The 57,501-nt window shown below is 69.9% G+C and carries 50 protein-coding genes and 1 tRNA gene (1 of these 51 only partly in view); 28 read left to right on the top strand and 23 right to left on the bottom strand.

Annotation, left to right across the window (positions count from 1 at the left end):
- The 5 genes in view from BM041_RS27165 to BM041_RS27145 are tightly spaced (at most 28 nt apart) and all read right to left on the bottom strand, a layout consistent with a single transcriptional unit that may run on beyond the window.
- Positions 1-197, bottom strand: partial view of an LLM class flavin-dependent oxidoreductase gene (locus BM041_RS27165; RefSeq protein WP_175534197.1) — the beginning only. Its footprint begins 820 nt before the window's first position; the window shows 197 of its 1,017 coding nt (coding positions 1-197); its start codon is at positions 195-197; its stop codon lies off the left edge, out of view.
- Positions 198-225: 28 nt separating this feature from the next.
- Entirely contained in the window at positions 226-1,059 is an 834-nt protein-coding gene (locus BM041_RS27160) for an ABC transporter permease (protein ID WP_092963060.1), read from the bottom strand.
- A complete protein-coding gene (locus BM041_RS27155; RefSeq protein WP_092963059.1) occupies positions 1,059-1,859 on the bottom strand; it encodes an ABC transporter permease in 801 nt (266 codons plus the stop codon). The genes BM041_RS27160 and BM041_RS27155 overlap by 1 nt, the downstream gene beginning before the upstream one ends.
- Positions 1,859-2,878 carry an ABC transporter substrate-binding protein gene (locus BM041_RS27150; RefSeq protein WP_092963058.1) on the bottom strand — a complete coding sequence of 340 codons (1,020 nt, stop codon included), beginning with the start codon at positions 2,876-2,878 and terminating at the stop codon, positions 1,859-1,861. The genes BM041_RS27155 and BM041_RS27150 overlap by 1 nt, the downstream gene beginning before the upstream one ends.
- Before the next feature lie 13 nt (positions 2,879-2,891).
- Positions 2,892-3,722, bottom strand: coding sequence for an ABC transporter ATP-binding protein (locus BM041_RS27145; RefSeq protein WP_217648858.1), 831 nt, complete (start codon positions 3,720-3,722; stop codon positions 2,892-2,894).
- A gap of 252 nt (positions 3,723-3,974) precedes the next feature.
- On the opposite strand from BM041_RS27145, the gene BM041_RS27140 reads away from it, so the two are divergent.
- The 5 genes from BM041_RS27140 to BM041_RS27120 all read left to right on the top strand — a co-directional run bounded on the left by BM041_RS27140 (position 3,975) and on the right by BM041_RS27120 (position 11,077).
- A complete protein-coding gene (locus BM041_RS27140; protein ID WP_092963057.1) occupies positions 3,975-5,144 on the top strand; it encodes a mandelate racemase/muconate lactonizing enzyme family protein in 1,170 nt (389 codons plus the stop codon).
- A gap of 161 nt (positions 5,145-5,305) precedes the next feature.
- Positions 5,306-7,189, top strand: a complete 1,884-nt coding sequence (locus BM041_RS27135) for an ABC transporter substrate-binding protein (protein ID WP_245762287.1) — start codon at positions 5,306-5,308, stop codon at positions 7,187-7,189.
- Between the two features lie 45 nt (positions 7,190-7,234).
- Positions 7,235-8,221 (top strand): ABC transporter permease, encoded by a 987-nt coding sequence (locus BM041_RS27130; protein ID WP_092963055.1) that lies wholly within the window; start codon positions 7,235-7,237, stop codon positions 8,219-8,221.
- 1 nt (position 8,222) lies between these two features.
- Entirely contained in the window at positions 8,223-9,365 is a 1,143-nt protein-coding gene (locus BM041_RS27125) for an ABC transporter permease (protein ID WP_092963054.1), read from the top strand.
- Entirely contained in the window at positions 9,362-11,077 is a 1,716-nt protein-coding gene (locus tag BM041_RS27120) for an ABC transporter ATP-binding protein (RefSeq protein WP_092963053.1), read from the top strand. Before BM041_RS27125 ends, BM041_RS27120 begins: the two co-directional genes overlap by 4 nt.
- Before the next feature lie 3 nt (positions 11,078-11,080).
- On the opposite strand, the gene BM041_RS27115 is transcribed toward BM041_RS27120, so the two are convergent.
- Genes BM041_RS27115 through BM041_RS27100 form a run of 4 tightly spaced genes read right to left on the bottom strand, consistent with a single transcriptional unit; the run spans position 11,081 to position 20,112 of the window.
- Complete coding sequence (locus tag BM041_RS27115; RefSeq protein WP_092963052.1) at positions 11,081-14,173, bottom strand: efflux RND transporter permease subunit; 3,093 nt, start codon at positions 14,171-14,173, stop codon at positions 11,081-11,083.
- A gap of 3 nt (positions 14,174-14,176) precedes the next feature.
- On the bottom strand, positions 14,177-17,290 hold the full coding sequence (locus BM041_RS27110; protein WP_092963051.1) for an efflux RND transporter permease subunit: 3,114 nt from the start codon (positions 17,288-17,290) through the stop codon (positions 14,177-14,179).
- A 12-nt stretch (positions 17,291-17,302) separates the two neighbouring features.
- Positions 17,303-18,670 carry an efflux RND transporter periplasmic adaptor subunit gene (locus tag BM041_RS27105; protein ID WP_175534196.1) on the bottom strand — a complete coding sequence of 456 codons (1,368 nt, stop codon included), beginning with the start codon at positions 18,668-18,670 and terminating at the stop codon, positions 17,303-17,305.
- On the bottom strand, positions 18,667-20,112 hold the full coding sequence (locus tag BM041_RS27100) for an efflux transporter outer membrane subunit (protein WP_092963049.1): 1,446 nt from the start codon (positions 20,110-20,112) through the stop codon (positions 18,667-18,669). Before BM041_RS27100 ends, BM041_RS27105 begins: the two co-directional genes overlap by 4 nt.
- Before the next feature lie 214 nt (positions 20,113-20,326).
- Here BM041_RS27100 and BM041_RS27095 point away from each other — a divergent pair, with 214 nt between their 5' ends.
- On the top strand, positions 20,327-21,325 hold the full coding sequence (locus BM041_RS27095) for a Bug family tripartite tricarboxylate transporter substrate binding protein (protein WP_092963048.1): 999 nt from the start codon (positions 20,327-20,329) through the stop codon (positions 21,323-21,325).
- Positions 21,326-21,370: 45 nt separating this feature from the next.
- On the opposite strand, the gene BM041_RS27090 is transcribed toward BM041_RS27095, so the two are convergent.
- The 4 genes from BM041_RS27090 to BM041_RS27075 form a co-directional block, all read right to left on the bottom strand.
- On the bottom strand, positions 21,371-22,960 hold the full coding sequence (locus tag BM041_RS27090; RefSeq protein ID WP_217648857.1) for a GMC family oxidoreductase: 1,590 nt from the start codon (positions 22,958-22,960) through the stop codon (positions 21,371-21,373).
- A gap of 214 nt (positions 22,961-23,174) precedes the next feature.
- Positions 23,175-26,135 (bottom strand): glycosyltransferase, encoded by a 2,961-nt coding sequence (locus BM041_RS27085; RefSeq protein ID WP_092963046.1) that lies wholly within the window; start codon positions 26,133-26,135, stop codon positions 23,175-23,177.
- Between the two features lie 838 nt (positions 26,136-26,973).
- Entirely contained in the window at positions 26,974-28,413 is a 1,440-nt protein-coding gene (gene glnA, locus BM041_RS27080; RefSeq protein ID WP_092963045.1) for a type I glutamate--ammonia ligase, read from the bottom strand.
- 227 nt (positions 28,414-28,640) lie between these two features.
- Entirely contained in the window at positions 28,641-28,979 is a 339-nt protein-coding gene (locus tag BM041_RS27075) for a P-II family nitrogen regulator (protein ID WP_092963044.1), read from the bottom strand.
- Positions 28,980-29,326: 347 nt separating this feature from the next.
- Between BM041_RS27075 and BM041_RS27070 the strand changes: the two genes are divergently transcribed.
- The 5 genes from BM041_RS27070 (at position 29,327) to BM041_RS27050 (ending at position 33,125) form a co-directional block, all read left to right on the top strand.
- Positions 29,327-30,520 carry an aminotransferase gene (locus BM041_RS27070; protein ID WP_092963043.1) on the top strand — a complete coding sequence of 398 codons (1,194 nt, stop codon included), beginning with the start codon at positions 29,327-29,329 and terminating at the stop codon, positions 30,518-30,520.
- A gap of 127 nt (positions 30,521-30,647) precedes the next feature.
- Positions 30,648-30,723, top strand: a tRNA-His gene (locus BM041_RS27065).
- 62 nt (positions 30,724-30,785) lie between these two features.
- A complete protein-coding gene (locus BM041_RS27060; protein WP_092963042.1) occupies positions 30,786-31,571 on the top strand; it encodes an SDR family NAD(P)-dependent oxidoreductase in 786 nt (261 codons plus the stop codon).
- Positions 31,572-31,589: 18 nt separating this feature from the next.
- Positions 31,590-32,270: a zinc metallopeptidase gene (locus tag BM041_RS27055; RefSeq protein WP_092963041.1), complete on the top strand. Its 681-nt coding sequence runs from the start codon at positions 31,590-31,592 to the stop codon at positions 32,268-32,270.
- A 42-nt stretch (positions 32,271-32,312) separates the two neighbouring features.
- Positions 32,313-33,125: an aspartate dehydrogenase gene (locus tag BM041_RS27050; RefSeq protein WP_092963040.1), complete on the top strand. Its 813-nt coding sequence runs from the start codon at positions 32,313-32,315 to the stop codon at positions 33,123-33,125.
- Between the two features lie 214 nt (positions 33,126-33,339).
- Here the strand turns inward: BM041_RS27050 and BM041_RS27045 are convergent, their stop codons facing one another.
- The 4 genes from BM041_RS27045 to BM041_RS31615 form a co-directional block, all read right to left on the bottom strand.
- Entirely contained in the window at positions 33,340-34,515 is a 1,176-nt protein-coding gene (locus BM041_RS27045) for a M20 aminoacylase family protein (RefSeq protein ID WP_092963039.1), read from the bottom strand.
- Positions 34,516-34,569: 54 nt separating this feature from the next.
- A complete protein-coding gene (locus tag BM041_RS27040; protein ID WP_092963038.1) occupies positions 34,570-35,415 on the bottom strand; it encodes an NAD(P)H-binding protein in 846 nt (281 codons plus the stop codon).
- On the bottom strand, positions 35,412-37,112 hold the full coding sequence (locus BM041_RS27035; RefSeq protein ID WP_092963037.1) for a dihydroxy-acid dehydratase: 1,701 nt from the start codon (positions 37,110-37,112) through the stop codon (positions 35,412-35,414). Before BM041_RS27035 ends, BM041_RS27040 begins: the two co-directional genes overlap by 4 nt.
- Before the next feature lie 260 nt (positions 37,113-37,372).
- Positions 37,373-37,702, bottom strand: a complete 330-nt coding sequence (locus BM041_RS31615) for a VOC family protein (protein WP_092963036.1) — start codon at positions 37,700-37,702, stop codon at positions 37,373-37,375.
- Positions 37,703-37,874: 172 nt separating this feature from the next.
- Here BM041_RS31615 and rplM point away from each other — a divergent pair, with 172 nt between their 5' ends.
- From rplM to BM041_RS26995, 7 genes are all read left to right on the top strand, one after another.
- On the top strand, positions 37,875-38,366 hold the full coding sequence (gene rplM / locus BM041_RS27025) for a 50S ribosomal protein L13 (protein WP_092963035.1): 492 nt from the start codon (positions 37,875-37,877) through the stop codon (positions 38,364-38,366).
- A gap of 1 nt (position 38,367) precedes the next feature.
- Entirely contained in the window at positions 38,368-38,871 is a 504-nt protein-coding gene (gene rpsI, locus BM041_RS27020; protein WP_092963034.1) for a 30S ribosomal protein S9, read from the top strand.
- Between the two features lie 132 nt (positions 38,872-39,003).
- Entirely contained in the window at positions 39,004-39,969 is a 966-nt protein-coding gene (argC, locus tag BM041_RS27015) for an N-acetyl-gamma-glutamyl-phosphate reductase (RefSeq protein WP_092963033.1), read from the top strand.
- Between the two features lie 9 nt (positions 39,970-39,978).
- A complete protein-coding gene (locus BM041_RS27010; protein ID WP_092963032.1) occupies positions 39,979-40,524 on the top strand; it encodes a gamma carbonic anhydrase family protein in 546 nt (181 codons plus the stop codon).
- Between the two features lie 75 nt (positions 40,525-40,599).
- A complete protein-coding gene (locus BM041_RS27005) occupies positions 40,600-41,157 on the top strand; it encodes a hypothetical protein (RefSeq protein WP_092963031.1) in 558 nt (185 codons plus the stop codon).
- The gene (locus BM041_RS27000) at positions 41,138-41,722 is read left to right on the top strand and encodes a hypothetical protein (RefSeq protein WP_092963030.1); all 585 of its coding nucleotides are present in this window, start codon (positions 41,138-41,140) and stop codon (positions 41,720-41,722) included. The genes BM041_RS27005 and BM041_RS27000 overlap by 20 nt, the downstream gene beginning before the upstream one ends.
- Positions 41,723-41,784: 62 nt before the next feature.
- Entirely contained in the window at positions 41,785-42,435 is a 651-nt protein-coding gene (locus BM041_RS26995; RefSeq protein ID WP_092963029.1) for a hypothetical protein, read from the top strand.
- A 90-nt stretch (positions 42,436-42,525) separates the two neighbouring features.
- Here the strand turns inward: BM041_RS26995 and BM041_RS30265 are convergent, their stop codons facing one another.
- Together BM041_RS30265 and BM041_RS26990 are read right to left on the bottom strand one after the other, a co-directional pair.
- The gene (locus tag BM041_RS30265) at positions 42,526-42,765 is read right to left on the bottom strand and encodes a hypothetical protein (protein WP_139226201.1); all 240 of its coding nucleotides are present in this window, start codon (positions 42,763-42,765) and stop codon (positions 42,526-42,528) included.
- A 361-nt stretch (positions 42,766-43,126) separates the two neighbouring features.
- Entirely contained in the window at positions 43,127-44,956 is a 1,830-nt protein-coding gene (locus BM041_RS26990; protein WP_092963028.1) for a PHA/PHB synthase family protein, read from the bottom strand.
- A 170-nt stretch (positions 44,957-45,126) separates the two neighbouring features.
- Here BM041_RS26990 and BM041_RS26985 point away from each other — a divergent pair, with 170 nt between their 5' ends.
- The 6 genes from BM041_RS26985 (at position 45,127) to recJ (ending at position 51,770) form a co-directional block, all read left to right on the top strand.
- Positions 45,127-45,720, top strand: a complete 594-nt coding sequence (locus BM041_RS26985) for a hypothetical protein (RefSeq protein ID WP_092963027.1) — start codon at positions 45,127-45,129, stop codon at positions 45,718-45,720.
- 46 nt (positions 45,721-45,766) lie between these two features.
- Entirely contained in the window at positions 45,767-46,987 is a 1,221-nt protein-coding gene (locus tag BM041_RS26980; protein WP_092963026.1) for an LL-diaminopimelate aminotransferase, read from the top strand.
- Positions 46,988-47,089: 102 nt separating this feature from the next.
- Entirely contained in the window at positions 47,090-48,382 is a 1,293-nt protein-coding gene (locus tag BM041_RS26975; protein WP_092963025.1) for a homoserine dehydrogenase, read from the top strand.
- Entirely contained in the window at positions 48,379-48,843 is a 465-nt protein-coding gene (locus tag BM041_RS26970; RefSeq protein WP_092963024.1) for a hypothetical protein, read from the top strand. Before BM041_RS26975 ends, BM041_RS26970 begins: the two co-directional genes overlap by 4 nt.
- Before the next feature lie 117 nt (positions 48,844-48,960).
- Complete coding sequence (gene glpX, locus BM041_RS26965; protein ID WP_092963023.1) at positions 48,961-49,965, top strand: class II fructose-bisphosphatase; 1,005 nt, start codon at positions 48,961-48,963, stop codon at positions 49,963-49,965.
- Positions 49,965-51,770 (top strand): single-stranded-DNA-specific exonuclease RecJ, encoded by a 1,806-nt coding sequence (recJ, locus tag BM041_RS26960; protein ID WP_245762286.1) that lies wholly within the window; start codon positions 49,965-49,967, stop codon positions 51,768-51,770. The genes glpX and recJ overlap by 1 nt, the downstream gene beginning before the upstream one ends.
- Positions 51,771-51,775: 5 nt before the next feature.
- Here the strand turns inward: recJ and BM041_RS26955 are convergent, their stop codons facing one another.
- The 3 genes from BM041_RS26955 to fahA form a co-directional block, all read right to left on the bottom strand.
- Positions 51,776-52,723, bottom strand: a complete 948-nt coding sequence (locus BM041_RS26955) for a Bug family tripartite tricarboxylate transporter substrate binding protein (protein WP_092963022.1) — start codon at positions 52,721-52,723, stop codon at positions 51,776-51,778.
- A 5-nt stretch (positions 52,724-52,728) separates the two neighbouring features.
- Entirely contained in the window at positions 52,729-53,517 is a 789-nt protein-coding gene (locus tag BM041_RS26950; RefSeq protein WP_092963021.1) for a cyclase family protein, read from the bottom strand.
- A gap of 91 nt (positions 53,518-53,608) precedes the next feature.
- Positions 53,609-54,940 (bottom strand): fumarylacetoacetase, encoded by a 1,332-nt coding sequence (gene fahA, locus BM041_RS26945; protein WP_092963080.1) that lies wholly within the window; start codon positions 54,938-54,940, stop codon positions 53,609-53,611.
- A gap of 86 nt (positions 54,941-55,026) precedes the next feature.
- On the opposite strand from fahA, the gene BM041_RS26940 reads away from it, so the two are divergent.
- The 4 genes from BM041_RS26940 to BM041_RS26925 all read left to right on the top strand — a co-directional run bounded on the left by BM041_RS26940 (position 55,027) and on the right by BM041_RS26925 (position 56,988).
- Positions 55,027-55,728: a GntR family transcriptional regulator gene (locus BM041_RS26940; protein WP_092963020.1), complete on the top strand. Its 702-nt coding sequence runs from the start codon at positions 55,027-55,029 to the stop codon at positions 55,726-55,728.
- 46 nt (positions 55,729-55,774) lie between these two features.
- Complete coding sequence (locus BM041_RS26935; RefSeq protein ID WP_092963019.1) at positions 55,775-56,128, top strand: hypothetical protein; 354 nt, start codon at positions 55,775-55,777, stop codon at positions 56,126-56,128.
- Positions 56,065-56,457, top strand: coding sequence for a hypothetical protein (locus tag BM041_RS30835; RefSeq protein ID WP_092963018.1), 393 nt, complete (start codon positions 56,065-56,067; stop codon positions 56,455-56,457). The genes BM041_RS26935 and BM041_RS30835 overlap by 64 nt, the downstream gene beginning before the upstream one ends.
- A 225-nt stretch (positions 56,458-56,682) precedes the next feature.
- The gene (locus BM041_RS26925) at positions 56,683-56,988 is read left to right on the top strand and encodes a hypothetical protein (protein ID WP_092963017.1); all 306 of its coding nucleotides are present in this window, start codon (positions 56,683-56,685) and stop codon (positions 56,986-56,988) included.
- A 206-nt stretch (positions 56,989-57,194) separates the two neighbouring features.
- On the opposite strand, the gene BM041_RS30830 is transcribed toward BM041_RS26925, so the two are convergent.
- The coding region (locus BM041_RS30830; RefSeq protein WP_175534194.1) for a hypothetical protein at positions 57,195-57,501 on the bottom strand (307 nt) is incomplete at its 5' end.

Here is a 57,501-nt window from a genome sequence, read left to right as displayed (position 1 = left end):
ATCTCGGAGGCCGGGATGCGGCCGTAGAAGCGCGCGCCGGGCCGGACATTGTGGTGTTCCCCGATCCAGACGCTGTCGAAGCCGAGTTCCTCGGCCAGCAGCGTCTCCTCGATCGCGATGGCGACGGCTTCCGCGTCGCTGGTCGCGTGCGCCGCCCACATCTGGTTCATGATGCCGAGCGCGTTGCTCTTCAGCATGGCGTATGGTCCCCGTGTTCTGGCGGTTTCAGGCGGTAGCCGGGCGTTCGCGTCGCCACGGCATGGCAAGCCGTTCCGCGAGGCAGACCAGGCCATAGACGCAGAGGCTGGCCGCGGTGCAGAGCAGCACGGCGCACCACACCTCCGTCATCCGGTACTGGGAACTGGCGAAGACGATGACGTAGCCAAGCCCGGTGGTGGAGGCGACCCATTCCGCGACGACGGAGGCGACGAAGCAGCCGCAGGCGGAAAGGCGCAGCGCATTGAAGACGAAGGGCAGGGCGGCCGGCAGCCGCACCATCAGCAGCCGCTGCTTCCAGTCGGCAGACAGCGTGTGCAGCAGCTCCGCCACCTGGTCATCCGCGCTGGACAGGCCGCGCATGGCATTCACCAGCATCGGGAAGAAGACGAGGAAGGAGGCGATGAAGAGCTTCGGCTCCACCCCGTTGCCGAGCCACAGCAGCAGCGCCGGCGCGACGGCCACGATCGGCACCGCCTGCGCCATCATCGCCAGCGGCAGCGCCGTGAGGCGCCCGAGGCGGAGATGCACGAAGACGACGGCCAGCGCGAAGCCCATCGTATTGCCCAGCACGAAGCCGCCGAGGGCGGCCATCGATGTCCAGCCGAGATGCGTGAACAGCCGCGGCGCGGCGGCCACGAAGGTCGCCGCCACGTCGCTCGGCGCCGGCAGGATGAGGGGCGAGACGAAGCCGGCTCGTGTCACGCCCTCCCACACCACCAGGATCGTCAGGAACAGCAGCGCCGCGGGGCCGACCTGCCGAAGCAGCCGCGCCAGCGCATCGAGCCCGGGCAGGCGCAACACCGGGAGCGCGGGCGCGCGGACGGAAAGATCCGATGGCATCAGGCCATGCCCTCCCCACGCGCGGTCCAGCGGCCCAGCAGCCGTTCCGCCAGCATCACGCAGCCCAGCGTCGCGAGCGTGAGGCCGGAGGCGACGATGATGGCGGACCACATCATCGCCAGCTTGAAGTATTCGCCGGAGATGACGATGAGGTAGCCGAGCCCCGCACTCGCCCCCACCCATTCGCCCGTGATCGCAACGATGAAGGCGATGGAGGCGCCGATCTTGAGCGAGGTGAAGAGGTAGGGCAGCGCCGCCGGCAGTTCCACGATCAGCAGCCGCTGCAGACGATCTGCGGAGAGCGAGTGCAGCAGCTCATGGTATTCGACATCGGCCGATTCCAGCCCGCGCACCATGGTGATGAGGGTCGGGAAATAGACGGCGATGGAGACGACGGTGACGATGGGCACCAGGCCGCGATCCAGCATCAGCACCAGGATCGGCGTGATCGCCACCATCGGCATCCCCCGCGTCACCAGCGCCAGCGGCATGACGCAGCGCTTGAAGGCGGGAAACCAGCCCATCAGCACCGCCACCACCACGCCGACGCTGTTGCCGATGGCGAAGCCCAGCAGGGCTTCCGTCGCGGTCAGCTTGCCGTGGCGCCATAGCGGTTCGTTGTTCGTCAGGATTTCCGTCAGCACGGCGGCGGGCTTTGGCAGAAGGTAGGCGGCGATCACGCCCGTTTCCGTCAGCACGCCCCAGGCCAGCAACAGCGCCGCCAGACCGAGCGCCGGCGGCACGACCCGTTCAACCCCGCGCCACGCCATGGCGCCGCCATCAGCCATGCTGAGGGACATCAGATCCTCGGCATGCCGGCGCGTTCCAGGATCTCGGTCGAGAGCATGGCATCGGTGTCGATCACCGTGCTGGTCACGCCGGAAAGCTGGAGGTTCGTCGCCGTCTCCCGGTAGATGGCGGGGTCCACCCACATCAGGCCGCGCTCCGCCGTCAGGGCGCTGCGCATGTGGTCCGCCTGGCCGCGCGCCAGGAAGACCTGCTGGTCGAGGTCGAGGCCATCGATGAATTTCTGGTCGATGATCCACTTCGCCGCCGCGGCGGGGTCCTTGAAGTATTCCTGCCAGGCCTTGGCCTCGGCGCGGAGGTAGCGGACCAGGACATCGCGCTTCGCCGGATCGGCGAAGACGCGTTCCTGCGTGAAGTAGGAATTGGTCTGCGCGTTCATCCCGTATTGCGCCAGCGGCATCAGGTTCACCGGCACGCCCGCCATCTCGATGCTGCGGGGTTCGTTGAAGGCGAAGGTGGTGATCATGGCGTGGACGCGGCCGGAGATGATGGTCGCCACATCCGTCCGCCCGATCGGCGTCACCGTCACCTGGTCCGGCCGCAGCCCGTTCTTGCGCATGAAGAGTTCAAAGAAGGTCTGGGCGGGGATCTTCACGGCGATGGGCCGGCCCGGCAGCTGGGACGGGTTGGTGATGCCGCTGTCGCGGCGAGCCGTCATGCAGACGGGGCTGCGCTGGTATTGCGCGGCGAAGATCTTGAACTTCTCGCCGCGTCCGGCGCCGGCGATGATCTGTTCCGGCCCGACGATGCCGATATCCGCCCGACCCGCGGCCACCATCTGCACCTGGTCCACGCCGGTGCTGGCCGGCACCGCATTCACCGTCAGCCCCTCCGCCGCGAAGAACCCGGCGCGGACGGCGTAGAGCGCGCCGAACATCTCCACATTCGGCGCATAGCCCAGCGCCACGGTCAGCCGCGACGGGCTCTGTGCGGAAGCGATGCGGAAGGATGGCAGCGCCAATGTCGCGGACCCCGCCAGCAGCAGGCGGCGCGTGGGCGTGAAGTGGATCATCGCGTGCGGCTCCTCAGGCGAAGGCGGGTTGGCGAATGGGCTGGCGCGTTACGCCGGGATCGCCATGCAAGGCGTGGCGCAGTTCGGCTTCATAGGCGGCGAAAGCAGGATCATCGCGCATCGCATCGGTGCGGTGATGGCCGAACCCGATCTCCAGCTGGTGCACGATCCGACCGGGCCGCGGCGACATCACGGCGACGACGTCGGACAGGATGATCGCTTCCGCGATGGAATGCGTCACCAGCAGCAGCGTCGCGGAGGTCTCCTCCAGGATGCGCAGCAGCTCGAAATTCAGGCTGGCGCGCGTCAGCTCATCCAGCGCGCCGAAGGGTTCGTCCATCAGCAGGAAGCGCGGGCGGAGCGTCAGGGCGCGGGCGATGGCGGCGCGCTGGCGCATGCCGCCGGAAAGTTCATGCGGATAGGCGCGCTCGAAGCCGCGCAGCCCCACCAGCTCGATCGCCTCCTCGGCGCGCTTGCGGCGTTCCGCCTTGTCGGCGCGCGCGACTTCTAGGCCGAGTTCGACATTCTCCAGCATCCGCCGCCAGGGCAGCAGGACGGATTGCTGGGAGACGAGGGCAAAGCCGCGCGTGGCCCGCGCCTCGGCCGGCGTCATGCCGCTGAGCATCGCGCTGCCGCCGCTGGGCTGCACGATGTCGGCCAGGATGCGGAGCAGCGTGGATTTCCCGCAGCCGGAGGCACCGATCAACGAGGCCCAGCCACCTTCCGGGATGGTCAGCGAACAGGCGGAGAGGGCCTGCGTCACCTCCCGCCCGCGGCGATAGGTCATTGAGAGGTCGCGGATATCGATGCCACCGCGCGGCGGCGTATCCTGCAGTCTCGCCAAGCATCGCCTCCTCAAGCCCGCGCATGGCGGGCCATCCAGTCGTTGCGTTCGGCGTGGCTGGCGTGATGGGTGGCGGTTCTGCCCCGGGGGGCGTCCGCTTTCCCTTTCCTCGGCGGGAAGGCTTTCATGCGCGGCGCGGCGCGGTCAAGCGCCGGATGGGCGACGGCGTGTTGCCCATCCGGCAACGGCACCCCCTCGCCAGGCGCGACGCCCGATGCCTAGACTGCGCGCGGGACAGGGAGGAACCGCGCCATGCGGATCGCGCGACTGCGCAGCTTCATGAGCCGCGACGGCGACAGGCCGCGGGTGATCGTGGCCCTCGACACGGAATGCGGGATCACCGGCTGGGGCGAATGCTACAACCACGGTCCGGACCGCGCCTTGCCGCCGCTGCTCGACTACCTCACGGACATGATCCTCGGCGAGGATCCGCGCCGGGTCGAATACCTCACGCTCAAGCTGGTGCAGCAGGCGCGCTTCCCGCCTGGTGCGCTGGGCCTGGCCGCGATCGCCGCCATCGACCAGTGCCTGTGGGACATCGCCGCGAAGGCGCTCGGCGTGCCGGTCTACCAGATTCTCGGCGGCGCCATGCGCGATCGCGTGCGGGTCTACCAGGGCATCTACACCGCGCCCGATCCCGCCATCGCGCGCGACCGCGTGCAGGAACTGAACGACCGCTTCGGCCTTACGGCCTTCAAGCTCAGCCCCTATCGCGTCGACCTGCACGCGATGCGTTGGGGAGAGGTGGTGCGGGAGGCCGGCGACTATTTCCGCCGGCTGCGGGAGGTCGCGCCGGGCCATTTCGACTTCGCCTTCGACGCCCATGCCAAGATCTTCGAACCCTGGCAGGCCGTGCAACTCGGCAATGCGCTGGCCCCCTACGATCCCCTGTTCTTCGAGGAACCGATCCGCCCGGAACATTTCCCCGCCTGGGGCGAATTGAAGTCCCGCCTCAACTGCCCGCTGGCCACGGGTGAATCCCTCTACAGCCGCTATGAATTCCTGGCGCTGCTTCATGCGCGGGGCGTGGACATCATCCAGCCCGATGTCTGCGTCGTCGGTGGCGTGGGGGAAATGCGGCGCATCTGGACGCTGGCGGAGGCGCATTACGTCACGCTCGCGCCGCACAACCCGATGGGGCCGCTGGCGACGGCGGTGAACCTGCACCTCTGCCTTGTCGCGCCCAACTTCAAGATTCTTGAATACCGCCTGCCGCCCGGCGTCGATACCGTGCGGAAGGATGGCGAAACGGGCAGCTATGTGCTCGATCCCTACCTGCCGGTGGATGGCCATCTGATGCCTCGTCCGGATCGCCCGGGCTGGGGGGTGGAGATGGATGAGGCGTATCTCGCGACGGACCGCTATGTGCGGTGGGAACGGAAGATGCCGCGCAAGCCGGACGGGTCCTGGGGCTACCCCTAGCAGGGTTGCGAAGACGCAACCTCGCCGCCATCGATCGTGCTTGCCGCTCTTCCTGGCGCATGCAAGCCTTGCCGCATCCGGGGCAACACCGGGCGGAGGAGGCTGCGGCCATGAAGGATCAAGGGGTGGGGCGTCGCGCCCTGTTGCAAGGGGCGGCCGGCATGGCCGTTGCGCTGCCCGCCGGTGCGGCGCTGGCCCAGGCGGCGGCAAGGGAAGCGCCGGATGTCGCGGCGGCCGTCCAGCAGGGCCGCCTGCCGCCGCTGGAACAGCGTGTCGGCAGCGCGCCCATGGTGGTCACGCCCAATGAGCCCAATGGCCGCTACGGCGGCACGCTGCGCCGCGGCCTGCGCGGCGGGTCCGACCACAACGGCATCCTGCGCCTGATCGGCAACCAGGGGCTGACGCGCTGGAACATGGAATTCACGGACGTCCTGCCCTGCGTCGCCCAGCGCTGGGAAGTCTCGGCCGATTCGAAGGAATTCATCTTCCATCTCCGGCCCGGCATGCGCTGGTCGGATGGCGCGCCCTTCACGGCGGATGACATCCTCTTCGCCATCAACGACTGCATCCTGAACACGGAACTCTACCGGTCCCCGCCCACGATGTGGGTGATCGATGGCCAGCCCGTGAAGTGCGAGAAGCTGAGCGACACCGCGGTGAAGTTCACCTTCGCCGGCCCCTATGGCCTGTTCCTGCAGCAGATGGCGACGCCGCTCGGCCAGCATCCCACGCTGTTCGCGAAACACTACTGCGGCCGCTTCCACCCGAAATACAATGCGGACCTCGCCGCCACGCTGCGGCAGGCGAATGTGTCGGACTGGGCGCAGCTGTTCCGCCAGCGCTGCGGCGACATCGAGATTCCCTCCCGCTGGGGCAATGCGGAAAAGCCGACGCTCGATCCCTGGGTGGTGGAGGAACCCTACCAGGGCGGTGCCACGCGCGTGACGATGCGGCGCAATCCCTTCTTCTGGCAGGTGGACACCAGCGGCCGCCAGCTTCCCTACATCGACCGGCTGAACTTCCAGGTCTACCAGGACGTGGAAAGCCTGATGCTGGACGTGATCGGCGGGCGGCTCGATCTCCAGGAACGCCATATCGACGTGCTGGCGAACAAGCCGGTGGTCGCGCAGAACATGCAGCGCGGCAACTACCGCATGTTCGACACGATCAATGCCGGCTCCACCAGCATGACGATCTATCCCAACATCACCCACAAGGATCCGAAGATCCGGGAGATGCTGGGCAACAAGGATTTCCGCCAGGCGCTCTCGCTGGGCATCAACCGCGCGGAGATCGTGGACATCGTCTATCTCGGCCAGTCGGAGCCCTGGCAGATCGGTCCGCGGCCCACGCATCCCTGGTACCATGAGAAGCTGTCGCGGCAATTCACCGAGCATAATGTGCGGGAGGCGAACCGCATCCTGGACCGCCTCGGCTACAACCGCCGTGACAGCCAGCGCTTCCGCCTGCGGCCGGATGGCCAGCGGGTCTTCTTCGCGATCGACGTCATCACCGCGCTCTACCCCGACAACAATGACGCGCTGGAACTCATCAAGCGCCATTGGACGGAAATCGGGATCGACGTGAAGATCAACACGATCGACCGCTCCCTCTACTACACCCGCGGTGACAACAACGACCACGACATCGCCGTCTGGCCGGGGCCGGGTGGGCTGGAGCCGATGCTGGACCCGCGGGACTTCTTCGCCATGCACACGCAGGGCACGCGCTACGCCGTCCCCTGGGCGATGTGGTACGCCAGCGGCGGGCGGGACGGGCAGGAACCGCCGGAGCACCAGAAGGAACGCATGCGGCTGTATGACCAGGCGCGTTCCACCGCGGATACGCGGCGGCAGGGCGAGTTGATGAAGCGCGTCTTCGACATCTGCGCCGAGCAGTTCGAATGCATCGGCGTGAACCTGGCGCCCAACCTGTTCGGCGTGGCGCAGAACCGGCTGCGTGGCGTGCCGGCCAGCATGCCCTACAGCTGGTCCTGGCCGCATCCCGGGCCGTCCCTGCCGCAGCAATTCTTCTTCACCTCGTAAGGGAAGGGAGCGGGGCCGGCGCGCAGCCGGCCCCGCATCATCCGCATGCTGGCCTATATCTTCCGCCGCCTGGTCTGGATGGTGCCGTCGCTCGTGGCGGTCAGCTTCCTGGCGTTCTTCCTGATCCAGTTGCCGCCGGGCGACTACGTCACGACCTATGTCGCGACGCTCGCGGCCTCCAACGAGATCGTGGACCAGCGCACGGCGCAGGAGTTGCGCGAACGCTTCGGGCTGGAGCAGCCCTTCATCGTGCAGTACTGGAAGTGGATCACCGGCATCCTGCTGCGCGGCGATTTCGGCCTGTCCTTCGAATGGCAGCAGCCTGTCTCTGGCCTCATCTGGGAACGCATGGGGCTGACGCTGCTGCTCACGTCCTCGACGCTCGCGATGACCTGGGCGATCGCGCTGCCCATCGGCGTGCTCTCCGCCGTGCGGCAATACAGCGTGGTGGACTATTTTTTCACCTTCATCGCCTTCCTCGGCCTGGCGATCCCCGGCTTCCTGCTGGCGCTGGTCCTGATGTACGTCGCCGTCGTGCATTTCGGGCAGGATGTCGGCGGGCTGTTCAGCGAGGAATACCAGACCGCGCCCTGGTCCTTTGACAAGTTCGTCGATCTTCTCGCCCATCTCTGGGTGCCGGTCGTGATCCTGGCGGTGAACGGCACGGCGGGGCTGGTGCGCGTGATGCGCGCCAACATGCTGGATGAGCTGCACCGCCCCTATGTCACGACGGCGCGGGCCAAGGGCCTGTCGGAGATCCGGCTGCTCATCAAGTATCCCGTGCGGCTGGCGATCAATCCGCTGATCTCGACCATCGGCTGGATGCTGCCGCAGCTCATCTCCGGCGCCACCATCGTGGCCGTGGTCATGTCGCTGCCGATCGCGGGGCCGCTGCTGCTGCAGGCGCTGCTGAGCCAGGACATGTACCTGGCCGGCGCCTTCCTGCTGCTGATGTGCACGCTGACCCTGGTGGGCATGCTGCTGTCGGACATCCTGCTGGCGCTGGTCGATCCGCGCATCCGGTACGATTGAGATGAACGCGATCCAGCCCGGCGCCGCAGCGCCCACCGAGCCGCATGCCATCGACCGCACCGCGGCCGCGTCCCAGTGGCGGCTGATGTGGTGGAATTTCCGCCGGCACAAGCTGGCCATGGCGGGCGGCATCATCGTGCTGCTGCTCTATGTCGTGGCGCTGGTGCCGGATTTCCTGGCGACCACCGATCCGGGCAAGCAGAACGCCCGCGCCGTCTTCCACCCGCCCCAGATGATCCGGCTGATCGAGACGACGGAGGATGGCTGGCGCATCCGCCCGCATGTCCAGGCGATGCGCCTGACGCGCGACCGCGTGACGCTGGCCCCGACCTTCACGCCCGATCCCAGCCGCAAGATCTATCTGGGCTTCTTCGTCGAGGGCTACGAATACGAACTGCTCGGCCTGTTCACCACCAGCATCCACCTGTTCGGGCCGGAGAACCCGCGCGAGAGCGTCTTCCTGTTCGGCGCTGATCGCCTGGGACGCGATGTCTACAGCCGCATGATGAAGGCGGCGCAGACCTCGCTGTTCATCGGCCTCATCGGCGTCTTCCTCTCCCTCGTCATCGGGCTGATCCTCGGCGGCATCTCCGGCTATTACGGCGGGCGCACGGATTTCGTGATCCAGCGGGTGATCGAGTTCGTCCTGTCCCTGCCGACCATCCCGATCTGGCTGGCGCTGGGCGCCGCGCTGCCGCAGGGCTGGCCGCCGGAACGCATCTACCTCTGCATCACCATCATCCTGTCGCTGGTGGGCTGGGCGCAGCTGGCGCGGGTGGTGCGCGGGCGCTTCCTGTCGCTGCGGACGGAGGATTTCGTCACCGCCGCGCGGCTGGATGGCGCGTCGGAGAAGCGGATCATCTTCCGCCACATGCTGCCCTCTTTCGCCTCGCACATCATCGCCTCCATCACGCTGGCCATTCCCGCGATGATCCTGGCGGAGACGGCGCTCTCCTTCCTCGGCCTCGGCTTGCAGCCGCCGGTGATTTCCTGGGGCGTGCTGCTGCGGGAAGCGCAGAACATCCGCTCCATCGCCACGGCACCGTGGTTGTTCGCACCGGGCGGCGCGGTGGTGGTCGCGGTGCTGGCGCTGAACTTCCTCGGCGATGGACTGCGCGACGCGGCGGACCCCTACCAGAAATGACCGACACCGCCCCCGTGCTGGAGGTCCGCGACCTCCACGTCTCCTTCCCCACGCGTACCGGCGTGGTGCGCGCCGTGGATGGCGTCTCCTTCTCCCTGGCGCGGGGCCTCACCACCTGCGTCGTCGGCGAAAGCGGCTCCGGCAAATCCGTCACCGCGCGCTCCATCCTCCAGATCGTCGATACCCCTGGCCGCATCACCGGCGGGCAGATCCTGTTCCATCGGAAGGATGGATCGACCCTCGACCTCGCCGCCATGGATCCGCGCGGCCGCGCGATCCGCGACCTGCGCGGCGACGAGATCGCGATGATCTTCCAGGAGCCCATGTCCTCCCTCTCCCCAGTCCACAAGGTGGGCGACCAGGTGGGGGAGGCGGTTCGCCTGCATCTCGGCCTGTCCCGCCGGCAGGCGCGAGAGCGTGCGATCGACTTGCTGGCGTCGGTGGAAATCCCCGACCCCCATCGCGCGGTGGACCGCTACACCTTCGAATTCTCCGGCGGCATGCGCCAGCGCGTGATGATCGCCATGGCGCTGGCCTGCGATCCCGCCGTGCTGATCGCGGACGAGCCCACCACGGCGCTGGACGTGACCACGCAGGCGGAGATCCTGGACCTCATCGGCCGGCTGCAGCAGCAGCGCGGCATGACGGTGATGTTCATCACGCATGACATGGGCGTGGTGGCGGAAATCGCGCACGACGTCGTCGTCATGGAACGCGGCAAGGTGCGGGAAAGCGGGCCTGTGCGCAGCCTCTTCGCCTCGCCGCGCGATGCCTATACGCGCATGCTGCTGGGCAACGTCACGAAGCTGGAACGCCCCTCCGACATCCGGCTGAAGCGCGTGGAACCCCCGGTGCCCCCGCCGCCGATCTTGCGGATCGAGAACCTGTCGATGGTCTTCCCCATCGTGAAGGGGATCATGCGCAGGAAGGTCGGGGAGGTCCGCGCCGTCGATGGCGTGACCCTCGAAGTCCGCCCGGGCGAAACGCTCGGCATCGTCGGCGAAAGCGGGTCCGGCAAGACCTCCCTCGGCCGCTGCATCCTGCGCGTCACGGACCCCACGGGCGGCGCCATCCACTACCGGCGTGAGGACGGGACGGAGATCGACTTGGCGAAGGCCGAGGGCGAGGCGCTGCGCGCCGCGCGGCGCGAGATCCGCATGGTCTTCCAGGACCCCTTCGCCAGCCTCAACCCCCGCATGACGGTCGCGCAGATCGTCGGCGAACCGCTGCTGGTCAACGGCCTGGCCCGCGGGGCCGAGTTGCGCGACCGCGTCTCCGCCTTGCTGGAGCGCGTCGGCATCGAGCCCGGCTGGGCGGAGCGCTACCCGCACGCTTTCTCCGGCGGCCAGCGCCAGCGCATCTGCATCGCCCGTGCGCTGGCCCTCAAGCCGCGCGTGATCGTGGCGGATGAGGCGACGGCGGCGCTCGATGTCTCGCTCCGCGCGCGGATGCTGGACCTGCTGCTGGACCTGCAGGATGAACTCAACCTCGCCTATGTCTTCATCAGCCACGACATCAGCGTCATCCGCTACATGTGCGACCGCGTGGCGGTGATGCATCGCGGCAAGGTGGTGGAGACCGGGGAGGCGACGCAGGTCTGCGACAACCCGACGCACGCCTACACCAAGGCGCTGCTCTCCGCCGTGCCGCGGCCGGATCCGGAGGCGCGGCGCATCCACCTCCGCCACCGCTATGTGGCGGCGGCGGAGTAGCGGTCAGGCCCGCGCCGTCAGCGCCGGGAGTTTCGTGCGCCTGGCGCCGGCCAGGCGCTCCAGGCCGAGATAGACGGCCGGCGTGGTGTAGAGCGTCAGCAGCTGGGAGACGATCAGCCCGCCGATGATGGTGATGCCGAGCGGCTGGCGAAGCTCCGCCCCCGGGCCGGTGGCCAGCGCCAGCGGCAACGCGCCGAACAGCGCGGCGAGCGTCGTCATCAGGATGGGGCGGAAGCGTTCGCGGCAGGCTTCCAGGATGGCGACCATGCCGCCCTCGCCGCCGTCCCGTTCATGCTCCAGCGCGAAATCCACCATCATGATGGCGTTCTTCTTCACGATGCCCATCAGCAGGATCACGCCGATCAGCGCGATGATGGTGAAGGGGGTGTTCGTCGCCAGCAGGGCCAGCAGCGCGCCGACGCCCGCGGTCGGCAGGGTGGAGATGATGGTCAGCGGGTGGATCAGGCTTTCGTAGAGCACGCCGAGCACGATGTAGATCGCGACCAGCGCGGCCAGGATCAGCAGGGGCAGGCCGCTCTGGAAGTTCTGGAAGGCGCGGGCATTGCCGGCGAATTCGCCGCGGATGCTGCCCGGCATCTGGATGTCCAGCACCGCGCGCTCCACCAGCGCCGCCGCCTGGCCGAGTGTCGCGCCCTCGCCGAGGTTGAAGCTGATGGTGGCGGCGGGGAACAGCCCCTGATGGGTGATGGAGCGTGGCGCGACGGTGCGTTCCAGCCGCACCAGCGACCCCAGCGGCACCGGCCCCGCGCTGCCCGGCACGAAGATGCGGGCCAGGCTGTCCGGGCTTTCCGTCAGCACCGGATCGACTTCCAGGATGACGCGATACTGGTTGCGCGCGCGGTAGATGGTGGAGACCTGGCGCTGCGCGAAGGCGTTGTTCAGCGCCCCACCCAGCGCGGAGACGGAGACGCCGAGCCGCGCCGCCGCATCGCGATCGATGACGAGGCGGGAGACGAGGCCGGTGCGCTGCTGGTCGGAGGAGACATCCGCGACCTGCGGAATGGTGCGCAATTGCTGCACCAGCCGTTCGCTCCAGATGCCCAGTTCCTCGAGGTCCGGCGTCAGCAGCACATACTGGTAGGAGCCGCTGGTCGATCGCCCGCCGATGTTGATGTCCTGCACGGGGCGCATGAAGGTCTGCAGCCCGACGATTCGGGCCAGCGGCGCGCGCAGCCGCGCGATCACGCCATCCGCATTCAGCCCGCCGCGGTCCTCCTTCGGCTTCAGCGCGACCTGGATGCGGATGTTGCTGGAACTGCCGAAGAAGCCGCCGCCGCCGACGGAAGCGGATGCGCTCTCCACCGCCGGATCGGCGCGCAGCACTTCCATCAGCCGTTGCTGGTAGACCACCATCTGCTGGAAGGAGGTATCGGGCTGCGCCTGCGCCGATCCCTGCAGCAGGTTCGAATCCTGCGTCGGGATGAAGCCCTTGGGCACGACGGTGTAGAGCCACACCGTCAGCACGACCAGGCCGATGTTGAACAGCCAGGTCAGCACCCGGAAGCGCAGCACGACCACGAGGCTCCGCATGTAGCCGCGGATGATCCAGTCCAGCGTCGCCTCGATGGCTCGGCCGATCCGCCCCTCCGGCTTCGGCTCCGCACGCGCCAGGTGGGCGGCCATCATCGGCGTGACGGTCAGCGACACGATGGCGGAGATGGCGACGGCGATGGACAGCGTCGCGGCGAATTCGCGGAACATGCGGCCCACGATCCCGCCCATGAACAGCAGCGGGATGAAGACCGCGATCAGCGACAGGCTCATCGACACCACGGTGAAGCCGATCTGCCGCGCGCCTTCGAGCGCCGCCTTCATCGGCCGCATGCCGCGTTCCTGCATCCGCGCCATGTTCTCGATCATCACGATGGCATCGTCCACGACGAAGCCGACCGAGATGGTGAGCGCCATGAGGGAGAGGTTGTTCAGCGAATACCCCACCATCCACATCACGCCGAGCGTGCCGAGCAGCGACAGCGGCACCGCGATGCCGGCGGCGAACAGGGCGGAGGGCTTGCGCAGGAACACCGCCACCACCAGCACCACCAGGACGATGCTGATGATCAGCGTGTGCTGCACTTCCGCGACGCTCGCGCGGATGGTCTCCGACCGGTCGCGCATGATCGTCACGTCGACGCCGGCGGGCATCCAGCGCTTCAGGTCGGGCAGCAGCGCGCGGATGCCGTCCACCACCTCCAGCACATTGGCATCGGCCTGCTTGAAGATGGTCAGGATCACCGCGGGCTGGCCGTTGAAGGAACCGGATTGCCGGCGGTCCCGCGCGCCCTGCTCGACGCGCGCGATGGAATCCAGCCGCACCATCGCGCCATTCGCCTGGCGCACGATGATGGCGCCGAATTCCGCGGCTTCCTGCAAGCGGTCATTCACGCTGATGGCGGCGGATTGGTAGGGCCCTTCCAGCATGCCCGTGGCCTGGGTGACATTCGCCGCCGTGATCGCGGTGCGGATCTGGTCGAGCGAGACGCCCGCCGCCGTCGCGGCCGCGGGATCCACCGCGACGCGGATCGCCGGCTGTTCGGCGCCCGCGATGTTCACCTGCGCCGTGCCATCCACCTGCGACAGCCGCGGCACCACCACGCTGTCCGCCGCGTCATACAGCTGACCCGGGGTCAGCGTGCTGGATGTCAGGGCCAGGATCAGCACCGGCGCGTCGCCCGGGTTCAGCTTGCGGAAGGTGGGCGTGTTGGTCAGGCCGGATGGCAGGTCCGACATCGCCGCATTGATCGCCGCCTGCACGTCCCGCGCGGCGGAGGCGATGGGCCGGCTGAGGTCGAACTGCACGATGACGGTCGCGCTGCCGAGGCTGGAGGTGGAGGTCAACTCCGTCACGCCGGGGATCTCGCCCAGCCTGCGTTCCAGCGGCGCGGCGACGGAGGACGCCATGATGGCGGGATCGGCGCCGGGCTGGCTGGCGCTGACGGCGATGGTCGGGAAATCCACGCGCGGCAGCGGCGCGACGGGCAGGTTGAAATAGGCGACGAGCCCCGCGAGCGCGAGGCCGATGGCCATCAGCGTCGTGCCGATGGGCCGCGCGATGAAGGGGGCGGAGATCGACACGCGCTATTCCGCCGCCGCCGGCGCCGCGCCCCGGAAGCGTCGCCCGACCCAGGCGCGCAGATCCTCCAGCGCCAGGTAGATGACGGGGGTGGTGTAGAGCGTGATGACCTGGCTCAGCAGCAGCCCGCCGATGACGGAGACGCCGAGCGGCAGCCGAAGCTCCGACCCCGCGCCATGCCCCAGCACCAGCGGCACGGCGCCCAGCAGGGCGGCCATGGTCGTCATCATGATGGGCCGGAAGCGCAGCAGGCAGGCCTCCCGGATCGCGTCGCGCGGCGACATGCCGTGGTCCCGCTGCGCCTCCAGCGCGAAGTCGATCATCATGATCGCGTTCTTCTTCACGATGCCCATCAGCAGCACGATGCCGATCAGCCCGAGCACCGAGAGGTCCAGCCCGAACATCATCAGCCCCAGCAGCGCGCCGATGCCGGCGGAGGGCAGAGTGGAGAGGATGGTGATGGGGTGGACGACGCTTTCGTAGAGCACGCCCAGCACGATGTAGATGACGATGACGGCGGCCAGGATCAGCCAACCCTGCCCGGCGAGCGACCGGTCGAATTCCGCCGCATCGCCGCCGAAGCTGCCCTGCATGGTGTCCGGCATGCCGAGCCGCGCCTGCATCGCGCGGATGGCGGTGACGGCCTGGCCGAGCGAGGCGTCGTGGGCCAGGTTGAAGCTGAAGGTCACGGCGGGGAACTGGTCCTGCCGCGTGATGGTCAGCGGCCCGCTGCGGCGGGTGATGGTCGCGATCTCCGCCAGCGGAATCTGCGCCGCGATGCCGTTCGTCACCGTCCCGGGCACGCGCAGCATCCCGATGGCGGCGGGGTCGTTCATCTGGCGCGGATCGGCTTCCAGCACCACGCGATACTGGTTCGCCTGGCCGTAGATTGTGGAGATCTGCCGCTGGCCGAGCGCGTCATACAGCGCGTCATCCACCGCCTGCATCGTGACGCCAAGCCGCGCGGCGCGGGCACGGTCCACCTGCACCTGGATGCGCAGCCCATCCTCCCGCTGGTCGCTCGCCACATCCCTCAGCTGCGGCAGGCCGCGCAGCCCCTCCAGCAGCCGCGGCGCCCAGGCGCGCAGCTCATCCGCCGCGGTGTCGGTCAGCGTGTACTGGTATTGCGTGCTGGAAGGCCGCGTGCCGATCTGGATGTCCTGCACGGGCTGGAGATAGGCCACCACGCCGGGAATCGCCGCGATCTGAGGCGACAGCCGCGCCATCACGGCGGAGACATCGTCGCTGCGTTCCGACCGCGGCCGCAGCACGGCCACGACGCGGCCGGTATTCTGCGCCGCATTCACCGTGCCGGCGCCGGCGACGGAGGCGACGGAGACGACCTCCGCATCCCGCGCCACCACCTCCGCCACCTGGCGCTGCAGGTCGGACATGCGGGCGAAGGAGACGTCCTGCGGCGCCTCCGTCGTGATGGCGATGATCCCGGTATCCTGCAGCGGCAGGAAGCCCTTCGGCATCACGACATACAGCCACACCGTGCCGCCCAGCGTCGCCACCGCGACGGCCAGCATCAGCCCCTCCCGCGCCAGGGCCCAGTCGAGCGTTCGGGCATAGAGGCGGCGGAGCCATTCGAAGCCAGCCTCGAAGGCGCGGTTGACGATGCCGGGCTTCTCCTCCGCCTGCGGCCGCAGCAGCAGGCCGCACATCATCGGCGTCAGCGTCAGCGACACGATCATGGAGACGATGACGGAGATGGTCAGCACGATGGCAAATTCGCGGAACAGCCGCCCCACCACCCCATCCATAAACAGCAGCGGGATGAACACCGCCACCAGCGACACGGTGAGGGAGACGATGGTGAAGCCGATCTGCTTCGCCCCCTCGAAGGCCGCATCCAGGGGTTTCTTGCCGCCCTCGATCAGGCGGACGATATTCTCGATCATGACGATCGCATCATCCACGACGAAGCCCGTCGCGATGGTCAGCGCCATGAGGGAGAGGTTGTCGAGCGAATAGCCACACAGCGCCATCACGCCGAAGGTGCCGATGATGGACAGCGGCAGCGCCACGCCCGGCACCAGCGTCGCCCGGCCGCTGCGCAGGAACAGGTAGATCACCGCGACCACCAGCACCACCGACAGCACCAGGGTGAACTGCACCTCCTCCACGGAGGCACGGATGGTCTCCGTCCGGTCGGAGACGATGGAAAGCTGCACGCCGGCGGGCAGCGCGCGTTCCAGATTGGCCAGCTGCGCGCGAACCAGTTCGACGGTACGGACGATATTGGCACCGGGCTGGCGCTGCACGTCGATCAGCACGGCGGGCTGGCCATTGTACCAGGCGGCGGTCAGCGTGTTCTCCAGATCCTCCACCGCCGCGCCCACGTCGCGCAGCCGCACCGGCGCCTCGTCCCGCCAGGCGATGATGAGGTCGTTGAAGGCGGCGGGCGTCGAGATCTGGTCATTCGCCATGATGGCGGAGGCCTGCTGCGGCCCGTCGATCGATCCCTTCGGCCCCGCGACATTCGCGGCCGCGACGGCGGTGCGCACCGTGGACATGCCGATGCCATAGGCCGCCAGCCGCTGCGGATCGACCTGCAGCCGCACCGCCGGCCGCATGTTGCCCTGCACCGCCACGCGCCCCACGCCCGTCACCTGCGACAGCCGCTGCGCCAGCAGCGTGTCCACCACGTCGGACAGCCGGGCCGTCGGCAAGGTGGCCGACGTCAGCGCCAGCGTCATGATCGGCGGATCGGCCGGGTTCACCTTCTGGTAGGTCGGCGGATAGGGAAGGTTGGAGGGCAGGGTACCGCGCGCCGCGTTGATGGCGGATTGCACATCCTGCGCGGCATCGTCGATGTCGCGCCCCAGGTTGAACTGCAAGGTGATGCGGGACACGGAGGGCCCGCTGACGGACACCATCTCCGCCAGCCCCGCGATCTGCGCCAATTGCCGTTCCAGCGACGCCGTCACCAGCACGGCCACGGTATCGGGGGAGGCACCGGGCAGCTGCGTCGTCACCTGGATGGTCGGGAAATCGACCTCCGGCAGGGAGGATACCGGCAGGCGCAGATAGCCGTAGAGCCCCGCGAGCAGCACCGCGACGGCCAGCAGGAAGGTCGCGATGGGCCGCGCGATGAAGGGGGAGGAGATGCTCATGCCCGCCCCCGCTCAGGGCCGCGCGGGCCGGGCGGGGGCCTCGGCGGGGGGCGTCGCGGGAGCGGGCGCGGCGGGCGGCGGCGGCCGGCGGCGCGCTTGCGGCACGGAAGGCGGCGGCCGCACCGGTTCCGCCACCTGCACCAGGCTGCCATTCACCAGCCGCAGCGCGCCGGATGTCACCGCGCGTTCGCCGACGCGCATCCCCGCCAGCACCACCGCCTGGCTGCCCGCGATGGTGCCAAGCGTGATGTTCCGCTGCTCCACCGTGTTGTCGTCCCGCACCACGAAGGCGTAGGGCCCTTGCGGCCCGCGCTGCACGGCGACCAGCGGCAGCACCGTGACGCCCCGCAGCACCGCCACCTGGATGCGCGTGTTGGCGAAGGCGCCGGGCCAGAGGCGCTGGTCCTCATTCGGGAAGGTGGCCTTCAGCCGGATCGTGCCCGTCGCCTGGTCCACCTGGTTGTCGATGGTGACCAGCTGCCCGATGGGGTTCGGCGGCTGGGCCGTGCCATCGAGGCGCGGCGGCGCATTCTCCGCCAGCCGCGCTTCCACCGGCACCGGCCCGGCAGCCAGCGCCTGCATCACCTGCGGCAGGGTCTGCTGCGGCAGGGTGAAATTCACCGTGATGGGCCGAAGCTGCGTCACCACCACGATCCCCGTCGTGGTGCTGCTGGAGACGAGGTTGCCGAGGTCCACCTGCCGCAGGCCGACGCGGCCTTCGATCGGCGACCGGATCGTGGCGAAATCCAGCTGCGTCCGGGCGCTGTCGATGGTCGCCTGGTCGAACTGCACCTGCGCTTCCAGCTGTGCCACCTGGGCGCGCTGCGTATCGACGATCTGCTGGGAGGTGCCGTTGCTGCGGAGCAGCTGCTGGTAGCGGTTCAAATCAAGCCGCGCATTGGCCAGTTGCGCCTCCCGCTGCGCCTTGGTGGCGACGGCCTGGTCCAGCGAGGCCTGGAGGCTGCGCGGATCGATCCGCACCAGCACATCGCCGGCCTTCACCTCCTGCCCCTCCCGGAAGGCAATTTCCGTGATGCGGCCGGAGACCTGGGGGACGACGGTGATGGTGTTGGACGCCTGCACGGTGCCGAGCGCGTCGAGCAGGATCGGCAGGTCCTCTACGCTGGCGGCGGCGGCCGTCACGGGGATGGCCGGCGCCTGCCCGCCGCCGCGCCTGACGCCGGGTTGGCCGGGCGGGGGCGGCGCCTGCACCGCGGGCGCGAAGGGGGGCAGCCCCGCCTGCCAGGCGTAGATGGCGCCGCCGCCGCCGATCGCGACCAGCCCTGCCAGCAGCCAGGGCCAGCGCCGCCGCCGGGTTGCGACGGGCGTGGCCAGCTTCGTCTCCGCGGGAAGCGGCGCGGCCTTGGGGACGTCGTTCATGGGCTCGGGCTGCCTCCGGTGGAGGTTTCGTCGACACGCCATCCGCCGCCGAGGGCGGTGAACAAGGCGCTGGCGGCCAGCAGGCGGTTGGTCTGCGCCTGGGCCAGGGCCGTGCGGGCGGAGAAGAGGCTGGTCTGCACGTTCAGCACCGTCAGCAGGTCCACCGTGCCGGCGCGCAGCTGCGCCTCCGCGATGTCATAGGCGCGCTGCGCGGCATCGACGCGGATTCGTTGCAATTCGACAAGCTCCGTTGTCCAGCGCAATGCCGAGAGGCTGGCCTCCGTATCCTCCAGCGCCGCCAGGATGGCGCGCTGGTAATCCGCCAGCAGCTCCTCCCGCCTCGCGCGGAACTGGTCCACCTGGGCGCGCAGCGCGCCGCCATCGAAGATGGGCGCGGTCAGCCCGGCAGCGAGGCTATACAGGGTCGATCCCGGCCGCAGCAGCAGGTCCAGCGCCGTGGCGCTGACGCCGCCGCGGCCCGTCAGCGCGATGGTCGGGAACAGCGCCGCCCGCGCCGCGGCCATGTTGGCGTTGGCGGTCGCCAAATTGGCCTCCGCCAGCTGCACATCGGGGCGGCGGGCCAGGACTTCGGAGGGCAGGCCCGCCGGCACCGAAGGCACGCGGATGGCGCCGATGCGCAGCGCATCCACCACCATCTCCCCGGGAATGGTCCCGGTCAGCGTGCCCAGCGCCAGCGCGTTCTGTTCCGCGGATTGCTGGAGCGGCGGGATGGCGGCGCGCTGCTGCGCCACCACCGTCTCCTGCTGCGCGACGTCGAGGCCCGTCGCCGTCCCGGCCGTCACGCGGCTGCGCAGGATGCCGAGGTTGCGGGTCGCGACCTCCAGGTTCCCGCGCTGGATCTCCAGCTGTTCCCGCGCGCCGACCACGCTGAACAGCGCCGTGGCGACGGCCGATTGGGTGGACAGGGCCGTGACGCCGACGGCGTAGCGCGCCGCCTGGGCGCTGGATCGCGCGGCGTCCAGCGCCGCCTGGTTGCGGCCCCAGAAATCGACCTCGTAGCTGGCGGAGAGGGTGGCGCCGAAGCTGTTGGCGCCACGGCCGGGGGTGCCGGGGTTGCGGCTGCCGGACCGGGACCGCCCGCCGGACAGATCCCCGTCCAGCGCCGGCAGCAGGGAAGCGCCGCTGATCCGCACCTGCGCATCCGCCTGCCGCACCCTGGCATTCGCGGCCGCGAGGTCGAGGTTGCCGGCCATGGCGGTGCGCATCAGCGCATCCAGCGGCGGCGCCCCGAAGGCCCGCCACCAATCCGCATCCGGCCATTGCATCGCCACCGGCCCCGCTTCCGCCGGCGCGCCCCGGCTGAACAGCGCGGGCAGGCGGAGGCCGGAGGAAGCGGGCTCGATCCGCGGCGCGCAGCCGGCGGCGAGGGCCAGGGAGGCCAGGGCGAGGCGGCGGCTGGTGGGCGGCAGGGGGGCTGTCATCTCGCCCCCACGATACGCGTCTTTGCGGCTGGGGGCATGCGAGGCTTCGGCGGGGAGGATCGGCATCGCCCCTGGTGTCGCCCGCCCGCCCGGCCGGCGCCAGATTCCTTTGGCAACGAAGCGTTGCGGGCGGGGCGCGTCGCAACAGTTGACATCCTCAACCAATCAGCCCGACCATCACCGGAAAGGGCCGATGAGCCCGGAGGAAACGTGCATGAACGAGACACCACCCGGCGCCATCACGCGCCGCCTTGCCCTGCTGGGCGCCGGCGCGGCCCTCGCCACGCCCCTGGCGAGCCCGGCCCTGGCCCAGGCCGGCTTCCCCAACCGCACCATCCGCCTGATCGTCCCCTGGGCGCCGGGCGGCACGACGGATGTCGTGTTCCGCGTCCTCGCCACCGCGGCAACGCGCGAACTCGGCCAGAATGTGGTGGTGGAGAATCGCGGCGGCGCGGGCGGCGTGCTGGGCGCGCAGTTCCTGGCCTCCACCCAGGCCAGGCCGGATGGCTACACGCTGTCGCAATCCCACATGGGCACGATCCGCCAGCCCTTCATGCGGCGCAGCCTGTCCTATGATCCCGTCAACGACATCACCTACATCATCCGCCTGTCCGGCTACATGTTCGGCATGGTGGTGAAGTCCAGCAGCCCCTGGACGGACTGGGCCAGCTTCGTCGCCCATGCCCGCGCCAACCCGGACCGCGTCACGCATGGCAGTTCCGGCGTCGGCTCCGACGGCCATGTCTTCTCCCACATCGTCTTCGAACAGGCCGGGCTGAAGATGCAGCACGTGCCCTTCCGTGGCATCGCCGATGCCCTGGTGGCGCTGCATAGCGGGCAGATCGATTGCGTCGGCGATGGCTCCGGCTGGGCGCCGGGCGTGGAGAGCGGCGATTTCCGCCTGCTCAATGTCTGGACGGAGGAGCGGTCCCCGCGCTTCCCGCAGGCGCCGACGCTGAAGGAGCTCGGCATGAACATGGCCTTCACCGCGCCCTTCGGCGTCTCCGGCCCCAAGGGCATGGACCCCGGCATCGTCCGCGTGTTGCACGACGCCTTCCACAAGGCGCTGATGGACCCGGCGCATCTGGAGATCATGCGCCGCTACGACCTGCCCATGGGCTACATGAACACCGCCGACTACACCGCCTTCATCCGCGCGGAAGCGCAGAAGGAGCGGGAGCTGGTCAACCGGCTGGGCCTGGTCGCGGAGTAGCGCGAGGCGGGGGGCGTCCAGCCCCCCGTTTTCAGTTCTCCGTTTTCAGCTCCCTGTCCGCAGCAGGAAATCGGCGCAGCGCTCGCCGATCATCACCGCGGCGGCGTTGGTGTTGCCACTTACCAGCGTCGGCATCACGGAAGCATCGGCCACCCGCAGCCGCGGCACGCCATGGACCCGCAGCTGCGGGTCCACCACCGCCATGCCGTCGCGCCCCATGCGGCAGGTGCCGACGGGGTGGAAGACGGTCTTCGCCACCGTCCGCGCATGGTCCGCCAGCACCTCATCCGCGACCTCGTCGGCGGCGGAGGGCAGGATCTCCCGCTCGATGATCCTGGCGAGCGATGGCGCCCGCAGGATGCGCCGCGACAGCTTCACGCCGCGCACCAGCGTGGCGATGTCCTCCTCGGTCCCCAGCGCATTCGTCCGCAGCACCACGGGGTCCTCCACCCGTGGGCTTCGCAGCCGCACGCTGCCGCGCGAGGTCGGCCGCAGGATGCAGGGGTTGATGGTGATGCCATGGCCCGGCGGTGCGGCGCGATGCACATCCCCCACCAGCGTCGGCGTCAGGTGGATCTGCACATCGGGCCGCCCGGCGCCGCCGGTATCCACGAAGGCCCCGGCCTCCACGATGTTGGAGGAGAGCAGGCCGGACCGCGTCAGGATGTATTCGAGCCCGTGGCGGATCGACCGCCAGCCGCGGTCATGGCCCAGCAGGCTCACCGCTTCTCGCGTCTGGCCATAGACGGGGGCGGAGATGTGGTCCTGGTAGTTCTCCCCCACCCCCGGCAGGTCCCGCCGCAGATCGATGCCATGTCCCGCCAGATGCGCCGCCGGCCCGATGCCCGAGAGTTGCAGCACCTTGGGCGAGCCGATGCCCCCGGCGCAGAGGATCACCTCCTCCCGCGCCGCCGCCTGGTGCGTGCCGCCATCGGGGGTGCGGAAGCGCACGCCGGTGGCCGCACCGTTCTCCACCGTGATCGCCTCGATCGTCGCTTCCGTGCGGATCGTCAGGTTCGGCCGGCCGCGCACGCTGGCGAGGTAGGTGGCCGCCGTGCTGCCGCGCCGCCCCTCCATCGTCGTCGTCTGGAAGAAGCCGGCCCCTTCCTGCCTGGCCCCGTTGAAGTCGTCGGTATAGGGCACGCCGGCTTCCTGGGCCGCGCGGATGAAGGCGTAGCTGAGGGGATGGCGATGCCTGGTGTCGGAGACGCGCAGCATCCCCTCCGTCCCATGCCAGGGGCCGGCCAGGCGCTGGTTCGCCTCCGCGCGCCGGAAGACGGGCAGCACATCCTCCCACCCCCAGCCCTCCGCGCCCTGTTCGGCCCAGTGGTCGTAATCCGCGTGCTGGCCGCGGATGTAGATCATGGCGTTGACGGAGGATCCGCCGCCCAGCGTGCGCCCCTGCGGCACATGCATCGGGCGGCCCTTCAGCCCCGGCTCGTCCTCCGACCGGTACATCCAGGTGCGGGGGGAACCGATGACGCGGACGAAGGTGCCGGGGATGTGGATGAAGGGGTGGTTGTCGGGCTTCCCCGCCTCCAGCAGCAGCACGCCCTTGCCGGCGGCCACCAGGCGCTGGGTGATGACGCAGCCGGCGGAGCCGCCGCCGATGACGATGTAGTCATAGCCCTGCACGGACCCGTTCCCCCTTGATGCCGCGCGTGGCGGCGGCCTTCCGGGAAGGCTAGCCGTGATCGTTGACAGTGACAACCAATCCGGCGGGGGCGGAAGGCGTGTCAGTCTACGTCGCCCGCCAGGGGCGTACCGGAGTCGCATCCGTCACAGGGGGGCGCACGCACCTCCAGGGCGGCGCCGATCCTCGGGGCCAGGCTCCCCGAGATCTGCCGGCTCACGCGCGCAGCAATTCGCGCGCCGTGTCGTAGTTGCGATGCTGCAGCGCAGCCTCAAGCGCGCTGCGCCGGGCCTGTTCCCGGCTTTCGCTGGCCAGCGCCTCCAGACGCACGAGAAGGGCCTCCGCCAGGTCCCGCTGGCCCGACTCATGCGCGCGCAACACCAGCCTGGCGAGCGTGCTCTCGTCAGGCTGGTCTCCAGCGGCGAACAACGCATCGGCCAAGGTCAGCGCCTGACCCAAGGGGACGGCATCCAGCGCCGCATTGAGCGCCACAGGGGCCAAGCCTTCCACGAGATCGGCAACGGACTCAACGCCGTTCTCCAGCAGTGTCGCGGCAATGTCGTGACGGCCACGCCGAAACGCCACCGCGAGCAATTCGCGCAGCATGGAATGCCGCTCCCTGCGGATGTCGGACTGCGCCGGTGTGTGTTGCAAGCCGAGCAGCGCGACGTACGGCTCAAAAATCCGGCGGTAATCGTAGTGGCGCGCAGCCTGCCGCGCCGCTTTCTCACCTGACAGCCGCCGTTCCGGATCGGCCAGAAGTCCGGCGATCAGCGCAGGCCAGCGGGCGAGGTCATCCTCCTGCACGATGCAGGAGACTGGCGACGGGTCCAAGCCGCGGAACGCCACGGCGGTACCCAGCACCATCCTGCCGGCGCTCATGGCTTCGACCGTCTTGATGGAACTCCCGGTGCCGGTGGCCAGCGGAATCACCACCAGGGCCGCTGCCTGGTAGAGCACTGCCAGCACGGCTTCGTCCACTCGCCCCAATGCAGTGAAGTTGCCGTGTCGACTGACCGGGGCGCAGTCACCCACCACCACGAAACCCGTATCCGGGCAGTCATTGGCAATGCCGCGCAGACGCTCTACCGCGACGGTGTTCGGCTGGTAGCGGCTTCCGACAAACAGGCAGAACGGCCCCGGCGGAAGCTCAAGGGCGTAGAGGTCCCTCAGCAGCGTGCGAGGATCGGGTCCGAAGCTTTCGGAAAGCCGATCATGATCGATGGGATTCGGAACAACGATGCTCGGGACGCCACGCGCGGCATACCAGGCGCGGTCGGAGTCGGAGACCGTGACGGCAACATCGCCGCCGCGCATGCCCTCGACCTCTAGCCGCGCAGTCAGCCTGTCCAGGATCTGGCTGCCGCTGGCCTGCTGCGAAAGCACGTCATGGCTCGAGACGATGAGGCACTTGCCCTCTGCACGGCATATCGGAGCGATGATGGATGCCCAGAAAGGATACTCCACGATGACAACATCCGCCCACCGAACCACATCCGCAGCATGGGCCTTGAAATACGGATCGAGCCTGCGATCGATGAAGAACCAGAGCATGCTTTCCTGGCCACCGGTTCGCGGCGTGACGAGGCGCAACAACCGGCGCGCCAGGTGTTGGCGCATTCTTGGTCTCACAGCTTCCACGCTGACCCGTGGGCGTCGCAGCGGCGACGGCAGCTGGGCGTGCGAGTGCGGGCCCGGCCGGGAAGCGCCTGCCGAGCCCAGCAGCCGGCGAAGCATGACGAAGGGCATCGCCGCCGCCATCCTGCACAGCTGGGAAAGACCGGGGCGCTGCGACCCCCAGCTTCCATCCTGCACGACGCGAACCACCGCGCGCTCTGCCAGTTTCTCCACCAGCAGGTTGCAACGAAGGGAGGCGCCGGACTGGCGTTCCAGAAAATTGCCCCAGGGATAGAACACGGCGACGCGGCGCGCTGCGCGTTCCGACCCGCCCGCATGATCCGGGCCGTTCTGGATCTGGGCGATGAGCGACGCTGGATTGTGCCGTGCGATCACACAGCGGCGTCCGGCCTCGGCCTTCGTTGCCAGCAGCGCGTGGTCCCGCCGGATGCGACGGATCGCTTCCACGATCGCGACGGGGCTGTGGTCGTCGATCAGCACGCCGCCACCGTATTGCGATAACTCCTCGCTCATCCATGTGCCGGAGGTCGCAACGACGATCTTGCCAGCCGCCATGCTCTCGAGACAAACCCCGGGAGTGCGGGCGCGATATATGCCGCGCCAGTACGGCACCAGGACCACATCGGCGTCCAGCAGCGTCCTGGTGTAGTCCTCGGGCGACAGCGCACTACGCAGCAGCGTCACCTGCGGCGGGCAAACGGGAACGAAACCGTCGATGGCCGCCTGAACGTCCGGCGCCGCGTCATGGGCCTGCAGCCGGAATTCCATGCCGTCCATCTCGCCTGCGGCGTCGAGCAGGCGGATGGCTGAAAGGATGTCGCAGAAGCCCTTCTCGTCCCGGGCATTGCCGAGGCTCACGAGGCGGAGTGGCGCGTCCGATGGGCGCGATGGACGGGTTTCATGCTCCCCGACCGTATGGGGAATAGGCAGCACCTCGATGGGCAGGGTGGTGAGCGCACCGAGTTCGGCAGCCAGGCGGGCGCTGTCCGAAGCAAGCCTGACGCGACGGCCCGTGGCTGCGGCATGTTCGAGTTTGCGGAAGGCACGAGCGGAAAGCGCGTTGTCATACCAGGCGGGCTGGTAGCGAAGCAGCAGTACCACTTCCCACGTCGCGTCCGCCTCCTGGCTGGCGACGAAATCCGCGAACGCGTTCAGCTGGTTGCGAAAGATCATCGGCGCGAACATGACCGATCCGGCTGGCGCGGCGACGCGGCTGAGCCCGGCTCGCAAGTCGATCAGGAATTCCCGGTTCGTCATGGCTGTATCGAACGCCGTGCGGAACCTGGCCGGCACATGGCTCGCCATCGGGTGGCTGCTCCACATGTCCCGGCGGAGGCAGCGCTGCATCGCCAGCCTGTCCGCGATCGCGTCGGTTGCATCACGGTTCGCCAGGGTCACCGCGCGGTAACCGGCCTCCGTCGCCCCGCGTGCCACCGCTTCGACATAGGAGAAGTGGTGGCCGACAAAATCCTTCAGCGATGGGTCGATGATGAGGAAGACGGGCTGCTTCGAGGAACTCGATTCATTCGCCTCGTTCACGGCTGGGCGAATGTGCGACCCGACATGCACGGTAGAATTCTCCCACTCACGTATCGGGATGGATGACTGGCGAGCGAGACCGGCAAACGGATCGTGCGAAGCCGTTTGCGCGGTCGGGTAGGAACGGCGGCCTGGCGCCGCTGAGCCTCGTGCCGGCGCAAGAACCGACGCCCGTTCAGGACAGCGCCCGCTGACTTCGCGCGGCCGTGTTTCGCCCAGGCGGCCAGGGGGGCATACCGCACAACCCACCAGTCACTCGGTGCACTTTTGAAGCTTTGAGTGTCCCGGTCTGGACCCGCCCGGGATGGGCGAGACGCCGCAGCAGAACGGCGATCGAGGCGGCAAGGGGAGGGACTCGTGCGGAAGCGATCGCCGCCCCGCAGTGCCTGGCCAGGCGGTGCTCATGAACGGTGAAGCCGGCCTGTCAGATGGCCTTGCGGAGCATCGTGGCGTGGATGGGGGTCGCGCAGCGGACGGTCGGAGCACGATGCCCCGCGTGCCGCGCCAGCGCCGGGAGGAGGACCGCGAGAGCGCGAAGCGTGTCGCGTTCCTGGCGGGTGGCCCGCGTCACGCGCTGGTCAGGCGGCGGGCTCCGGCAGCCGCGCCCCGCCGCCCCTTTCCCCGCGCGGCGGCCATCCGGCGGGCACAGGCCCGACCTGGGCAGCGGCGACCAGGCGGCTGGCCGTTCTGCCCTGGCGCGCGACAGAAAAAAGGCCGGATCGCGATGGATGTATCGCGGTCCGGCCCGGCAATGTCAGGCACCCGGAGGCACCTGCCGCAGCGTCTCACCGCTGACGGCAGATCCCCCTGGGTGTTTGGTCCAACAAGGAAGGCCTTGTCAGACCGAGTAGTACATCTCGAACTCGACGGGGTGCGGCGTGTGCTCGAACTTGTACACGTCCGTCCACTTCAGCTCGATGTAGCTCTCGATCTGGTCCTTGCTGAACACGTCGCCGGCCAGCAGGAACTCGTGGTCGGCGGCCAGCGCGCCCAGCGCCTCGCGCAGCGAACCGCACACCGTCGGGATGCCCTTCAGCTCTTCCGGCGGCAGGTCGTACAGGTCCTTGTCCATCGCCTCGCCCGGATGGATCTTGTTCTTGATGCCATCGAGGCCGGCCATCAGCATGGCGGCGAAGGCGAGGTAGGGGTTCGCACCCGGATCCGGGAAGCGGACCTCGACGCGCTTCGCCTTCGGGCTCGTCGCGTAGGGGATGCGGCAGGAGGCGGAGCGGTTGCGGGCCGAATAGGCCAGCAGCACGGGGGCCTCGAAGCCCGGGATCAGGCGCTTGTAGGAGTTGGTCAGCGGGTTCGTGAAGGCGTTCAGCGCCTTCGCGTGCTTGATGATGCCGCCGATGTAGTACAGCGCCGTCTCGGACAGGTCGGCATAGCCGTTGCCCGCGAAGACCGGCTTGCCGTTCTTCCAGATGGACTGGTGGACGTGCATGCCGCTGCCGTTGTCGCCGTAGATCGGCTTCGGCATGAAGGTTGCCGTCTTGCCGTAGCTGTGGGCGACGTTGTGGACGCAGTACTTGTAGATCTGCATGAAGTCGGCCTGTTCGACCAGCGGGCCGAACTTGGTGCCGAGCTCGTGCTGCGACTGCGCCACCTCATGGTGATGCTTCTCGATCGGCAGGCCCATCTCGCCCATCGTGGAGAGCATTTCGGCGCGCAGGTCGGTCTCGCTGTCCACCGGCGGGACGGGGAAGTAGCCACCCTTGACGACAGGGCGATGGCCCATGTTGCCTTCCGGGTAGTCCTTCATGTTGGCGCCGGGGCCCTCGATGGACTCCAGCATGTAGTGGCCGAAATTGCCGCCCGTGCCGAACTTCACGCTGTCGAACACGAAGAACTCGGCTTCCGGGCCGAAGAAGGCGGTGTCGCCGATCCCGGTGGACTTCAGGTACGCCTCGGCGCGCTTCGCGGTGGAGCGCGGGTCGCGGGAGTACATCTGGCCGGTGGAGGGCTCCACGATGTCGCAGAACAGGATCATCTGCGGCTTGGCCGCGAAGGGATCCATCACGGCGGTGGAGGCATCCGGCATGAGGATCATGTCGGACTCGTTGATCGCCTTCCACCCGGCGATGGAGGAGCCATCGAACATGATGCCGTCGGTGAACACGTCCTCATCGATCGTGGAGACGTGCTGCGCGGTGTGCTGCCACTTGCCGCGCGGATCGGTGAAGCGGAAGTCGACGTATTCGACGCTGTGCTCCTTGATCATGTCCATGACCTTGGAGACGGCGGCATTGGCGCCCCCGGCTGCCGGCTTCTTCGCCATCGTGTGTGGTCCTGTTTCCGTGCTCAACCCCGGTCCCTGTGCCGCGCGGCGTTACCGGTCCCCACCGCGCGCCCGGATCGTGCCGGCCCCCCAGTCGGGGGCTCCCGGCCATCCGGCCAGCCTTCCCCGGCATTGCTGCCGGTCCGGCCCGTCTCCCCCCGGCCCGCTTTTGCGGGCCGGATGGCATCGCCTGGCCCGGGCCGCCAAGGACGGCCCGGACGCTGGTCTCAGACCGCGTCCTCGCCCCGTTCGCCGGTGCGGATGCGGATCACTTCCTGCACGTCGCTGATGAAGATCTTGCCGTCGCCGATCCGGCCCGTGCGCGCGGCCTGCGTGATCGCCTCGATCGCGCGGTCCAGCAGCTCATCCGGGCAGACGACCTCGATCTTCACCTTGGGCAGGAAGTCCACGACGTATTCGGCGCCGCGGTACAGTTCGGTATGGCCCTTCTGCCGGCCGAATCCCTTGGCCTCCACGACCGTCAGCCCCTGCAGGCCGATCTCGTGCAGCGCGTCCTTCACCTCGTCGAGTTTGAAGGGCTTGATGATGGCCTCGATCTTCTTCATCGGCTCCGTCGCTCCGCACGCGTCTGAGTTGCGTGCGCTCATTCCCCCCGGCGCCCGCCACACCGGCGGGTCCGGCCCGCTGGCCTGTCCCGGCGTTGCCGCCGGGCCTTTGCAGGCGCTCCTGCTGCGCGTCGTTTTGCATGGCCCGTGCCACCCCGGCAACGCCGCCAGAGGCGGATTCTGGGGGGGGTAGGAGAAAAATCGCCCTTGTGTTGTGCAATTAGCACAAAAAACGGGCTTTCGACTGTCGCGACATTGCGCCCCTGGCCCACCCCTCCCATCATCCCTCGCCGAACCCGCAACCCGTGCTATGCGGAACCCACCCCGCCCTATACCGAGGCCCCGACGTGAAGCCCCAGAACGACCTGCTCTCCGCCACCGGCACCACGATCTTCACGGTGATGTCCGCGCTGGCCAACGAACACGGTGCCATTAACCTCGGTCAGGGCTTCCCGGATTATGACGGCCCCGCGGATGTCATCCACGCCGCCGCCGCGGCCCTGCTGGACGGCCGCAACCAGTATCCCCCGATGTCCGGCGCTCCCGAGCTCCGCCAGGCCGTCGCAGCCGCCAACAAGCGCTTCTACGGGATCGAGGTCGACCCCAATGCGGAGGTCGTCGTCACCTCCGGCGCGACGGAGGCGATCACCGCCTGCCTCATGGCCGTGCTGAACCCCGGCGATGAATGCGTGCTGATCGAGCCGCTCTACGACACCTACCTGCCGGTGGTGAAGCTGCTGGGCGCCATCCCGAAGCTGGTGCGCCTGACGCCGCCGAAATGGGAACTTCCCCGGGCTGAACTGGCCGCCGCCTTCGGCCCGAAGACCAAGGCCATCCTGCTCAACACGCCGATGAACCCCACCTCGAAGGTTTTCACGAGTGCCGAACTCGCCTTCATCGCTGATCTGGTTCAGCGCCACGATTGCTACGCGGTGTGCGACGAGGTCTATGAACACCTGACCTTCGATGGCTGGAAGCACATCCCGCTGATGACGCTGCCGGGCATGCGCGAACGCTGCATGCGCGTGGGATCGGCGGGCAAGACCTTCAGCCTGACGGGCTGGAAGATCGGCTACGTCACCTGCGACCGTTCGCTAGCGCCCAACGTCACCAAGGCGCACCAGAACCTGACCTTCACCACGCCGCCCAACCTCCAGCGCGGTGTCGCCGTCGGCCTGGCCAAGGACGATGCCTATTTCGAGAGCCTGTCCTCCTCCCTCCAGGCCAAGCGGGACCGCCTGGCGGCGGGGCTCGCGCGCCTCGGCTTCGGCGTGCTGCCGACCCAGGGCAGCTACTTCATCACGACCGATTTCCGGCCCCTGGGCTTCAACGGCGACGACGTGGCCTTCTGCCGGGCGCTGACGATCGAGGCCAAGGTCACGGCCATCCCCGTGACGGCCTTCTACGCCAGCGCCGACGCCCCCAACCACTACGCCCGCTTCGCCTTCTGCAAGGGCGATGCGGTGATCGACGCGGCGCTGGCCCGCATGGAGGCCTGGATCGCCAGCCGCGCCGGGGGCGTCCGCGCCGCCGCTGGCTGAAGCCCAGGGGGCAGGGGGCCGGACAACCCCCTGTTGACGCAAAGCCCCCCTCGGCCTTATCACCCGCCGCCCGGGCCCCAAAGTCCGGGCCCCAAAGTCCGGGGCCCTGGTCCGGGCAAGGCGTGTGGCGGTCGTAGCTCAGCTGGTAGAGCGCCAGGTTGTGGTCTTGGATGTCGCGGGTTCGAGCCCCGTCGATCGCCCCACTCGCCCTTCCTCCCTCGGGGGGATACCTTCCCCGCCGGACAATCCCGGGGGGACACCAGACATGCAGATCAGGCTCGATGGGCGCGTGGCGCTCATCACCGGCGGCTCGAAGGGCCTCGGCCTCGCGATCGCCACGCACTTCGTCGAATCGGGCGCGTCCGTCGCGCTGGTCGCGCGGGGGGAGGATGCGCTGGCCAAGGCCAAGGCCGGAATCCAGGCAAAGTTCCAGGGCGCGCGCGTGGCCGCCATCGCGGCCGATGTCGGCACGGCGGAAGGCTGCGCCCGCGCCGCCGCCACCGCCGCCGCCGAGCTCGGCCCCATCGACATCCTGGTGAACAACGCCGGCACCAGCCAGCGCGGCGCCTTCATGAGCGTGGATGACGCGCTCTGGCAGGCGGACCTCGACCTCAAGCTCTTCGCCGCCATCCGGCTGACTCGCGCGGTCTGGCCCAGCATGCAGGAACGCCGCTGGGGGCGGATCATCAACGTGCTGAACACCGGCGCCAAGGCGCCCGCCGCCCAGGGCGCACCCACCGCCGTCTCCCGCGCCGCGGGGATGGCGCTGACCAAGGTGCTTGCGGGGGAAGGCGCGCCCCACAACATCCTCGTCAATGGCATGCTCGTCGGCATCATCGAAAGCGACCAATGGGTCCGCCGCCACGCGGCCGACCCGCGCGGCATTTCCTGGGAGGACTGGAAGGCCGAACAGGGCCGCGGCGTGCCGCTCGGCCGCATCGGCAAGGCCGAGGAATTCGCCGCGCTGGCAACCTTCCTCGCCAGCGAGAATGCCGGCTACATCACCGGCACGGCCATCAATGTCGATGGCGGCCGCAGCCCCGTCGTCTGAACCAGGCACCCGCCCGGGATGGTGATCCTCGTCATCCTGGGCGGCGTTCTGCTGCTCGCCCTCATCTTCGGCCCGCAGCTCTGGATCCGCCACGTGCTGTCCCGCGCCCAGGCGGATCGGCCGGACCTGCCCGGCACCGGCGCCGACCTCGCCCGGCATCTGCTGGACGAGGCCGGGCTGCGATCCGTCCGCGTCGAGGAAACCCCCGACGGCGACCATTACGACCCGGAGGCGCGAATCGTGCGCCTCACGCCGCCCCACTACGCCGGCCGCTCCATCGCCGCCGTGGCGGTGGCGACGCATGAGGTCGCGCATGCCGTGCAGCATGACCGGGGCGAGCCCGGCTTCCGCCGCCGCCAGGCGCTGGTGCAGGTGGTGGCACCGGTCTTCCGCATCGCCCAGATCGTCATGGCGACCATCCCGCTGCTGGCGATCGTCATCCACTCGCCGGCCTTCATCGCCCTCCAGCTCGCGGCCATCGTCGCGCTGCTGTCGCTGCGCGTCGCGATCCATGCGGTGACGCTGCCGGTCGAACTCGACGCCAGCTTCGGCAAGGCGCTGCCGGTGCTGGAACAAGGCGGTTACCTGCGGGCGGAGGACATGCCGGAGGCCCGCCGCGTGCTGCGCGCCGCCGCCTTCACCTACGTCGCCGCGGCGCTCGTCACGCTGCTGGATGTCCTGCGCTGGTTCCGGCGCTGATCGGTCCGTGCTAGCGGGCGCCCATCACCAGGAGGACCCGCCATGGCTCGTGAACTCACCGTCGGAATCGCCGGCCTCGGCGCCATCGGCCTGCATCTCGCCCGCGCGCTGGATGCGGGGGTGGAGGGCCTGAAGCTCCACGCCGTCTCCGCCCGGGACCACGCCAAGGCGCGCGCCAATCTGGCCGGCTTCAAGACCCAGCCGCCCATCGTCTCCCTCGCCGAACTCGCCGCCGCCGACATCGTCGTCGAAGCAGCCCCCGCCTCGGTGTTCGAGGAAGTCGCGACCGCCGCCATCGAGGCCGGGCGCATCTTCGTCCCCAGCAGCGTCGGCGCCCTGCTGCCGCGCATGCAGCTGGTGGAGCGCGCCCGCGAAACCGGCGCCCGCATCATCGTGCCCACCGGCGCGCTGCTCGGCCTCGATGCCGTGCGCGCCGCGGCGGAAGGGGAGGTCTCCTCCGTCACCATCGAGACGCGCAAGCCCCCCCGCGGCCTGGTCGGCGCGCCCTACCTCGAACAGCACGGCATCGATGTGCTGGCCGTGAAGGACGAGAAGAAGCTGATCTTCAAGGGCAACGCCTTCGACGCCGCCCAGGGTTTTCCCGCGAACGTCAACGTCGCCGCCGCGCTGGCGCTGGCCGGCATCGGCCCGCAGCGCACGACCATCGAGATCTGGGCCGATCCGCATGTGACGCGCAACACCCACACCATCCGCGTCGAAGCCGCCAGCGCGCGCCTGACCATGACGATCGAGAACGTGCCGAGCGAGGAGAACCCCCGCACCGGCAAGATCACGCCGTTGTCGATCCTGGCCTGCCTGCGCGGACTGACGAGCACGCTGAAGGTCGGCAGCTGAGGCGACGCGTCCCGGGAGGGGGGCCGCCCCTCCCGTACCCACCCCGCCGGGGGCCGTGGCGGCCCCCGGACCCCGCCATCAAATGACAGTCGCGGCAAGGGAGGGGGCCAAAGCCCCCTCCCTTGCCGCGACTACACTGAAGACGGTCCAGGGGCGTCTCGCCCCTGGCGGGTGGGGTTCGGGGAGGGCGGAGCCATCCCCGAGGACGCCCGCCTCAGCCGCGCGGCATCACCTGCTCCGCCAGCGTTGCGAACCAGCTCGCCCCGATCGGCAGGATGTCGTCGTTGAAGTCGTATTTCGGGTGGTGGACCATCGCGTCCCCCTCGCCCTTCCCGCCGCCGAGGAACAGGTAGGCGCCGGGCCGTTCGTTCAGCATGAAGCTGAAATCCTCGCCCCCCATCGTCGGCTGCGGCAGTTTGCGGGAGCGTGCTTCGCCCACCACCATCGCCGCGACGCGCGCCGCGATCTCGGTGCTCTCGGGCTCGTTCACCGTGGCGGGATAGGCGCGGGTGAAGCTGCATTCGGCCTTGGCGCCGAAGGCGGCGGCCACGCCGGTGACGATGTCCTTGAACTTCGCCTCCAGCAGATCGCCGACTTCCGGCAGGAACCAGCGCGCCGTGCCGCGCATCTTCACGCTTTCCGGGATGACGTTGAAGGTGAAGCCGCCCTCGATATGGGCGATGGTGATGACGCCGGATTCCAGCGGGTTCACGTTGCGCGCCACCACGGATTGCAGCGCGGTGACGACGTGGGACGCGATCAGGATCGGGTCGATGCCGTTATGCGGCATGGCGCCATGCGCGCCGCGGCCGGTGATCGTGGCTTCCAGGTTCGCGACGGCTGCCATGACGGGCCCCGGCGCGTGCAGGAAGACGCCTTCCGGCGCGCCCGGCCAGTTGTGCATGCCGAAGACGCGGTCCATCGGGAAGCGGTCGAACAGCCCTTCCTTCACCATCACCTCGCCACCGGCCAGGTTCTCCTCGGCCGGCTGGAAGATCAGGTAGACGGTGCCGTCGAAGTTGCGGGTTTCCGCGAGGTACTTCGCCGCGCCCAGCAGCATGGTCGTGTGGCCGTCATGGCCGCAGGCGTGCATCAGGCCGGGCTTCTGGGAGGCCCAGGGCTTGCCGGTCGCTTCCTCGATCGGCAGCGCGTCCATGTCGGCGCGGAAACCGATGGCGCGGTTGGAGGAACCATTGCCGCGGATGACGCCGACCACGCCGGTCTTGGCGATGCCGGTGATGACCTCATCCACCCCGAACTCCCGCAGCTTGGCGGCCACGATGCCGCTGGTGCGGACTTCCTCGAAGCCGAGTTCGGGGAACTGATGAAAATCCCGGCGCCATTCGGTCATCTCGGGGTGGAATTCGGCGATCCGGTTGACGATCGGCATTGGGGCGGCCCTTCACGAAAGCTGGCCCTTTGATGGGCCTGCCCCCCACACCGGTCAACCTTGGCGGAAGGTGGCCGCCAGCCCCTCCGCCAGCGGCCGCCCGACCACGCCGAGGCGATCCCGCATCTCCGCCACCGGGAAGGCCTTGTCCTCCACCAGGCGCCGCACCTCCTCCGCGCCGATTGTCGGCACCCGCGGCACCCAGCGCGTCAGCGGCGCCACCGCCTCCAGCAGCGCCACGGGCAGGTCGATGACAGGCGGCGGCTTCAGCCCCGAAGCCCGCGCGACGGCGGCGAGAAAATCGCGATAGGGCAGGGGCTCCGGCCCCGCGACCACCATCACCTCCGGCCTTGTCCATTCGATGTTGATCGCCGCCAGGATGCAGCGGGACAGGTCCTCCTGGTGGATCGGCTGCACCAGGGCCCGCCCGCCGCCCGGCAGCGGCGCCACCGGCAGGCGACGCAAAAGCGCCGCCAGCCGCTGGACATTATCCTCCCCCGTCGCGCCATAGATCATGGTGGGGTGCAGCATCACGCCGGCCCGGCCGGAGGCGACGAAGGCCGCTTCCCCCGCCCGGACCCCATCCCCATGCGCATCGGCCCATTGCGAGAATCGCCGCGTGGAGCCGAGGAACACGAAGCGCGCCCCCTCCGGCGCCGCCGCCAGCACGGCCGGGGCGTGGCGCGCATGGGCGGTGTTCACCACCACCGTGGCACCGGCCAGTGCCACGCGCAGCGCCCGCGCATCCTCCAGATCGGCAAACACCGCCTCCGCCGAGATCCCCGTGGCGATCCAATGCGCGGCATTGCGCACCACCGGGATGAAGGGGCGCCCGGCGGCCTTCAGCGCGCGGCACAAGGCCGCGCCGCTGCGGCCGGAGGCGCCGATGACCGCGATCAAGGCGCGGCCTGCAGGAACCGCAGATCGGCCCCCTCCGGCGCCTGCGTCACCTGTTCATGCACCAGGCGGTCCCAGCCGCGCTTCGGCGCCGGCGCCGGCTGCCAGGCGGCGCGCCTGGCCGCCATCGTGGCCTCATCCACCAGCAACTCCAGCCTGCGGTCCTTCACGGACAGCCTGATGCGGTCGCCCGTCTCCACCAGCGCCAGCGGCCCGCCCACGGCGGCCTCGGGCGAGATGTGCAGCACGATGGTGCCGAAGGCGGTGCCGGACATGCGGCAATCGCTCATCCGCACCATGTCCTTCACGCCGGCCCGCGCCAGCTTCTTCGGGATGGGCAGGTAGCCGGCCTCCGGCATCCCCGCCGGGCTGCGCGGGCCCACATTCTTCAGCACCAGGATGTCCTGCGCCGTCACGTCGAGGTCCGGGTCGTCGATCCGCGCGGAGAGATCGGCCAGCCCGTCGAACACCAGGCAGCGCGCCTCCGTCTCGAACAGCGACGGCGTCGCCGCGCTGCGCTTGAGGATCGCGCCATCCGGCGCCAGCGATCCGAACAGCGCGATCAGGCCCCCCACCGGCGACACGGGCTTGCCCCGTTCCCGGATGATCCGCCGGTCCACGAAGTGGCTGCCATCCCCGATCCGGTCGGCCAGCGACACGCCATCCAGGTCCTTCGTCGTCAGGTCCAGCAGGTCCCGCAGCTCCCACAGCAGCGCCTGCATCCCGCCGGCGGCGTGGAAATCCTCCATGTAGCCATCGCCGGTGGGCTTGAGGTCCACCAGCACCGGCGTCGTCTCGCTCAGCGCATCCAGCCGCTTGAGGTCGAGGTTCAGCCCCGCCCGCCCCGCGATGGCGGCCAGGTGCACGATCGCATTGGTGGACCCGCCCAGCGCCAGCAGCACCCGCGCCGCGTTGTCGAGGTTCCCCTGCGTCATCAGCGACAGCGGCGCCACGGGGTTGCGGATCAGCCGCACCGCCTGCGCGCCCGCCTCCTCCGCGATCCGCAGCCGGTCGGCATGGACGGCGGGGGCGGAAGCGGCATCCAGCGGCATGAAGCCCAGCACCGCCGCCAGGCAGGCCATGGTGCTCGCCGTGCCCATCACGCCGCAGGTGCCGGCGGTGGTGGCGAGCTTACCTTCCAGCAGGTTGATCTTCTCGTCCGTCACCTCGCCCGCGCGGTAGCGGGCCCAGTAGCGGCGGCAGTCGGTGCAGGCGGACAGCCGCTCGCCCTCAAACGCCTGGGCCAGCATCGGGCCGACGACGAGCATGACGGAGGGCGTGCCGGCGCTGATCGCCGCCATCAACTGTGCCGGCACGGTCTTGTCGCAGCCCCCCACCAGCACCGCGGCATCCATGGGCTGGTTCGCCAGCATGGCTTCGGTGTCGAGCGCCATGAGGTTCCGGTAGTGCATGGAACAGGGGCTGAGCGAGGGTTCGCAGATGCTGATCGTCGGGAAGGAGAGAGGCAGCCCCCCGGCCGCCAGCACGCCGCGCTTCACCGCCTCGATCAGCTCCGGGATGGTCCGGTGGCAGTTGTTGTAGTCGCTGGCCGTGTCCGCGATGCCGACCACGGGCTTGTCCAGCATCGCCTGGGAATAGCCCATCGACTTGGCGAAGGACCGGCGGAGATAGAGGGCGAAGGCCGGATCGCCGTAGTTGGAGGCATTGCGCCCCAGCCCGAATGCCTTCTTCTCGCTCATACCCGTCATCCCCCGTTCGCCGCGGGCCGCCGCGCCCCTATCCGGGCCGGTGGCAGGCGCAGCCAATCTTGTTGCCGTCGGGGTCGCGCAGATACGCCCCGGCCCGGACTTCCCGCCAGGGCGGGCGATGATCGCGCCGGGATCGGTGGTGCCTGGCATTCAACGGCGCGCAGCCAAGACTGGTAGTCTTGGCGAGCACCGGGGAGTGCCAGGCGCCGCCGAGACCAAGCGAGGGCGCCCGCCCTGGCGGGAAGCCCGGGCTACAAGTCGGCATGATAATGCGGCCGCAGCCCGGGGCTACCCTCGTCCCGCCCGCCCGCGGCAATCCCGGCGGCATGGACGGCATCCACCGTGGCGCGGTCCGCGGCCTCGAACACCACGGTCACGCCATTGCCGACCGTCGCGGGGCGTCCATCGATGGGCCGCATCAGCCAGAACTGGGGCGTGCCCTCCGCCGCCAGGGCATAGCCGGCCATGCCGGGGTCCAGGCTGGTCTCGTGCCGCGTGATCGCCAGTGGGGCCAGCAGCCGGTCGTAGAGGGCCAGGGCGGCAGGCAGGTCGTTGGTGCAAAGGGTGACGTGGCTGAGCATGGAGGCCTCCTTCCGGTCGGGGCTTCACCCTGCCACGGCCCGGCTTGACGGGGCTTGCGGAGTTTGGCGGTAACGGGATACCGCCACGCGCAAACCGGCCTTCCGGCTTGACTTTCCGGCCCCCACCCCCGATAAGCCGCGCCCAGTTCACACCGGATCACCGAACACATCCATGCTCACGCGCCAGACAACCTCGATCAAGCCTGCGGAGGTCTCCAAGGGCTGGGTCCTGATCGATGCGGAGGGCCTCGTGCTCGGCCGCGTCGCGGCTCTCATCGCCAACCGCCTCCGCGGCAAGCACAAGCCGACCTTCACGCCGCATGTCGATTGCGGTGACCATGTGGTCGTCATCAACGCCAAGAAGATCAAGGTGACCGGCCAGAAGGCCGAGCAGTCCGTCTTCTACTGGCACACCGGCTACGCCGGCGGCATCAAGGGCCGCACGGTCGCGGAACGCCTGGCCAGCCCGCACCCGGAACGGGTGCTGGAAAAGGCGGTTGAGCGCATGATCACGCGCGGCCCGCTCGGCCGCGCCCAGATGCGCAACCTGCATGTCTATGCGGGGCCGGAGCATCCCCATGCCGGCAACACCCCGACCGCCCTCGATGTCGGTGCCCTGAACCGCAAGAACCTGGCCGGTGGCCCGGCGAAGAAGGTTGCCTGAGATGAGTGATTCTCCCCGCACCGGCGGCTCGCTGGCCGAACTCAAGGACCTGGTGAACGCGGCCGGTGGCCCCGCCGCCGTCGGCACCGCCGCGCCGGTCGAGCCGAAGCGCGACGCGCTGGGCCGTTCCTACGCCACGGGCCGCCGCAAGAACGCCATCGCGCGCGTCTGGGTGAAGCCCGGCAAGGGCACGATCCAGATCAACGGCAAGCCCTCCTCCAAGTACTTCGCGCGCCCCGTGCTGCGGATGCTGATCAGCCAGCCCTTCCTGGTGGCCGACCGGTACCAGCAGTTCGACGTCTTCGCGACCGTCGTCGGCGGCGGCCTGTCCGGCCAGGCCGGCGCGCTGCGCCACGGCATCTCCCGCGCCCTGACCTATTACGAGCCGGGCCTGCGGAGCATCCTGAAGAAGGCGGGCTTCCTGACGCGCGACTCGCGCGTGGTCGAACGCAAGAAGTACGGCAAGGCCAAGGCCCGACGTTCCTTCCAGTTCTCCAAGCGCTGACGCCCGGCGGACCGGGCGCCACGCCCGGCCTCATGGCTGGTTCATCAGGGGGGCAGGTCCGCAAGGGCCTGCCCCTCTTGCTTTTTCCGCCTGTTTCCATCCCCATCCCCGTCGCGTGACAGGATCAGCACCATGCCCAAGGGACCCATTCCCAGCGTCTTCATCGATGGCGAGGCCGGCACCACCGGCCTGCAGATCCGCGAACGCCTGGAACGCTTCCCCGGCATCGCGCTGCGCAGCATCGCCGACGCCGACCGGAAGAACCCGGACGCCAAGCGCGCGCTGATGGCGGAAGTGGACCTCGTCGTCCTCTGCCTGCCCGATGCCGCCGCGAAGGACAGCGCCGCCATGGCCGCCGGCCTCGGCGCGCAGGCGCCGAAGCTGATCGATGCCTCCACCGCGCATCGCGTCGATCCCGACTGGGTCTACGGCTTCGCCGAACTGCCCGGCCATGCCGCCGCCATCGCCGCGGCCGCCCGCGTGTCCAACCCCGGCTGCTACCCCACCGGCGGCATCGCGCTGCTGCGCCCGCTGGTCGATGCCGGCATCCTGCCGAAGGACTATCCCGTCACCGTCAACGCCGTCTCCGGCTATACCGGCGGCGGCAAGGCGATGATCGCGGAGTTCGAGCCCGCCCGCACCGCGGCCCCCTTCTTCCTCTATGGCCTGACGCTGGAGCACAAGCATGTGGCGGAGATGCAGCGCTACAGCGGCCTGGCGCGGCGCCCGCTCTTCGTCCCCTCGGTCGGCGATTTCGCCCAGGGGATGCTGGTCAGCGTGCCGCTGCACCTCGACCTGCTGAATGGCAGCCCGAAGCCCGCCGACCTCGAAGCCTGCCTCCGGAGCGCCTATGCCGGGTCCGGCTGGGTGCGGGTGGAGGCCGCGGACGGCAAGGCGCGGCTGGCGCCGGAAGACGTGAACGGCACCAACTGGCTGGAACTGCGCGTCTTCGGCAATGCCGATCGCGGCCAGGCCGTGCTGGTGGCGAAGCTCGACAATCTCGGCAAGGGGGCGTCCGGCGCCGCCGTGCAGAATATCGGCCTGATGCTGGGCGTCGACGTCGCGGGCGCCCTGCCGCTGGCCCAGGCCGCCGAATAGGAAACGATCATGTCCGAAGCCCAAGTCCCTGGCGCGCTCCTCCCCTTCGAGGACAAGCAGCCGAAACTCCACCCCACCGCCTGGGTCGCGCCCACGGCGGTGGTCATCGGCGATGTGGAGATCGGGGAGGAGAGCAGCGTCTGGTATCACTGCGTCCTGCGCGGCGACACCAACATCATGCGCATCGGCGCCCGCACCAACATCCAGGATGGCAGCATCCTGCACCTGAATGCGGGGGCGGAGCCGCTGATCATCGGCGATGACGTCACCATCGGCCATGCCTGCATCATCCACGCCTGCACGCTGCACAACCGCGCCTTCGTCGGCATGGGCGCCACCGTGCTGGACCGCGCGGTGATCGAGGAAGGCGGCATGCTCGGCGCCGGCGGCATGCTGCCGCCGGGCAAGCGGATCGGCCCGAACGAGCTCTGGATGGGCAGCCCCGCCAAGCTGGTCCGCGTGATGGATGCGGAGGAACGCGCCCGCTTCGACCGCACCGCGCCGGCCTATGTGGCGCTGGCCAAGCGCCACCGGGCCAGCCTGACGAAGGGCTGACACCGAAGGCGCGGCGCTTGCCGCCGCGCCGGCCAGGTCCAAGATCAACGGCGCCGGTCAGCCAAGGAGGCTCCGATGCGCCGCCGATCCCTGATGCTTCTCCCGCTCCTCGCCGCCTGCGCGCCGATGCCGCCGCCGGAGGCGGTGCAACTGCCCGCCACCGCCGCCGTCGAGGGCGCGGGCGATCCGACGCGCGGCGCCATCCTCGCCGCTTCCTCCGCCTTCGCCAGCCCGGCGAGCCTCGCCGGCGATCCGGCGGCGGTGGCGACGGCGCTCGCGCAGCTCGAATTCCTTGCCGTCGCGCTGGATGGCGGCGCCTGGCGGGACATGGATCCGCTGGTGGTGCCGATGCTCCGGCAGGGCCGGGCGGAGGCCCGCAGCGCCTTCGGCTTCCGCCCCGATGCCAGCGCCCAGGCGGCGGTCGATGCCCTCTACGGCGCGGCCGCCGCGATCCGCGTCCGCGACTCCGCTGCGGCGGCGGCGTCGCTGCTGCCGCTGGCGCCGGACGGTGCCGCGCTGTCGCGCCTGGCCGCCCTGCCTATCCTGCCGCAGGCGATCGCCGGAACCACGCGCGCCCGCGCCGCGCTGGTCCGGCGTGACCGGGGAGAGCGCCATGGCCGCCCGATTTTCTGACCGCACCCGGCTGATCCTGGGTGCCGCGCTGGCGCTGTCGCTGGCCGCCTGCGCGGCGCCGCGCCCGATCGCAAGCCGGGAGACCGTGCCGCTGCCGCCGATGACGGGTGCGGGCGATCCGATGCGCGCCGCCGTCACCAGCGCCGCCTATGCCTTCGCCGATACGCGCCGCCTGGACGGCCAGCCGGCGGAGGCCGCGCGCGCCGTGGCGCGGCTGGAATGGCTGGCGGCCGAATTGCCGGCCGATCCCTATTGGACCGCCGCTTCCCCCATGGCCGCGGCCATGCTGCGCCAGGGGCGGGACGAGGTGCGCGGCAGCATCGGCATCCCGCTCGCCCTGCCCGCCGATGCCGTGGCCCGCGCGATGATCGGGGCCGCGGCCGCGATCGATGCCGGCAACCCCCAGGCGGGCGCCGCCGCCCTGGCACCCGTCGCAGCAGGACAACCCGGCGCGCTGCTCGCCCGGCTCGACCACCTGCCCCAATCCGGGGACGCCAACGCCGCCACCGCCATGGCCTACGCCGAACTCATCCGCCTTGGCCGCGATGAGGGCTTGAACGAGTAGCGCCCTTCCGCGACGCCTCGCCCATCGGCTACACCGGGGCAGTCGGGAAGGGGATAAGCCCAGTGCGCCGCGGCCGGAATGCCCTGTTGTTGCTGGCCATCGCCGCGGGCCTGCCCGCCTGCGCGGAGATGCGCACGCCCGCCCCCGTCGCCCGCATCCCCGCCGTGCTGGCCGCCGGCAGCGCCGATCCGGTGCTCGACCTGGTCAACCAGGCCGCCACGGATTTCGAGGATGCCGGCCGGTCCCTGGCCAATGACCCCGCCCGCATGGCCCGCGCGGCCGCGCGGGTGGAGGTGATCGGCGCCGAATTCGCCCGCGATGCGCGCTGGGCCCCCCTGTCGCCCAGCGTGGGGTTCGAGATGCGGGCCGCCCGCACGGAACTCCGCGCCGCGCTCGGCATCCGCGCCGGGGCATCGCCGGATGCCGTGGCCCGGGCGCTGTCCGCTGCCCATGTGGCCCTGGTCCGGGGCGACCGTGCCGCGGCGATCCGCGCGCTGGACCCCGCGATCTTCGAACCGGGCGGGGAGGGGACGCTGGCGTTCCTGACCCGGCCCGGCCCGCTGTCGCAGTCCCGGATCGCCACCGCCCTCGCCCGTGACGAGGCCAGCCGCCTGGCCCGCAGCAATGTCTGGGGCCTGTCCGGTGCGCTGGACCCCGATAGCGGCTGGCTGGACCCGCTGCCGGGCCGCGGGATGTCGATCGGGCCGCGCTAGAGAAATATGCGTTCAGATGGAATCATCTGAACGCATTTCTTGCTCTAGATTCAACGACATCTAGCCGATCGGCCCGCGTTAGCCGATCGGCTAACGCCGCCACTCCTGGCGCAGCCGCATCACCACCTCGCAGAAGATGCTCGCCACCACCGCGGCGTTGGCGGGGTCCCGCAGCAGCGTGCCATCCGGGCGCTGCCCGCCGAGCAGGGTCGGCAGCACATCCTCGCGGATGCTGTCGAGATAGGCCATCGGGTCAGGCTGGTCGCGCAACGCGTCCCGAAGCGCCGCCTCCAGGGCCCGGGCCAACGTCGCACGCACCTCGTCACTCATGGAATCAGACCCACTCGGAGCCCCGGGCAAACTGTCTTTCGCTGCCTTGAGGTGGCTCGGTCCGCGATCCTGTTGACCGCGCGGCTGTCACAATACCGGAAAGTAAAGATTGAGTAACAGCGCAATTGCCAAAAAATTGCTCGCGCCCTGGTAGTTGTTAGACGATCGAATCGCGCTTTGGTAGCGGTAACTCTGGCGTCAATGAGATAAATGCTACCATGCGGCGAGTTTCGTCGACCCTATGCGCCCCGCCGCGCCCGCCGGGCTTCCCGGTCCCGGCGCCGCGCATCACGGCAAGCCGGCAGGCAGGGCCGCCTGCCCGGAACGGCGGCGGGGGCGCGGCATGCCGGCCCGCGGGCGATCAATCCTTGGCCATCACCGTGACATAGGTGCCCGGCGCCTCCCCCAGCGGCCGCAGCGCCCCATCCCCCGGCACGCGCGCCGGCACCATGGTGCGGTCCTGCGCCGTTACCCAGCGCTGCCAGTCCGGCCACCAGGAACCCGACAGCTCCGTCGCGCCCTTGAACCATTCATCCGGGTCCGCGGGCAGGCTCTCATTCACCCAGTGGCTGTACTTTCCCGAATCAGGCGGGTTCACCACGCCGGCGATGTGGCCGGAGGCCGCGAGGACGAAGCGCACCTTGCCGCCATAGATCTGCGTGCCGCGATAGGTGGATTTCCACGGCGCGATGTGGTCCTCCCGCGTCGAGATCATGTAGGTCGGCACCTTGATCTTCCGGAGATCGAGCGCCACGCCGTCCAACTCGATCCCCCCCGGCTTCACCAGATCGTTCTGCTGGTACATCCGCCGCAGGTAGAAGCTGTGCATCTTCGCCGGCATGCGGGTGCTGTCGTCGTTCCAGTAGAGCAGGTCGAAGGGGAACGGCTCCTGCCCCATCAGGTAGTTGTTCACGACGAAGGACCAGATCAGGTCATTGGCGCGGAGCATGTTGAAGGTGGTCGCCATCTCCCGCCCCTCCAGGAACCCCTTCTTCTGCATCTTCTCCTCGAGGCCCTGGAGCTGTTCCTCGTCGATGAAGACGCCGAGTTCGCCCGCCTCCTCGAAATCCGTCATGGTGACGAAGTAGGTCGCGCTCTTGATCCGCGTGTCCTTGCGCGCGGCCATATGCGCCAGGGTGCAGGCCAGCAGCGTGCCGCCCAGGCAGTAGCCGATGGCATTGACGGCTTTCTCCCCCGTCGCCTGCTCGATCGCATCGAGCGCGGCGTAGGGGCCTTCCCGCATGTAGTCCTCGAACCCCTTCTCGCTCAGATGCTCGTCGGGATTGACCCAGGACGCCACGAAGACCGTGTGCCCCTGCTCCGTCGCCCATCGGATGAAACTGTTCTTCGGGCGGAGGTCGAGGATGTAGAACTTGTTGATCCAGGGCGGCAGGATCAGCAGCGGCCGCTTCAGCACCGTCTCCGTCGTGGGCGCGTACTGGATCAGCTCCATCAGGTCGTTGCGGTAGATGACCTTGCCGGGCGTGACGGCGATGTTCTCCCCCACCTTGAACTTGGTGTCGTCCGTCATCCGGATGCGGAGGTTGCCCTTGCCGCGCTCCAGGTCGGACAGCAGGTTGGACAGGCCCTTCAGCAGGTTCTCGCCGCCCGTTTCCGCCGTGCGGCGCAGCACTTCCGGGTTCGTCATCAGGAAGTTGGACGGGCTCATCGCATCGACGAATTGCCGCGTGTAGAAATCGACCTTCTGCGCGGTCTTGTGGTCCAGCCCTTCCGCGCCCTGCACCACATTGGTGAAGAAGCGGGCGCTGAGCAGGTAGGATTGGCGGATGAAGTCGAAGACCTCGTTCTCCCGCCACGCCTCGTCCTTGAAGCGGCGGTCGCCCTTCGGCTCCTCGATCACCGGCGCGACCGGGTCGCCCATCATGCGCCGGGCGGTGTTCTGCCAGAGGGTCAGGTAGTCCTGCCAGAAGCCGATCTGCGCCTGCATCAGCCGCGCCGGATTGGTCATCAGCCGCGTCGTCATGTCGAGGAAGGCGGAGCCGATATGCGCGGGGTCCGGCCCCGTCTGCGTGCCTTCCGCCTGGCGCTTCAGGAAATCCGTGACGATCCGCTGCCCGCGTTCCGCCACATCCGCCATGGTACGCGATACCAGGGCCGGGTCCGGCAGCCTGAAGGCGCCCTTGTCGACACCCCGATCCGCGCCGTCATTCTGCGCCCCGCCCTGAGCCATGCGCCCCCTCTTTGCCGGGATGGTCCCGGCGCCTCGTGCTGCCCTGATTATGCGCCGCCGCCCGTCATCCCGCCATCCGGGGCTTGAGGCGGCCACGGTGACGCTTTCGCGCCAGGTTGGTTCGGGGTAACCCTCTGGCCGCACCCTCGGGTCGCGAAGGATGGGAAGCCATGCACCCGCGCGTCGATCGCCCCGCTCTGACGGCCCCCGCGCTCCGCGGGGCCGCGCTGCTGCTGCCGCTGCTGGCCGCCGCCTGCGCGGAGGTCCCGCGCGACATCCAGCCGAGCTACTGGTGGCGCAACATCAGCGGCGCCTACCTGGATGAACGCCAGCCGCCGCCGGGCATGAACGCGCCCTATCCGAACCTGGCCACCGTGCCGGCGCGGCCCGTGCCGCCGGATGCCGCGACGCGCGCGGCGCTGACGGCCGCCCTGGCGAGCGACCGCGAATTCGCCCGCACCGAGCCCGCCGCGCGCCCGGCCACCCCGCCGGGCCTGCCGCCGGCGCTGCCCGACGGCGCCGGCCCCCCGCCGCCGCCGCGCCTGGCCGCGGCACCCGCCATCCGTTTCGACGCGCCCCGCCCCACCGCCGCAGCGGCCGCCCGGGGCGCCGCCGCGCCGGCGGCTGTCCCGGGTGCCGCCGGCACCGCCGCGCCCGGCGAAAACATCCCGCCCCGTGGCACGCCGCCCGCCGCGGCCCTGCCCGACATGCTCGGCCTGCCGCCCGCGCCCACGCAGGACCTGCTGGCGCCTCGCACCCCGTGACGGCCTGCTGTATATCGCCCCCTCCCTTACCAAGCGGACGACGAGAATGACCGAGGAGTTCCACCGCATCCGGCGCCTGCCGCCCTACGTCTTCGCCGAGGTGAATGCGGCCAAGGCCAAGGCCCGCGCCCATGCGGAGGACATCGTCGATCTCGGCATGGGCAACCCGGATACGCCGACGCCGCCCCACATCGTCGCCAAGCTGATCGAGGCGGTGCAGGACCCGCGCACCCATCGCTATTCCATGTCGAAGGGCATCCCGGGCCTCCGCCGCGCACTCGCCGGCTACTACGCCCGCCGCTTCGGCGTGAAGCTCGATCCGGAGACGGAAGTCGTCGCCACGCTCGGCTCCAAGGAGGGCCTGGCGAACCTGGCCCAGGCCATCAGCAGCCCGGGCGACACCATCCTGGTGCCCAACCCATCCTACCCCATCCACCAGTTCGGCTTCATCATCGCCGGCGCCTCCGCGCGATCGATCCCCTACACGCCCGATGACAACATGCTGGCGGCGATCGACCGCGCGGTGCGGCATTCCGTGCCGAAGCCGACGGCCGTCATCGTCAACTTCCCCTCAAACCCCACCGCCCTGCTCGCCAGCCGGGAATTCTACAAGGACCTGGTGGCGCTGGCGCGGAAGCATGAACTCTTCATCCTCTCCGACCTCGCCTATGCGGAGCTCTATTTCGACGAGGCGAACCCGCCCCCCTCCGTGCTGGAGATCCCCGGCGCGAAGGAGGTGACGGTGGAATTCACCTCCATGTCCAAGACCTACAACATGCCGGGCTGGCGCATGGGCTTCGCCGCCGGCAACCAGCGCCTGATCTCGGCGCTGACGCGGGTGAAGTCGTATCTGGACTACGGCGCCTTCACGCCCATCCAGGTCGCCGCCGTCGCTGCGCTGAACGGCCCGCAGGATTGCGTGGCGGATATGCGGGAGCTCTACCGCGAACGCCGGGACGTGCTGGTCAAGGGCCTGCACGCCGCCGGCTGGAACGTGCCGAGCCCCGATGGCTCCATGTTCCTCTGGGCGCCGATCCCCGACCGCTTCAAGCACCTCGGCTCCGTCGGCTTCTCCAAGCTGCTGCTGGAGAAGGCGAAGGTCGCCGTCGCCCCGGGCCTCGGCTTCGGCGAACACGGCGACGACCATGTCCGCATCGCGCTGGTGGAAAACAACCACCGCATCCGCCAGGCGCTGCGCGGCATCAAGACCTTCCTCGCCGCCGACAATGCCGGCCCCGTGGATGGCATCGACGTCGACGCCGCCTGAACCATCCGAACCCTCTCGCCCGGAAACCCTCTGTGGGGGCCGGGTGAGGGGGGCTCCGCGGGACGAATGCCAAGCCCGCCCCGCCTTCCTGGAATAGATCCCATGACCAAGCCCCTTTCCGTCGGCGTCGCCGGCCTCGGCACCGTCGGTGCCGGCGTCCTCACCCTGCTGCGGGACAATGCCGCGACGGTCGCCGCCCGCGCCGGCCGCCCCATCGCCGTCACCGCCGTCTCCGCCCGCGATCGGATGCGGGACCGCGGCGTCTCCATCGCCGGGCTGCGCTGGTATGACGATGCCGCGGCGCTGGCCAACGATCCCGGCGTGGATGTGGTGGTGGAGACGATCGGCGGCACGGAAGGCCCGGCCGCCGACCTGGTCCGCGCGGCGCTGGCCGCCGGCAAGCCCGTCGTCACCGCCAACAAGGCGCTGCTGGCGATCCATGGCGCCGAACTTGCCGCGACGGCGGAAGCCAAGGGCGTCGCGCTGTGTTTTGAGGCGGCCGTCGCCGGCGGCATCCCCGCCATCAAGGCGGTGCGGGAGGGCCTGGCCGCCAACGACCTGACCCGCGTGATGGGCATCCTGAACGGCACCTGCAACTACATCCTGACCCAGATGCGGGAGCGGGGGATCGAATTCGCCCAGGCGCTGAGCGAGGCGCAGAAGCTCGGCTACGCGGAAGCCGATCCCAGCTTCGATGTCGATGGCATCGACGCCGCCCACAAGCTGGCGATCCTGGCGGCGCTGGCCTTCGGCCGCCCCGTCGATTTCGCCGGCGTGCATGTGGAAGGCATCCGCAGCATCAGCGCACTCGACATCAAGCTGGCGGAGGAGCTGGGCTACCGCATCAAGCTGCTCGGCATCGCGCGCCGGACGGAGGCGGGGATCGAGACGCGGATGCACCCCTGCATGGTGCCGGTCAGCCACCCCATCGCCCGGGTCGATGGCGTCTTCAACGCGGTGGTGGCGGAAGGCGATTTCGTCGGCCGCGTGGTGCTGGAAGGCCGTGGCGCCGGGGCCGGCCCCACCGCCTCCGCCGTCGTGGCCGACCTCATCGACATCGCGCGCGGGCGCACCACGCCGGTCTGGGGCGTTGCCTCCGCCGCGCTGTCGCACGCGCCCTCCCTGCCCATGTCCCAGCGCGTCGGCGCCTACTACCTGCGCCTGATGGTGGTGGACCGCCCCGGCGTCATCGCCGATGTCACCGCGGCGCTGCGCGACAATGCCATCAGCCTCGAATCCATGCTCCAGCGCGGCCGCGCGCCCGGGGAGGCCGTGCCGGTCGTCGTCACGACGCATGATTGCGAGGAAAGCCAGATGCGCGCCGCCATCGCGCGGATCGAGGCGCTGGAAGCCGTGGTGGAGAAGCCCGCCATGATCCGAATCGAGGCGCTGTGAGGGCCTCGGCCGCCCTTCTCCTGCTGCTCGCGCTGGCCATGCCGGCGCGGGCTGAAGACCCCGGCGCCTCCGGCGCTCGGGACAGTCGCTTCGCCGGCGACTGGTCCGGCACCTATGTCTGCACCCAGGGCACCACGGGCATGAACCTGCGGCTGCGCCCCCAGGGGGATGGGCGCCTGTCCGGCGTCTTCCATTTCTTCCCCCTCGCCAGCAACCCGCAGGCGGCGGAGGGCTGCTACGAGGTTGCCGCGACGCCCGATGGCGATGCCGCCACCATCACGGCGGGGCGCTGGCTGCTGCATCCCCCCAACTACGTCACGGTGGACCTGGATGCGGAGCTGGACGAGGACGGGACGCTGTTCGGCCATGTCATCGGCCCGGGCTGCACGCTGTTCGCCGCCCGCCGCGCGCCCCCGCGCAACCTGCCGGCGGCCTGCGGGGCGGTCGTCTCTACCCGGTAGCGCAAACCTCCTCTTCACGTCCGCCCCGGTTCGGGGCAACAAGCCACCAGCGAATTGACGGGTCCCGCGCCGCCCCCTGGCGCGTTACCCTGCACGCCCGATCCGGAGGAACTGCCCGTGGCTGAACTCGACCGCCAGGTTCATGTGGACCGCAACCTCGCCCTGGAACTCGTCCGGGTGACGGAGGCCGCGGGCCTCGCCGCCTCCCGCTGGATGGGGCGCGGCGACAAGAACGCGGCCGATGGCGCGGCGGTGGAAGCCATGCGCCGCGCCTTCGACACCGTTGCCATCTCCGGCACCGTCGTGATCGGGGAAGGGGAGATGGACGAGGCGCCGATGCTCTACATCGGCGAGAAGGTCGGCCTCTACGCCAAGGCCGGTGGCGGGCCGGAAGTGGACATCGCCGTCGATCCGCTGGAAGGCACGACGATCACCGCCAAGGGCGGCCCCAACGCCATGGCCTGCGTGGCGCTGGCGCAGCGCGGCGGCTTCCTGCACGCGCCCGACGTCTACATGGAAAAGATCGCGGTCGGCCCGGGCCTGCCCGATGGCGTCGTGCATATCGACGCCTCGGTGGAGGAGAACCTGAAGAACCTCGCCCGCGCCAAGAAGTGCGAGATCACCGACCTGGTGGTCTGCCTGCTCGACCGCGACCGGCACAAGGACATCGTCAAGCGCGCCCGCGCCGCCGGCGCCCGCATCATGATGATCCCGGATGGCGACGTCTCCGGCGTCGTCGCCGTGTCCCAGGCCGATACGGGTGTCGACATCTACATGGGCAGCGGCGGCGCGCCGGAAGGCGTGCTTGCGGCGGCCGCGCTGCGCTGCATCGGCGGCCAGATGCAGGGCAAGCTGCTGTTCGAGAATGACGAGCAGGTGGCCCGCGCGCGGGAGATGGGCATCATCGACCCCAACCGCGTCTACGGGCTGGAAGACATGGCGAAGGGCGACGTGATGTTCGCCGCCACCGGCGTCACCACCGGCCCGATGCTGCGCGGCGTCCGCACCGTCCCCGGCGGCGCCATCACCCATTCCATCGTGATGCGCAGCAAGTCCGGCACCGTCCGCTACGTGGAAGGGCACCACAACTTCGCGCTGAAGCCCGCCGCGTTCCAGGGGTGATGCCCGGGGCGGTCATCGAGGGGGCGGCGCGGGCCATGGCGGAGCCGGCGGTCGCGCTCGGCGTCGCGCATTCCGCGACCGGCCGCCGCTGGATCTGGCGGCAGGGGGATGCGCGGACCGGCGCCGCCATCGCCCAGCGCCTGGCGCTGCCCGAACTGGTCGGCCGCCTGCTGGCGGCCCGCGGCGTCGGCATCGACGGCGCCGCGGATTTCCTCGAACCGACCCTCCGCGCCCTGCTGCCGGATCCCTCCTGCCTGCGGGACATGGATGTGGCGGCGGCGCGGCTGGCGGATGCGGCGCAGCGCGGCGAACATGTCGCCGTCTTCGGCGACTACGATGTGGACGGGGCGTGCTCCGGCGCGCTGACCACGCGGCTGCTGCGCGAACTCGGCTGCGCCGTCACCCACTACGTCCCCGACCGGATCCGGGAGGGCTATGGACCCAATGCGGGCGCCATCTCCTCCCTCTGCGACCGCGGCGCCACGCTGATCGTGACGGTGGATTGCGGCATCGCCGCCGAAGCCGCGCTCGCCGTGGCGCATAACCGCGCCGACATCGTCATCCTCGACCACCACAAGGCGGAAGGCCCGGTGCCGCGCGTCCGCGCCGCGGTAAACCCGAACCGCCCGGACTGCACCAGCGGCCTCGGCCATCTCTGCGCCGCCGGCGTCGCCTTCCTGGCCGGCGTCGCCACACTCCGCGAACTCCGCCGCCGCGGCCATTTCGCGAACCGGCCCGAGCCGAAGATGCTCGACCTGCTGGATCTGGTGGCGCTGGCCACCGTCTGCGACGTGATGCCGCTGACGGGGCTGAACCGCGCGCTGGTGACGCAGGGCCTGAAGGTCATGGCCCGCCGCGGCCGCGCCGGCATTTCCGCCCTGCTGGACGTGGCCCTGGCGAAGGACAGCCCCAGCGCCCACACCCTCGGCTACCTTCTTGGCCCGCGCATCAACGCCTCCGGCCGCATCGACGAGGCCGATATGGGCCTCCGCCTGCTGCTGGAGGACGACCCGATCGAGGCCCGCGCCATGGCCGAGAAGCTGGACCAGGTGAACCGCCGGCGGCAGGAGGTGGAGGCCGATGTCCTCACCGCCGCCATGACGGAAGCCGCCCGCCAGGTGGAGCACGGCCACCCCGTGCTGCTCGTGGTCGGCGAAGGCTGGCACCCCGGCGTGGTCGGCATCGTCGCCGGGCGGATGAAGGAGAAGTTCAACCGCCCCGCCTGCGTCGCCGGCCTGTCGGACGGCCTGGCGAAGGGTTCCGGCCGGTCACTGCCCGGCGTCGATCTCGGCGCCGCCATCATCGCCGCGCGCCAGATGGGGCTGCTGCACACCGGCGGCGGCCACGCCATGGCCGCGGGCTTCTCCTTCCACGCGGCGAAGGAGGGCGAATTCCATGCCTTCCTCGACGAACGCCTCGCCCATGCGGCGGACCTTCCGGGCGCCGCCGACCTTCCCGTGGAAGGCTCCCTGACCGTCCAGGGCGCCACGATGGAGGTCGCGACCCAGGTCGCGCGCCTGGCCCCCTTCGGCGCCGGCAATGACGAACCGGTCTTCGTCCTCAACCGCGCCCGCGTGGTCCGCGCCGACCGCGTCGGCAAGGAAGGCGCCACCATCCGCGCCTTCCTGGAAGGGGAGGGCGGGGGACCGCGCCTCAAGGCCGTGTGCTTCCGCGCGAAGGATGGCCCGCTGGCCGCCGCCCTGCTCGGCGGCGGCACCATGCACCTGGCGGGGCATCTCCGCGCGGAATCCTGGAACGACAACGTGACGCTCGGCTTCCACGTCGTGGATGCCGCGCCGGTCTGACGCGCCTACTCCGGCTGCACGCCGAGTTCGCGCAGGATGCGGCCGTAATTCTCGTATTCGCCCCGCACCCATTCCGTCAGCGCCGCGCGCCCCACGAAGCGCACGGGGGACCGGCTGTTGGCCAGCACCCGCAGCACCGTCGCATCCTGCAACGCGGCCTGGCAGGCACTCTCCAGCCGGTCCAGCACCGGCGCCGGGGTGCCTCGCGGCGCATAGATGCCGACCTGGGAGAACAACTGCGCGTCGATCCCCTGTTCCCGCGCCGTCGGCACATCCGGGAAATCCGGGTGCCGGTTGGCGGAGAACACGGCCAGCAGCCGCATCCGTCCCGCCATCACCAGCTCCGCCGCCGAACTCACGATGGCGGCGGAAAAGTCGAGCCGCCCGGCCAGCGTGTCGTTGATATGCGGCGGCTCGCCTCGGTAGGGGATGTGGTTCAGCTCGATCCCCGTGGCCTGCTGCACCTTCCAGATCGCGAGCTGCGGCAGCGAATTCGGCCCCGGGCTGCCGAAGGACAGCGGCCGGCGCCGCGCTTCCGCCACCAGGCCGGGCAGATCCCGCATCGGGCTGTCCGCGCGCACGGCGACGGTGATGACATTCTCATTCGTCCCGCAGACGCCCTCGAAGCTCGCGGGCCCGATGCCGGCATTGCGCAGCAGATGGGGCTGCACGGCGATGGCGGTGACGGGCGTGTGCCCCAGCGTGTAGCCATCCGCCGCCGCCCCCGCGACGACGCGCATGCCCACCACCCCCGATGCCCCATCGCGCGTCTGCAGCACCAGGGGCTGGCCCGTGGCGCGCTGGAAATGCTCGCCCACCGCGCGCATCAGCGCATCCGCCGCGCCGGGGGCGTAGGGCATGATCATCGTCACCGGCCGTTCCGGGAATTCCGCCCGCACGGCGGGGACGAAGCCGATCAGCGCGGCCGCTGCCGCCAGAAGAATCCTGCGCATGGCTCTCACTCCTCGAAGATCGCGACAGCGCGGGTCCAGCCCGCGGAACCCCGATGCACCTTCACGGGGAAGCAGGCGATCATGAAGCCGGTGGCGGGCAGCTTCTCCAGCCCGTTCAGCTTCTCCATGTGGCAGTAGCCGATCTCCCGCCCCGCGCGGTGGCCTTCCCAGATCAGCGATGCGTCGCCGGTTTCCTGCACCCGCCTTTTCGTGTGGCTGAAGGGCGCGTCCCAGGACCAGCCATCGGTGCCCGTCACCCGCACGCCGCGTTCCAGCAGCCACAGCGTCGCCGCCTTGCCCATGCCGCAGCCGCTGTCGATGTAGTCGTCCTGCCCGTAGCGTTCGCCCGCCCGCGTGTTCACCACGACGATCTCGAGCGGCTTCAACTCATGCCCGATCCGCTTCAGCTCCGCCTCCACATCGGCGGGCTGTACGATGTAGCCATCCTCGAACCCGCGAAAATCCAGCTTCACGCCGGGCTGGAAGCACCAGTCCAGCGGCACCTCGTCGATGCGCATGGAGGGCTCTCCCCCCGGCACCGTCCGTTCGTTCATGCGGGAGAAGAAGTGGTAGGGCGCGTCGAGATGCGTGCCGTTATGGGTGCTGATCTGCACCCGCTCCACCGCCGCGTATTCGCCTTCCGGCAGGGCATCGAGCGGCACGCCCATGTATTCCGCCATGGCGGGGCCGCTCATCTTGTGATCGACATAGTCGATCTTCGGCAGCATGTGCGGCGGGTCGCTCGCGATGCCGGCCTTCAGCGCGGACGAGATGTCCAGGATTCGTCGTGCCATTGTCTTGTGTGTTTCCTCCGCTGGAACTGGGGGCGGCTGCTCTCCCTCCCCCGCGCTTGCGGGGGAGGGTCGGGGTGGGGGTCGCCCCGCGTCAACCCATCGGCCAGGATTTCGCCGGATCGATCCTCGCCCGGCATTCGCCGAAGCCGATCGGCACATATCCCGCGCGTTCCGCCCGGCCCGTGAACCAGACCTCGTCGCCATCCTCCAGGAAGCTCCGGCGTTCCCCGTTCGGCAGGGTCAACCCGCCTTCCTCCATCACCACCTCCGCCAGGCAGGCGCGCCCCTCGGGCTCGGGGCCGGATACGGTGCCGCTGCCCAGCACATCGCCGGTCCGCAGGTCGCAGCCATTGCTGGTGTGGTGCGCCACCATCTGCGCGAAGGTCCAGTGCAGGTGGCGCAGGCTGGTCGCCACGATCCGCGCCGGTGCTGCCCCCTCCGCCCGCATCCGCGGCGTCGTCATCCAGCAGTCGAGCGCCACATCCAGCCCCCCCGCCGCCTGGTCGCCCGCCGCCATCAGATAGGGCAGGGGCTCCGGGTCGGACTCGAACCGCGCGAAGGCCGGCGCGGCGAAGGGGGCCAGGGCTTCCGCCGTGACGATCCAGGGGGAGACGCTGGTGGACAGGCTCTTCGACAGGAAGGGGCCCAGCGGCATCATCTCGAACCGCTGCACGTCGCGCGCCGACCAGTCGTTCAGCAGGCAGTAGCCGAAGATCGCCTCCCCTGCTCGCGCCACCGGGATCGGCTCCCCCATCCGGTTCGCGCGCCCGATCACCGCGCCGAATTCCAGTTCGAAATCCAGCGCCTGGCACGGCCCGAAGCGCGGCGTGCCATCCGGCCCCAGCGCCTGCCCATGCGGCCGCGCCACGGCCTCTCCCCCCACGCGCACCGTCGTCGCGCGGGAATGGTAGGCGATGGGCAGGTGCAGGAAGGCCGGCGGCAGCGGGTTCGCGGGGTCCCGCTTCGCCCCCATCCGCGCGGTGTGGAAGCGGGACGCCATGAAATCCGTGAAGTTCCCGACCGTCACCGGCAGGTGCAGCGCCACCTGGTCCATCGGCACCAGGCACTCCGCGGCCTTCGCCTGGTCCGCGCTGCCCGCCGCCAGGATGGCGGAGACCCGCCGCCGTAGCGCCCGCGACGCGCCGCGCCCCAGCGCCAGCAGCGGATTCAGCACCGGCCCCGAAGCGGCCCCCGCGGCTTCCCGCGCCGCGCCCTCGAACAGCCCGGCCGCCAGCCCCGCCGCCAGATCCAGCACCTGGTCGCCGATCGCGATGCCGCCCCGCTTCTCTCCCCCCGCCCGGCTGAACACGCCGAGCGGCAGGTTCTGGATCGGGAAATCCGTCCCCGGCGCATTCGCGGAAGCCACCCAGCTCCGCCGGGCGGGGTCGTGGGTCTCGTCGAGCGCTGGCAGGCCATGGGGCATGGAAATGATCGCTTCCTCCGTGTTATGTCGATCATGCGAGGAATCATCGATCATGCAAGTAGAAATATATATTTCGGCGAAAATCGATGACTGACGGCGACCACGCCGCCACGGCGGCCGAGGCCGTCGCCCATCGCCTGCGCCAGGACATCGTGGCGGGTGACCTCGCCCCGGCCGCGAAGCTCCGCCTGCGGGACCTGGTGGAGCGCTACGGCATCGGCACCACCCCGCTGCGGGAGGCGCTCTCCCGCCTGGTGGCGGAAGGCTTCGTGAACGGGGAAGGCCAGAAGGGTTTCTCCGTCCCCCCTGTCACCCGCGCCCATCTCCTCGACATCACCCGCACCCGGCAGATGCTGGAACCCGAGGCGCTTCGCCTGGCGATGCAGGCCGGCGATGCGGCGTGGGAGGACGGGATCGTCGCCAGCCTGTCCCTGCTGAAGCGGGAGATCGAGCGCCGCGACCCCGCCAACCCCGCCTGGCAGGACAGCTACGAGGCGAAGCACCACCGCTTCCACCGCGCCCTGGTCGCCGCCTGCCCGCTGCGGTCCCTCACCGGCTTCTGCGATGAACTCTATGTGCAGATGACGCGCTATCGCCGCGTGATGAAGACCGTGCTGGTGGACTGGAACCGCGCCACCCCCGTGCATGAGAACCTGGCCACCCTGGCCCTGGCTCGGGACGAGGCCACCGCCATGGCCGCCCTGCGCGAGCATATCGGCACCACCGCCGACCACGTGCTGCCGGTGCTCTTCGGCCCCGATGGCCAGGACCCGCGTGACCTTCCGTAACAACCCCACCCTTGAACCCCGCACACAGGCAGGCAACATCCTCGGCATGGACCAGCATCGCACCCCGCCTGTCCTCGACATGACGCCGGACGGCCAGTTCCGCGACACGCCCGGCGCGAACCCGGGGGCGTCCCCTGGCGCGTCCCCTGGCGCGCCGCCGCCCGGCATCCGCCCGGCGACCGCGCTGGACCGCATCCTCGGCAAGGTGGGCGGCGTGGCGCTGCTGGTGGCCCTCGCCGCCGGCGGCCTTCTGCTGGCCTCCCTCGCGATCCTCTTCGTCGGCCTGGTGCTGCCCGTGCTGATCGTGGCCGGCGCCATCGGCGCCGCGTCCCTGTGGTGGCGCATCCGCCGCCTGCGTCGCCAGGGCGTGCCCGTGCGCTTCGTGGTGGTCCGCCGCTGAGCGGACCACCCTTCAGGGTCGACCAGGACCGCCTCTACGACGTCACCCCGCGCGGCACCGCCTGGACGGAAGGCGACCCCGCGGCCGCGGCCGCCCGCCTGGCCCGCCTGCGCTGGCTTTTCGCCATCGGCCTCGGCGCCAATGCCGTGACCTGGACGCTGGCCGGGCTCGCCTTCGTGCTGGGCGGGCGTATCTGGGGCGCGGCCTTCGGGCTGCTGGCCCTGGCGACGGTGCCGCTTCTGGCGCTGCCCGCGATCGTCGAGGCCCTGGCCCGGCACCGCGCGCGCAAGCGCCACCGCGTGCGGCCGGAAGGGTTCGGGCGGGGCTGAACCGGCCAGCAGGGGGCGCCATCGCCCCGCGGCAACTGGACCAGCAGGCTTGTGCCGCCCGCCCGAATCAACTGGGCCAGTTGGGGCGCCGCCCCCCTGCACCAACCGGCTCAGCAGGGGGGCACCGCCCCCCTGCACCCCCGGCCAGGGTCCGGCGGGACCCTGGACCGCGGGATTTTGGCTTTCGCCTGGCCATCGGCTGCCCGCCTGCCTAGGGTCCGACCCATGCCCCGCTCCCCTGCCGCCGACCTGGCGCCCCTCATCAAGCTCCTGCAAGCAGGCGTCCCGCCCACCCGCGCCGCCAACGAGCTGGCGCGCGTCCTGGCCATCTGGACCGCCGAACTCAAGGACGACGCCGAGCAACTGCAGGACCGCCTCTCCGGCCTGGCCGAACAACTGACGACCGGCATCGAGGAAATGCACGAAGGCATCGCCGAGGCGAGCGACAAGGGAAAACCCACGCTGCGACGGATCCTGGCGACGCATGAGGCAGTGCTGGACGGCGTGCGCAAGGCGCTGGAGGGCGGGTAGGCGTCCCGTCCCTCTGCCGGGGACGCGACCGCGGCATGCTCCGCCGCGTCGCCTGACCACACGTCAGCCACTTTGCAGACAGTCGGTCAGCGCGGGCGCGAGCGGGCAGGGAGACCTGACAATGTCCCGAACTGCGCGTCCCGCCCCTGCGGGCACCAGGCCACGCCAATGCCCTGGCGGCGCACATGCTGGCGGCCGGGAAGCCCTCACCCCGGCGGCGTCGAACTCTCCCCCTCGAAGGGATTGGCCCAGGCCAGGATCACATTGTCCCCGTAGTTGAAGTGGTCGTTGATCTCCCGCTCCACGAAGCGCCCGGTCCGCTTGCCGTTGACGCCGGGGAAGGGCCAGTAGGGCTCCATGCACCAGACCTTCCCGGGCTCGCTCGGCCAGATGACGTTCATATGGGCGAAGCCGGTCAGGTGCTTGAAGGCGATGCAGACCGGCGTCGGCCCGATCGGCAGCCGGTCCAGCGTGGCGTTGGGCGTCTTGAACACCATGGTGCCCATCTTCAGC

It is taken from the genome of Falsiroseomonas stagni DSM 19981, from assembly GCF_900114315.1.
Taxonomy (GTDB): Bacteria; Pseudomonadota; Alphaproteobacteria; order Acetobacterales; family Acetobacteraceae; genus Falsiroseomonas; species Falsiroseomonas stagni.
This window is presented reverse-complemented; position numbering and strand designations above follow the sequence as displayed.

Excerpts from the sequence above, each read along its gene's own strand:
- BM041_RS26975 (WP_092963025.1), top strand. The coding sequence starts at position 47,090 with ATGACCAAGCCCCTTTCCGTCGGCGTCGCCGGCCTCGGCACCGTCGGT.
- recJ (WP_245762286.1), top strand. The coding sequence starts at position 49,965 with ATGCCCGGGGCGGTCATCGAGGGGGCGGCGCGGGCCATGGCGGAGCCG.
- BM041_RS27130 (WP_092963055.1), top strand. The coding sequence starts at position 7,235 with ATGCTGGCCTATATCTTCCGCCGCCTGGTCTGGATGGTGCCGTCGCTC.
- BM041_RS27045 (WP_092963039.1), bottom strand. The coding sequence starts at position 34,515 with ATGCCGATCGTCAACCGGATCGCCGAATTCCACCCCGAGATGACCGAA.
- BM041_RS27050 (WP_092963040.1), top strand. The coding sequence starts at position 32,313 with ATGGCTCGTGAACTCACCGTCGGAATCGCCGGCCTCGGCGCCATCGGC.
- rpsI (WP_092963034.1), top strand. The coding sequence starts at position 38,368 with ATGAGTGATTCTCCCCGCACCGGCGGCTCGCTGGCCGAACTCAAGGAC.
- rplM (WP_092963035.1), top strand. The coding sequence starts at position 37,875 with ATGCTCACGCGCCAGACAACCTCGATCAAGCCTGCGGAGGTCTCCAAG.
- BM041_RS27060 (WP_092963042.1), top strand. The coding sequence starts at position 30,786 with ATGCAGATCAGGCTCGATGGGCGCGTGGCGCTCATCACCGGCGGCTCG.
- BM041_RS27000 (WP_092963030.1), top strand. The coding sequence starts at position 41,138 with ATGGCCGCCCGATTTTCTGACCGCACCCGGCTGATCCTGGGTGCCGCG.
- BM041_RS27075 (WP_092963044.1), bottom strand. The coding sequence starts at position 28,979 with ATGAAGAAGATCGAGGCCATCATCAAGCCCTTCAAACTCGACGAGGTG.
- BM041_RS27140 (WP_092963057.1), top strand. The coding sequence starts at position 3,975 with ATGCGGATCGCGCGACTGCGCAGCTTCATGAGCCGCGACGGCGACAGG.
- BM041_RS27035 (WP_092963037.1), bottom strand. The coding sequence starts at position 37,112 with ATGAGCGAGAAGAAGGCATTCGGGCTGGGGCGCAATGCCTCCAACTAC.
- glnA (WP_092963045.1), bottom strand. The coding sequence starts at position 28,413 with ATGGCGAAGAAGCCGGCAGCCGGGGGCGCCAATGCCGCCGTCTCCAAG.
- argC (WP_092963033.1), top strand. The coding sequence starts at position 39,004 with ATGCCCAAGGGACCCATTCCCAGCGTCTTCATCGATGGCGAGGCCGGC.
- BM041_RS27005 (WP_092963031.1), top strand. The coding sequence starts at position 40,600 with ATGCGCCGCCGATCCCTGATGCTTCTCCCGCTCCTCGCCGCCTGCGCG.
- BM041_RS26985 (WP_092963027.1), top strand. The coding sequence starts at position 45,127 with ATGCACCCGCGCGTCGATCGCCCCGCTCTGACGGCCCCCGCGCTCCGC.
- BM041_RS26955 (WP_092963022.1), bottom strand. The coding sequence starts at position 52,723 with ATGCGCAGGATTCTTCTGGCGGCAGCGGCCGCGCTGATCGGCTTCGTC.
- BM041_RS27150 (WP_092963058.1), bottom strand. The coding sequence starts at position 2,878 with ATGATCCACTTCACGCCCACGCGCCGCCTGCTGCTGGCGGGGTCCGCG.
- BM041_RS26980 (WP_092963026.1), top strand. The coding sequence starts at position 45,767 with ATGACCGAGGAGTTCCACCGCATCCGGCGCCTGCCGCCCTACGTCTTC.
- BM041_RS27100 (WP_092963049.1), bottom strand. The coding sequence starts at position 20,112 with ATGACAGCCCCCCTGCCGCCCACCAGCCGCCGCCTCGCCCTGGCCTCC.
- BM041_RS31615 (WP_092963036.1), bottom strand. The coding sequence starts at position 37,702 with ATGCTCAGCCACGTCACCCTTTGCACCAACGACCTGCCTGCCGCCCTG.
- BM041_RS27135 (WP_245762287.1), top strand. The coding sequence starts at position 5,306 with ATGGCCGTTGCGCTGCCCGCCGGTGCGGCGCTGGCCCAGGCGGCGGCA.
- BM041_RS30265 (WP_139226201.1), bottom strand. The coding sequence starts at position 42,765 with ATGAGTGACGAGGTGCGTGCGACGTTGGCCCGGGCCCTGGAGGCGGCG.
- BM041_RS26950 (WP_092963021.1), bottom strand. The coding sequence starts at position 53,517 with ATGGCACGACGAATCCTGGACATCTCGTCCGCGCTGAAGGCCGGCATC.
- BM041_RS27120 (WP_092963053.1), top strand. The coding sequence starts at position 9,362 with ATGACCGACACCGCCCCCGTGCTGGAGGTCCGCGACCTCCACGTCTCC.
- BM041_RS27055 (WP_092963041.1), top strand. The coding sequence starts at position 31,590 with ATGGTGATCCTCGTCATCCTGGGCGGCGTTCTGCTGCTCGCCCTCATC.
- BM041_RS27010 (WP_092963032.1), top strand. The coding sequence starts at position 39,979 with ATGTCCGAAGCCCAAGTCCCTGGCGCGCTCCTCCCCTTCGAGGACAAG.
- BM041_RS26935 (WP_092963019.1), top strand. The coding sequence starts at position 55,775 with ATGGACCAGCATCGCACCCCGCCTGTCCTCGACATGACGCCGGACGGC.
- BM041_RS27110 (WP_092963051.1), bottom strand. The coding sequence starts at position 17,290 with ATGAGCATCTCCTCCCCCTTCATCGCGCGGCCCATCGCGACCTTCCTG.
- BM041_RS26990 (WP_092963028.1), bottom strand. The coding sequence starts at position 44,956 with ATGGCTCAGGGCGGGGCGCAGAATGACGGCGCGGATCGGGGTGTCGAC.
- BM041_RS27125 (WP_092963054.1), top strand. The coding sequence starts at position 8,223 with ATGAACGCGATCCAGCCCGGCGCCGCAGCGCCCACCGAGCCGCATGCC.
- BM041_RS26925 (WP_092963017.1), top strand. The coding sequence starts at position 56,683 with ATGCCCCGCTCCCCTGCCGCCGACCTGGCGCCCCTCATCAAGCTCCTG.
- BM041_RS27105 (WP_175534196.1), bottom strand. The coding sequence starts at position 18,670 with ATGAACGACGTCCCCAAGGCCGCGCCGCTTCCCGCGGAGACGAAGCTG.
- fahA (WP_092963080.1), bottom strand. The coding sequence starts at position 54,940 with ATGCCCCATGGCCTGCCAGCGCTCGACGAGACCCACGACCCCGCCCGG.
- BM041_RS27155 (WP_092963059.1), bottom strand. The coding sequence starts at position 1,859 with ATGTCCCTCAGCATGGCTGATGGCGGCGCCATGGCGTGGCGCGGGGTT.
- BM041_RS27095 (WP_092963048.1), top strand. The coding sequence starts at position 20,327 with ATGAACGAGACACCACCCGGCGCCATCACGCGCCGCCTTGCCCTGCTG.
- BM041_RS26940 (WP_092963020.1), top strand. The coding sequence starts at position 55,027 with ATGACTGACGGCGACCACGCCGCCACGGCGGCCGAGGCCGTCGCCCAT.
- BM041_RS27160 (WP_092963060.1), bottom strand. The coding sequence starts at position 1,059 with ATGCCATCGGATCTTTCCGTCCGCGCGCCCGCGCTCCCGGTGTTGCGC.